At 73.4% G+C, this 54,007-nt stretch carries 60 protein-coding genes (1 of these 60 running past the window's edge); 26 read left to right on the top strand and 34 right to left on the bottom strand.

Annotation, left to right across the window (positions count from 1 at the left end; all coding sequences use genetic code 11):
- The 7 genes from MPTA5024_RS20130 to MPTA5024_RS20160 form a co-directional block, all read left to right on the top strand.
- Positions 1–884, top strand: an 884-nt coding sequence (locus MPTA5024_RS20130; RefSeq protein ID WP_198167243.1) for a carbohydrate ABC transporter permease, incomplete at its 5' end; no start/stop codon positions are given.
- Complete coding sequence (locus tag MPTA5024_RS20135; RefSeq protein WP_036325702.1) at positions 877–1,665, top strand: carbohydrate ABC transporter permease; 789 nt, start codon at positions 877–879, stop codon at positions 1,663–1,665. The genes MPTA5024_RS20130 and MPTA5024_RS20135, both read left to right, overlap by 8 nt.
- A gap of 43 nt (positions 1,666–1,708) precedes the next feature.
- Positions 1,709–2,965, top strand: coding sequence for an ABC transporter substrate-binding protein (locus MPTA5024_RS20140; RefSeq protein WP_036325704.1), 1,257 nt, complete (start codon positions 1,709–1,711; stop codon positions 2,963–2,965).
- A gap of 112 nt (positions 2,966–3,077) precedes the next feature.
- Positions 3,078–4,184, top strand: a complete 1,107-nt coding sequence (locus tag MPTA5024_RS20145; RefSeq protein WP_232326579.1) for a glycoside hydrolase family 15 protein — start codon at positions 3,078–3,080, stop codon at positions 4,182–4,184.
- A complete protein-coding gene (locus MPTA5024_RS20150) occupies positions 4,181–6,379 on the top strand; it encodes a glycoside hydrolase family 31 protein (RefSeq protein ID WP_036325707.1) in 2,199 nt (732 codons plus the stop codon). The genes MPTA5024_RS20145 and MPTA5024_RS20150 overlap by 4 nt, the downstream gene beginning before the upstream one ends.
- 35 nt (positions 6,380–6,414) lie before the next feature.
- Positions 6,415–8,715 carry a carbamoyltransferase HypF gene (gene hypF, locus MPTA5024_RS20155; protein ID WP_036325709.1) on the top strand — a complete coding sequence of 767 codons (2,301 nt, stop codon included), beginning with the start codon at positions 6,415–6,417 and terminating at the stop codon, positions 8,713–8,715.
- A gap of 11 nt (positions 8,716–8,726) precedes the next feature.
- Positions 8,727–9,422 (top strand): class I SAM-dependent methyltransferase, encoded by a 696-nt coding sequence (locus MPTA5024_RS20160; protein ID WP_198167245.1) that lies wholly within the window; start codon positions 8,727–8,729, stop codon positions 9,420–9,422.
- On the opposite strand, the gene MPTA5024_RS20165 is transcribed toward MPTA5024_RS20160, so the two are convergent.
- Genes MPTA5024_RS20165 through MPTA5024_RS41085 form a run of 4 tightly spaced genes read right to left on the bottom strand, consistent with a single transcriptional unit; the run spans position 9,419 to position 12,901 of the window.
- Positions 9,419–10,633 (bottom strand): ABC transporter permease, encoded by a 1,215-nt coding sequence (locus tag MPTA5024_RS20165; RefSeq protein ID WP_036325711.1) that lies wholly within the window; start codon positions 10,631–10,633, stop codon positions 9,419–9,421. The genes MPTA5024_RS20160 and MPTA5024_RS20165 overlap by 4 nt on opposite strands.
- Positions 10,630–11,316, bottom strand: a complete 687-nt coding sequence (locus tag MPTA5024_RS20170; protein ID WP_036325714.1) for an ABC transporter ATP-binding protein — start codon at positions 11,314–11,316, stop codon at positions 10,630–10,632. The genes MPTA5024_RS20165 and MPTA5024_RS20170 overlap by 4 nt, the downstream gene beginning before the upstream one ends.
- Positions 11,313–12,368, bottom strand: coding sequence for a peptidoglycan-binding protein (locus MPTA5024_RS20175; protein WP_051458382.1), 1,056 nt, complete (start codon positions 12,366–12,368; stop codon positions 11,313–11,315). Before MPTA5024_RS20175 ends, MPTA5024_RS20170 begins: the two co-directional genes overlap by 4 nt.
- Positions 12,365–12,901: a hypothetical protein gene (locus MPTA5024_RS41085; RefSeq protein ID WP_157099572.1), complete on the bottom strand. Its 537-nt coding sequence runs from the start codon at positions 12,899–12,901 to the stop codon at positions 12,365–12,367. The genes MPTA5024_RS20175 and MPTA5024_RS41085 overlap by 4 nt, the downstream gene beginning before the upstream one ends.
- 110 nt (positions 12,902–13,011) lie before the next feature.
- On the opposite strand from MPTA5024_RS41085, the gene MPTA5024_RS20185 reads away from it, so the two are divergent.
- Together MPTA5024_RS20185 and MPTA5024_RS20190 are read left to right on the top strand one after the other, a co-directional pair.
- A complete protein-coding gene (locus MPTA5024_RS20185) occupies positions 13,012–14,340 on the top strand; it encodes a sensor histidine kinase (protein WP_051458383.1) in 1,329 nt (442 codons plus the stop codon).
- Positions 14,337–14,987 carry a response regulator gene (locus MPTA5024_RS20190; RefSeq protein WP_036325719.1) on the top strand — a complete coding sequence of 217 codons (651 nt, stop codon included), beginning with the start codon at positions 14,337–14,339 and terminating at the stop codon, positions 14,985–14,987. The genes MPTA5024_RS20185 and MPTA5024_RS20190 overlap by 4 nt, the downstream gene beginning before the upstream one ends.
- 25 nt (positions 14,988–15,012) lie before the next feature.
- On the opposite strand, the gene MPTA5024_RS20195 is transcribed toward MPTA5024_RS20190, so the two are convergent.
- From MPTA5024_RS20195 to MPTA5024_RS20270, 18 genes are all read right to left on the bottom strand, one after another.
- Positions 15,013–15,432 carry a hypothetical protein gene (locus MPTA5024_RS20195; RefSeq protein ID WP_036325721.1) on the bottom strand — a complete coding sequence of 140 codons (420 nt, stop codon included), beginning with the start codon at positions 15,430–15,432 and terminating at the stop codon, positions 15,013–15,015.
- Positions 15,433–15,466: 34 nt separating this feature from the next.
- On the bottom strand, positions 15,467–16,612 hold the full coding sequence (gene hypE / locus MPTA5024_RS20200; protein ID WP_269750607.1) for a hydrogenase expression/formation protein HypE: 1,146 nt from the start codon (positions 16,610–16,612) through the stop codon (positions 15,467–15,469).
- Positions 16,609–17,733, bottom strand: a complete 1,125-nt coding sequence (gene hypD / locus MPTA5024_RS20205) for a hydrogenase formation protein HypD (protein WP_036325723.1) — start codon at positions 17,731–17,733, stop codon at positions 16,609–16,611. The genes hypE and hypD overlap by 4 nt, the downstream gene beginning before the upstream one ends.
- Positions 17,734–17,738: 5 nt before the next feature.
- Complete coding sequence (locus MPTA5024_RS20210) at positions 17,739–18,017, bottom strand: HypC/HybG/HupF family hydrogenase formation chaperone (RefSeq protein ID WP_036325725.1); 279 nt, start codon at positions 18,015–18,017, stop codon at positions 17,739–17,741.
- Positions 17,965–18,366 (bottom strand): hydrogenase maturation nickel metallochaperone HypA, encoded by a 402-nt coding sequence (locus MPTA5024_RS20215; RefSeq protein ID WP_232326547.1) that lies wholly within the window; start codon positions 18,364–18,366, stop codon positions 17,965–17,967. The genes MPTA5024_RS20210 and MPTA5024_RS20215 overlap by 53 nt, the downstream gene beginning before the upstream one ends.
- The gene (locus MPTA5024_RS41090; RefSeq protein WP_157099573.1) at positions 18,363–18,533 is read right to left on the bottom strand and encodes a DUF6893 family small protein; all 171 of its coding nucleotides are present in this window, start codon (positions 18,531–18,533) and stop codon (positions 18,363–18,365) included. Before MPTA5024_RS41090 ends, MPTA5024_RS20215 begins: the two co-directional genes overlap by 4 nt.
- Positions 18,527–19,042: a hydrogenase maturation protease gene (locus MPTA5024_RS20220; protein ID WP_036325727.1), complete on the bottom strand. Its 516-nt coding sequence runs from the start codon at positions 19,040–19,042 to the stop codon at positions 18,527–18,529. Before MPTA5024_RS20220 ends, MPTA5024_RS41090 begins: the two co-directional genes overlap by 7 nt.
- Positions 19,039–20,379: a hypothetical protein gene (locus tag MPTA5024_RS20225; protein WP_036325730.1), complete on the bottom strand. Its 1,341-nt coding sequence runs from the start codon at positions 20,377–20,379 to the stop codon at positions 19,039–19,041. Before MPTA5024_RS20225 ends, MPTA5024_RS20220 begins: the two co-directional genes overlap by 4 nt.
- Positions 20,376–21,011 carry a DUF6084 family protein gene (locus tag MPTA5024_RS20230; protein ID WP_036325732.1) on the bottom strand — a complete coding sequence of 212 codons (636 nt, stop codon included), beginning with the start codon at positions 21,009–21,011 and terminating at the stop codon, positions 20,376–20,378. Before MPTA5024_RS20230 ends, MPTA5024_RS20225 begins: the two co-directional genes overlap by 4 nt.
- Positions 21,001–21,654, bottom strand: a complete 654-nt coding sequence (locus tag MPTA5024_RS20235) for a DUF5947 family protein (RefSeq protein WP_036325735.1) — start codon at positions 21,652–21,654, stop codon at positions 21,001–21,003. The genes MPTA5024_RS20230 and MPTA5024_RS20235 overlap by 11 nt, the downstream gene beginning before the upstream one ends.
- Positions 21,651–22,220, bottom strand: coding sequence for a NifU family protein (locus MPTA5024_RS20240; protein WP_036325738.1), 570 nt, complete (start codon positions 22,218–22,220; stop codon positions 21,651–21,653). The genes MPTA5024_RS20235 and MPTA5024_RS20240 overlap by 4 nt, the downstream gene beginning before the upstream one ends.
- Before the next feature lie 15 nt (positions 22,221–22,235).
- Positions 22,236–23,009 carry a nickel-dependent hydrogenase large subunit gene (locus tag MPTA5024_RS43655; RefSeq protein WP_232326580.1) on the bottom strand — a complete coding sequence of 258 codons (774 nt, stop codon included), beginning with the start codon at positions 23,007–23,009 and terminating at the stop codon, positions 22,236–22,238.
- A complete protein-coding gene (locus MPTA5024_RS43660; protein WP_232326548.1) occupies positions 22,934–24,049 on the bottom strand; it encodes a nickel-dependent hydrogenase large subunit in 1,116 nt (371 codons plus the stop codon). The genes MPTA5024_RS43655 and MPTA5024_RS43660 overlap by 76 nt, the downstream gene beginning before the upstream one ends.
- Before the next feature lies 1 nt (position 24,050).
- Positions 24,051–25,115: a hydrogenase expression protein HypE gene (locus MPTA5024_RS20250; RefSeq protein WP_036326938.1), complete on the bottom strand. Its 1,065-nt coding sequence runs from the start codon at positions 25,113–25,115 to the stop codon at positions 24,051–24,053.
- A gap of 5 nt (positions 25,116–25,120) precedes the next feature.
- Complete coding sequence (locus MPTA5024_RS20255; protein ID WP_036325740.1) at positions 25,121–25,810, bottom strand: D-sedoheptulose-7-phosphate isomerase; 690 nt, start codon at positions 25,808–25,810, stop codon at positions 25,121–25,123.
- Positions 25,807–26,043 (bottom strand): HypC/HybG/HupF family hydrogenase formation chaperone, encoded by a 237-nt coding sequence (locus MPTA5024_RS20260; RefSeq protein WP_036325742.1) that lies wholly within the window; start codon positions 26,041–26,043, stop codon positions 25,807–25,809. Before MPTA5024_RS20260 ends, MPTA5024_RS20255 begins: the two co-directional genes overlap by 4 nt.
- Positions 26,040–26,654 (bottom strand): D-sedoheptulose-7-phosphate isomerase, encoded by a 615-nt coding sequence (locus tag MPTA5024_RS20265; RefSeq protein WP_036325744.1) that lies wholly within the window; start codon positions 26,652–26,654, stop codon positions 26,040–26,042. Before MPTA5024_RS20265 ends, MPTA5024_RS20260 begins: the two co-directional genes overlap by 4 nt.
- A gap of 210 nt (positions 26,655–26,864) precedes the next feature.
- Positions 26,865–27,137 (bottom strand): GlsB/YeaQ/YmgE family stress response membrane protein, encoded by a 273-nt coding sequence (locus MPTA5024_RS20270; RefSeq protein ID WP_036325746.1) that lies wholly within the window; start codon positions 27,135–27,137, stop codon positions 26,865–26,867.
- Between the two features lie 172 nt (positions 27,138–27,309).
- Here MPTA5024_RS20270 and MPTA5024_RS20275 point away from each other — a divergent pair, with 172 nt between their 5' ends.
- Both MPTA5024_RS20275 and MPTA5024_RS20280 read left to right on the top strand, forming a co-directional pair.
- Complete coding sequence (locus tag MPTA5024_RS20275) at positions 27,310–27,792, top strand: cation:proton antiporter regulatory subunit (protein ID WP_036325749.1); 483 nt, start codon at positions 27,310–27,312, stop codon at positions 27,790–27,792.
- A 6-nt stretch (positions 27,793–27,798) separates the two neighbouring features.
- A complete protein-coding gene (locus MPTA5024_RS20280) occupies positions 27,799–29,067 on the top strand; it encodes a cation:proton antiporter (protein WP_051458384.1) in 1,269 nt (422 codons plus the stop codon).
- A 66-nt stretch (positions 29,068–29,133) separates the two neighbouring features.
- Here MPTA5024_RS20280 and MPTA5024_RS20285 read toward each other — a convergent pair whose 3' ends face one another.
- Positions 29,134–29,880, bottom strand: coding sequence for a TetR/AcrR family transcriptional regulator (locus MPTA5024_RS20285; RefSeq protein WP_198167246.1), 747 nt, complete (start codon positions 29,878–29,880; stop codon positions 29,134–29,136).
- 89 nt (positions 29,881–29,969) lie between these two features.
- Positions 29,970–31,349 (bottom strand): sensor histidine kinase, encoded by a 1,380-nt coding sequence (locus tag MPTA5024_RS20290; RefSeq protein ID WP_036325751.1) that lies wholly within the window; start codon positions 31,347–31,349, stop codon positions 29,970–29,972.
- A gap of 142 nt (positions 31,350–31,491) precedes the next feature.
- Here MPTA5024_RS20290 and MPTA5024_RS20295 point away from each other — a divergent pair, with 142 nt between their 5' ends.
- Entirely contained in the window at positions 31,492–34,341 is a 2,850-nt protein-coding gene (locus MPTA5024_RS20295; RefSeq protein ID WP_269750608.1) for a helix-turn-helix transcriptional regulator, read from the top strand.
- A gap of 142 nt (positions 34,342–34,483) precedes the next feature.
- Here the strand turns inward: MPTA5024_RS20295 and MPTA5024_RS20300 are convergent, their stop codons facing one another.
- Complete coding sequence (locus tag MPTA5024_RS20300; protein WP_036325756.1) at positions 34,484–35,383, bottom strand: hypothetical protein; 900 nt, start codon at positions 35,381–35,383, stop codon at positions 34,484–34,486.
- Positions 35,384–35,716: 333 nt separating this feature from the next.
- Here MPTA5024_RS20300 and MPTA5024_RS20305 point away from each other — a divergent pair, with 333 nt between their 5' ends.
- Complete coding sequence (locus tag MPTA5024_RS20305; RefSeq protein ID WP_084369823.1) at positions 35,717–37,528, top strand: discoidin domain-containing protein; 1,812 nt, start codon at positions 35,717–35,719, stop codon at positions 37,526–37,528.
- A 119-nt stretch (positions 37,529–37,647) separates the two neighbouring features.
- On the opposite strand, the gene MPTA5024_RS20310 is transcribed toward MPTA5024_RS20305, so the two are convergent.
- A complete protein-coding gene (locus MPTA5024_RS20310) occupies positions 37,648–38,841 on the bottom strand; it encodes an FAD-dependent monooxygenase (RefSeq protein WP_036325759.1) in 1,194 nt (397 codons plus the stop codon).
- A gap of 83 nt (positions 38,842–38,924) precedes the next feature.
- On the opposite strand from MPTA5024_RS20310, the gene MPTA5024_RS20315 reads away from it, so the two are divergent.
- Entirely contained in the window at positions 38,925–39,506 is a 582-nt protein-coding gene (locus MPTA5024_RS20315) for a TetR/AcrR family transcriptional regulator (protein ID WP_036325761.1), read from the top strand.
- A 12-nt stretch (positions 39,507–39,518) separates the two neighbouring features.
- Here the strand turns inward: MPTA5024_RS20315 and MPTA5024_RS20320 are convergent, their stop codons facing one another.
- Positions 39,519–40,157: a hypothetical protein gene (locus MPTA5024_RS20320; protein ID WP_036325763.1), complete on the bottom strand. Its 639-nt coding sequence runs from the start codon at positions 40,155–40,157 to the stop codon at positions 39,519–39,521.
- 235 nt (positions 40,158–40,392) lie between these two features.
- On the opposite strand from MPTA5024_RS20320, the gene MPTA5024_RS20325 reads away from it, so the two are divergent.
- Complete coding sequence (locus MPTA5024_RS20325) at positions 40,393–41,550, top strand: sensor histidine kinase (RefSeq protein ID WP_036325766.1); 1,158 nt, start codon at positions 40,393–40,395, stop codon at positions 41,548–41,550.
- Entirely contained in the window at positions 41,547–42,191 is a 645-nt protein-coding gene (locus MPTA5024_RS20330; protein WP_036325768.1) for a response regulator, read from the top strand. The genes MPTA5024_RS20325 and MPTA5024_RS20330 overlap by 4 nt, the downstream gene beginning before the upstream one ends.
- Before the next feature lie 133 nt (positions 42,192–42,324).
- Here the strand turns inward: MPTA5024_RS20330 and MPTA5024_RS20335 are convergent, their stop codons facing one another.
- From MPTA5024_RS20335 to MPTA5024_RS20345, 3 genes are read right to left on the bottom strand one after another with little or no spacing between them, the layout of a single operon-like run.
- Positions 42,325–42,642, bottom strand: a complete 318-nt coding sequence (locus MPTA5024_RS20335; protein ID WP_036325770.1) for a tetratricopeptide repeat protein — start codon at positions 42,640–42,642, stop codon at positions 42,325–42,327.
- Position 42,643: 1 nt separating this feature from the next.
- Positions 42,644–43,633: a pirin family protein gene (locus MPTA5024_RS20340; protein WP_036326946.1), complete on the bottom strand. Its 990-nt coding sequence runs from the start codon at positions 43,631–43,633 to the stop codon at positions 42,644–42,646.
- Positions 43,634–43,688: 55 nt separating this feature from the next.
- Complete coding sequence (locus MPTA5024_RS20345) at positions 43,689–44,279, bottom strand: TetR/AcrR family transcriptional regulator (protein ID WP_036325773.1); 591 nt, start codon at positions 44,277–44,279, stop codon at positions 43,689–43,691.
- 70 nt (positions 44,280–44,349) lie between these two features.
- Between MPTA5024_RS20345 and MPTA5024_RS20350 the strand changes: the two genes are divergently transcribed.
- A complete protein-coding gene (locus tag MPTA5024_RS20350; RefSeq protein WP_036325774.1) occupies positions 44,350–45,504 on the top strand; it encodes a serine hydrolase domain-containing protein in 1,155 nt (384 codons plus the stop codon).
- 28 nt (positions 45,505–45,532) lie between these two features.
- Here MPTA5024_RS20350 and MPTA5024_RS20355 read toward each other — a convergent pair whose 3' ends face one another.
- A complete protein-coding gene (locus tag MPTA5024_RS20355; protein WP_036325775.1) occupies positions 45,533–45,817 on the bottom strand; it encodes a hypothetical protein in 285 nt (94 codons plus the stop codon).
- Between the two features lie 219 nt (positions 45,818–46,036).
- On the opposite strand from MPTA5024_RS20355, the gene MPTA5024_RS20360 reads away from it, so the two are divergent.
- The 7 genes from MPTA5024_RS20360 (at position 46,037) to MPTA5024_RS20390 (ending at position 49,816) form a co-directional block, all read left to right on the top strand.
- Positions 46,037–46,549 carry a fluoride efflux transporter FluC gene (locus MPTA5024_RS20360; protein WP_036325777.1) on the top strand — a complete coding sequence of 171 codons (513 nt, stop codon included), beginning with the start codon at positions 46,037–46,039 and terminating at the stop codon, positions 46,547–46,549.
- Positions 46,549–46,905: a DUF190 domain-containing protein gene (locus tag MPTA5024_RS20365; protein ID WP_198167247.1), complete on the top strand. Its 357-nt coding sequence runs from the start codon at positions 46,549–46,551 to the stop codon at positions 46,903–46,905. The genes MPTA5024_RS20360 and MPTA5024_RS20365 overlap by 1 nt, the downstream gene beginning before the upstream one ends.
- Before the next feature lie 82 nt (positions 46,906–46,987).
- On the top strand, positions 46,988–47,350 hold the full coding sequence (gene crcB / locus MPTA5024_RS20370; protein ID WP_036325780.1) for a fluoride efflux transporter CrcB: 363 nt from the start codon (positions 46,988–46,990) through the stop codon (positions 47,348–47,350).
- A 38-nt stretch (positions 47,351–47,388) separates the two neighbouring features.
- Positions 47,389–47,898, top strand: a complete 510-nt coding sequence (locus tag MPTA5024_RS20375; RefSeq protein ID WP_036325782.1) for a vitamin K epoxide reductase family protein — start codon at positions 47,389–47,391, stop codon at positions 47,896–47,898.
- A gap of 175 nt (positions 47,899–48,073) precedes the next feature.
- Positions 48,074–48,496 (top strand): YjdF family protein, encoded by a 423-nt coding sequence (locus MPTA5024_RS20380; protein WP_198167248.1) that lies wholly within the window; start codon positions 48,074–48,076, stop codon positions 48,494–48,496.
- Between the two features lie 116 nt (positions 48,497–48,612).
- Positions 48,613–49,221, top strand: coding sequence for a sigma factor (locus MPTA5024_RS20385; protein WP_051458387.1), 609 nt, complete (start codon positions 48,613–48,615; stop codon positions 49,219–49,221).
- Between the two features lie 202 nt (positions 49,222–49,423).
- Entirely contained in the window at positions 49,424–49,816 is a 393-nt protein-coding gene (locus MPTA5024_RS20390; protein ID WP_036325785.1) for a PPOX class F420-dependent oxidoreductase, read from the top strand.
- A 50-nt stretch (positions 49,817–49,866) separates the two neighbouring features.
- Here the strand turns inward: MPTA5024_RS20390 and MPTA5024_RS41095 are convergent, their stop codons facing one another.
- Entirely contained in the window at positions 49,867–50,622 is a 756-nt protein-coding gene (locus tag MPTA5024_RS41095; protein WP_051458388.1) for a hypothetical protein, read from the bottom strand.
- 206 nt (positions 50,623–50,828) lie between these two features.
- On the opposite strand from MPTA5024_RS41095, the gene MPTA5024_RS20400 reads away from it, so the two are divergent.
- Together MPTA5024_RS20400 and MPTA5024_RS20405 are read left to right on the top strand one after the other, a co-directional pair.
- A complete protein-coding gene (locus tag MPTA5024_RS20400; RefSeq protein ID WP_036325788.1) occupies positions 50,829–51,251 on the top strand; it encodes a hypothetical protein in 423 nt (140 codons plus the stop codon).
- Positions 51,252–51,291: 40 nt separating this feature from the next.
- Entirely contained in the window at positions 51,292–52,203 is a 912-nt protein-coding gene (locus MPTA5024_RS20405; protein WP_036325791.1) for a LysR family transcriptional regulator, read from the top strand.
- A 40-nt stretch (positions 52,204–52,243) separates the two neighbouring features.
- Here MPTA5024_RS20405 and MPTA5024_RS20410 read toward each other — a convergent pair whose 3' ends face one another.
- Positions 52,244–53,227 carry a serine hydrolase gene (locus tag MPTA5024_RS20410; RefSeq protein WP_232326549.1) on the bottom strand — a complete coding sequence of 328 codons (984 nt, stop codon included), beginning with the start codon at positions 53,225–53,227 and terminating at the stop codon, positions 52,244–52,246.
- A protein-coding gene (locus tag MPTA5024_RS20415; RefSeq protein ID WP_036325795.1) for an N-acyl-D-amino-acid deacylase family protein crosses the window boundary here: on the bottom strand, positions 53,224–54,007 show its 3' end. Its footprint extends 818 nt past the window's final position; 784 of the gene's 1,602 nt are visible here — the last part of the coding sequence; the start codon falls outside the window, past its right edge; it ends in the stop codon at positions 53,224–53,226. The genes MPTA5024_RS20410 and MPTA5024_RS20415 overlap by 4 nt, the downstream gene beginning before the upstream one ends.

The following is a 54,007-nucleotide window of genomic DNA, read 5'->3' on the forward strand; positions in this document are numbered from 1 at the left end:
GTACGGCCGGGGCGCGGCTGCGCAAGGCCGGGACCGTGGTGCTGTTCCTGGCGCCGAGCGCCGTGCCGCTGGTGCTGTTCACGCTGGTCCCGATGGTCGGCTCGCTCTGGGTGAGCCTGCACCAGTGGAACCTGATCGGCGCCATGCGCTGGGTGGGCCTCGGCAACTACGCGGCGCTGCTGCGCGACGGTGACGCCTGGCGGGCGCTCGGCAACACCGTGCTCTACATCGCCGGCTACCTCCCGCTCGTGTACGTGGGCGGGCTCGGCCTCGCGCTCGCGCTGAACCGGGTGACCCGGGGAAGGGACCTGTTCCGCGGCGTCTACTTCCTGCCGGTCGTGACGAGCTGGGTGGTCGTCGCCCTCATCTGGAAATGGCTGCTCAACCCGTCCGAGGGGATCGTCAACAAGATCCTCGCCCTCCTGGGGATCGACGGGCCGGGGTGGTGGACCTCCGACACGTGGGCCCTGCCCTCGGTGATCATCGCGTCGGCCTGGAAGGACCTGGGCTTCGTGATGGTGATCCTGCTCGCCGGGCTGCAGGCCGTGCCGGGGGACGTCCTGGAGGCCGCGCGGGTCGACGGCGCCGGCGCGTGGCGGCGGTTCCGGCACATCGTCCTGCCCCTGCTGTCGCCGTCGACGTTCTTCGTCCTGGTGATCTCGTGCATCAGCGGCTTCCAGGTCTTCGACCAGGTCTACGTGATGACCTCGGGGGGCCCGGCCGCGGCCGCCTCCGAGGTGGCGGTGGAGCGGGTGTACGACCTGACCTTCCGCTACGGCCGGGTCGGCGACGCCTCGGCCCTGTCGTGGGTCCTGTTCCTCGTCATCCTCCTGGTCACGGTGGTCCAGGTGCGGCTTCAGCGCAGGTGGGTCGACTATGGGTAACCGTCTCCTCTATGCCGCCCTGGTCGTCGCCGGGCTGGTCACGCTGGCGCCGTTCGGCTGGACGCTGCTGTCCTCGCTGTCCGACGGGGGCGTGCCCGGGTGGCCGCTCGACCCCTCGCTCGGCGCGTACGGCGACCTGCTGCGGGCGATCCCCTTCTGGCGGGTGCTGCTGAACAGCGTGGTGGTCGCGGCGGTGTCCACCGGCCTGCAGGTCCTCACCAGCTCGATGGCGGCGTACGGCTTCGCCCGGCTCGACTTCCCCCTCAAGGACGCGGTCTTCGTGGTCTACCTGGCCACGCTGATGGTGCCCATGCAGGTGCTGGTCGTGCCGCTGTTCATCGAGATGCGCACGTTCGACCTCGTCGACACCTACGCCGGGCTGCTCGCCCCCACGGTCGCGTCGGCGTTCGGGGTGTTCTTCCTGCGCCAGGCCGTGCGGCAGGTGCCCAGGGAGCTCGACGAGGCCGCGGTCATGGACGGCGCGGGGCACGTCCGGGTGTTCGCCTCGGTGGTGCTGCCGCTCATCCGTCCCGCCCTGGCGACCTTCACGATCTTCGCGTTCATGGCGAGCTGGAACGCCTTCCTCTGGCCGCTGGTCATCCTGCGGTCCCCCGAGTTCATGACGCTCCCACTGGGACTGGCCACCCTGCAGGGCCAGTTCACCACCCGGTGGGACGTGGTCATGGCCGGATCGGTGGTCAGCGTGCTGCCGATCCTCGTGGTGTACGTGCTCGCCCAGCGGCACGTCATCGCCAGCGTCGCGCGAACCGGTCTCAAGTGACCGGCGCGGCGAGTCCCACCCCCCCGTTTCGTCAGGAGGACCCATGTCCCGAGGTCTGAAGGCCCTTTCGGCCTTCGCGCTGGTCGCGGTGCTCGCGGCCGGATGCGCCAAGGGATCGGCCACCCGGGAGTCCGCTCCCGAGGGCACGTCGAACATCAAGTACTTCACCTTCTCCGCGGCGCCCGACCACCTCGCGGACCTCGACAAGATCGTCAAGGCGTTCGAGGCGGCCAACCCGTCCATCACGGTGACCGTGGAGACGGCGCCCTTCACCGACTACTTCACCAAGCTCCAGACCGCGATCGCGGGCCAGACGGCGCCGGACGCGTTCGAGCTGAACTACGAGAACTTCGTGTCGTACGCCGACGCGGGCGCGTTGCGCGATCTCGGCGACCAGGCGGCCGGGGACGACCTGTCCGCCTACGCCCCCCGGTCCCTGCAGACGTTCGGGCGGAACGGCAAGCAGTACGCACTGCCCGAGTCGTACTCGGCCGTCCTGCTCTTCTACAACAAGGACCTGTTCGACAAGGCCAAGCTCGCCTACCCGACGGCCGACTGGACGTGGGACGACGAGCTGGCCGCGGCCAGGAAGCTGACCGGCGGGGAGGTCTACGGCGACTTCCAGCCCGTGCAGTTCTTCGAGTTCTACAAGGCGCTCGCGCAGGCCGGCGGCTCGTTCTTCGGCCCGGACGGCAAGCAGGCGGCGTTCAACGGCCCGCAGGGCGTGGCGGCGGCCGAGTTCCTGCTGGCCAAGCCCGGCAAGGTCATGCCGACCGTGGCCCAGATCGGCGGCACGCCCGACTACGACACGAACCTGTTCAAGAAGGGCAGGCTCGCCATGTGGCACAACGGGGTCTGGCAGTTCGCCGGCCTCAAGGACGTGCCCTTCGGCTGGGACGTGGTGGTGGAGCCGGCCTCGACCAAGGCCAGCGCGGTCTTCCAGAACGCGGTCGCCGTCTCCGCGACGACGAAGAACGCCGCCGCCGCGTACAAGTGGCTGCGCTTCTTGACCTCCTCAGACGTGGCCGCCACCACGCGGGTCGCCTCGTCCTGGGAGCTGCCGCCGCTCGCCGACGCGAAGGCCTACGCCGGGTACTTCGAGCAGACCCCGCCGGCCAACCGCAAGGCGGTCCTGGACGCCGTCGCCTCGGCCACGGCCGAGCCCGTCATCGCGCGCCAGCAGGAGTTGCAGGACATCGTCACCAAGGCGCTGGAGCAGGCCGCCGCCGGCAAGGCGCCGGTCCAGAAGGCGCTCGACGACGCGGCCGCGAAGGTGAACGAGCTGACCAAGTCCGGGTGACCGGGCCGCCCGGAACGCCACGACCGCCGCGTGCGTGACCGGGGCCCGCGACCTGCATTCGCGGGCCCCGGCCACCACCCGTTTCGTCAGGAGACCTGACCCCTTGAGTGTAGTGATCGATTCCTCCCGGATGCGCGATCTGGCGGCCCGTGCCGTGGAACTGATCGCCCGCCACCAGCATCCGTCCGGGGCCTACCCGGCCGCCCCGTCGTACCCGGTGTACCGGTACTCGTGGTTCCGGGACGGCGCGTTCATCGCGGAGGGCGCGTCGCGGGGCGGCGACCCCGGCGGCGCCGGCCGCTTCCACGACTGGTGTGCCGGGGTCCTGCTCGCCCGCGCCGACCGCGTCTCCGCCCTCGTCTCCCGCCCCCGTACGGCTCCCGCCCCGCGCCACGACGAGTTCCTGCCCACCCGGTACACGCTGGACGGCCGCGAGGACCACACCGACGGCTGGTGGAACTTCCAGCTCGACGGCTACGGCACCTGGCTGTGGGCGCTGTCGGAGCACGTGAGGCGGCACGGCGCCGACCCCTCCCGGTACGCCGAGGCTGTCGCCCTCGTCGTCCGCTATCTCGCCAGATTTCATGACACGCCGTGCTACGACTGGTGGGAGGAGCACCCCGACCAGGTCCACGTGGCGACGCTCGGCGCGATCTTCGGCGGCCTCGGCGGCGCGCTCTCCCTGGGCGTGCTGACCCCGGAGGACGAGGAGACGGCCCTGGCCGCCCGGCGGTCCGTCCGGGCGCTCGTCGACGCCCGGGGCCGGCTTCCCGGCGGCTCGCTGGCCAAGTGGCTCGGCTCAGGCAGCGTGGACGGCTCGCTCCTCGCGTGCCTGGTGCCGTTCGGGCTCGACGAGCCGGGGAGCGCGGCGGGACTGGCCACGGTGGCGGCCGTGGAGCGGGACCTGGTCCGCGGCCAGGGCGTCCACCGCTACCGGGAGGACACCTTCTACGGCGGGGGCCGCTGGCCGGTGCTGGCGGCGCTCCTGGGCTGGGTCCACGCGAGGACCGGCCGGCAGGCTGACGCCCTGGCCCAGCTCGCCTGGATCGCCTCGACCGCCGACGCCGCCGGCGAGCTGCCTGAGCAGGTCGGCGACCCCCTGCTGCGGCCCGACCGCCGGGACGAGTGGGTGCGCCGCTGGGGAGAGGTGGCCCGGCCGCTGCTCTGGTCGCACGGCATGTTCCTCATCCTCGCCGACGAGCTGGGGGTGGCCCGGTGATCCGGCACCGCCCGTACGGCTCGGGGCACGCGTACGCCACGACGAACGACCAGCGGGTGCCGGTGCTGCCCCTCGCCGGCGCGCCGGTCGAGCTGCGGGTGCGCGCCTCGGAGCGGGTGAGCGGGGTCGTGGCCGAGTGGGACGACGGGACGGACGTCGTCGTGCTCCCGCTCACGCCCTGGGACCCGGCCTCCGAGCCGGATCCGCCGTCCACCGGGGACGGCCACCTGGCCGCGGCGCAGGAGCGCGCCCTCGGCGGCGGGCCGTCCTGGCGGACGACGACGCCGCCCCTCGCGGCGGGCCGCCGTCACCGCTACCGGTTCCGCATGACCGGGGGCCCGGAGCGGGTCACGCGGTGGTTCGAGGTGTGCGCCGGGCAGTGGCGGCCGGACGGCGGCCGGCTCGAGGTCGACGGGCGGGACCTCGTCGTGCCGGGCTCGGTGGAGTGGCTGGTCTCCCCGGACGGCGTCCACCGGGTCCGTTTCGCGCTGCCGCTCGCGCCCGGCGAGCACGTCGTCGGGTTCGGCGAGCGGTTCGACCGGGTTGACCAGCGCGGTCACGCCCTCGACGCCGTGGTCTTCGAGCAGTACAAGGACCAGGGCGCCACCGGCAGGACGTACCTGCCCATGCCGTTCGCCACGGTCGTGGGCGGCGACGGCTGGGGGTTCCACGTCCGAACGAGCCGGCGGACCTGGTTCGACGTGGGGGCGACCACCCCCGACCGGCTCGTGGTGGAGGCCGAGACCGGCCCGGAGGGGCGGATCGAGCTGGCCGTGTACGACGGCGCACCCGCGAAGGTGCTCGACGCGTTCCTCGGCGAGGCGGGCCGTCCGGAGGAGCTGCCCGCGTGGGTGTTCCGCCTCTGGGCGAGCGGCAACGAGTGGAACACGCAGGAGCGGGTCCTCGCCGAGATGGACCGCCACCGCGACGAGGACGTGCCCGTCGGCGTCGTGGTGATCGAGGCGTGGAGCGACGAGTCGACCTTCGTCGCGTTCCGGGACGCGCGCTACGAGGTCCACGAGGACGGGTCGCCGCACCGGCTCGCCGACTTCGCCTTCCCGCCCGAAGGCGCCTGGCCCGACCCGAAGGGCATGGTGGACGACCTGCACGCGCGGGGCGTCAGGGTGCTGCTGTGGCAGATCCCGCTGCAGAGGACGCGCCCCCACCCGCGGGGCCAGGCGCGGGCCGACGCCCGGGTCATGGTCGAGAAGGGGTACGGGGTGAAAGAGGCGGACGGCCGGCCGTACAGGAACCGCGGGTGGTGGTTCCCGCTCGCGCTCCTGCCGGACTTCACCGACCCCGAGGCCCGGGAGTGGTGGCTGGCCAAGCGCCGCTACCTCGTCGACGAGGTCGGGATCGACGGCTTCAAGACCGACGGCGGCGAGCACGCCTGGGGGAGCGACCTGCGCCACGCCGACGGCACCCGGGGCGACGAGGGGAACAACCTCGTCCCGGTCCGGTACGCCGCGGCCTTCGGCGACCTGCTGCGGGCGTGCGGCAGATCGCCGGTGACGTTCTCCCGGGCCGGGTTCACCGGCTCGCAGGCCCACGGCTGCTTCTGGGCGGGCGACGAGAACTCGACGTGGGAGGCGTTCCGCCACTCCGTCACCGCCGGCATCACGGCGTCGGCCTGCGGCGTCCTCTACTGGGGCTGGGACCTGGCCGGGTTCTCCGGCGACGTCCCGGGGGCCGAGCTCTACCTGCGGGCGGCGGCCATGGCCTGCTTCGCGCCGATCATGCAGTACCACTCGGAGTTCAACCACCACCGCCGGCCGTCGCGCGACCGCACGCCCTGGAACATCGCCGCCAGGACCGGCGACGAGCGGGTGCTGCCCGTGTTCCGTTCCCTGGCCCACCTGCGGGAACGGCTCGTGCCCTACCTGGCGGAGCAGGCGCGCGACGGCCTCCCGCTGATGCGCGGGCTCTTCTTCGCCTGGCCGGACGACCCCCGGATCTGGGACCGGCCCCGCCAGTACCTCCTGGGCGACGCGCTGCTCGTCCACCCGGTCACCGAGCCGGGGGCGCGGACCTGGGAGACGTACCTGCCGGCCGGCGGCTGGGTGGACGTGTGGTCGGGGGCGCGGCACGAGGGCGGCGGGGCGGTGTCCCGGGACGTGCCCGTCGACGTGATCCCGGTCTACTGCCGCGAGGACCGCTGGCCCTCCCTGCGGGAGGTGTTCCACCCGGGGTCGTAGGCCGCCCGCCCGCGGCCGAGAGCGAGAATGGGCAAGTGAGCAGCCGTGTCCGCGCCGCGATCCGGGTGGAGGGCATCGTGCAGGGGGTCGGGTTCCGGCCCTACGTGTACGGCCTGGCCACCGGTCTCGGGCTGGACGGGCTGGTCGGCAACGACGAGCGCGGCGTGTTCATCGAGGTCGAGGGCGGACCGGGGCCGGTCGGGGAGTTCCTGGCCGCGCTCCGGGACCGCCCGCCGCCGCTCGCGGTGATCGAGCACATCAGCGCGGGCACGCTCCCGGCCACGGGCGAGACCGGGTTCGTCATCGCGCGCAGCGCCACCGGCGGCGACCGCCGGGCGCTCGTCCCGCCCGACGTCGCCACCTGCGACGACTGCCTGCGCGAGATGGACGACCCGGCCGACCGGCGGTACCGGTACGCCTTCACCAACTGCACCAACTGCGGCCCCCGGTTCACGATCGTCCGGGACGTGCCGTACGACCGGCCGAACACCACCATGGCGGGCTTCGCCATGTGCGCGGACTGCGCCCGGGAGTACCACGACCCGGCCGACCGGCGCTTCCACGCCCAGCCCGTGTGCTGCCCGGCCTGCGGCCCGCGGCTGCGGCTGGTGGACGGCGATGGGCGTGAGGCGCCGGGGGACCCCGTCGCCCTGGCCGCCGAGCGGCTCCTCGACGGGCAGGTGCTCGCGGTCAAGGGCCTCGGCGGCTACCACCTCGCCGCCGTGGCGGGCTGCGAGCAGGCGGTGGCGGCCCTGCGATCGCGCAAGCACCGGGAGGACAAGCCGTTCGCCGTGATGGCGGCCGACCTCGCCCAGGCGGGCCGCCTCTGCGAGGTCGGGGAGGCCGCCGCGGAGCTGCTGACGGGCCGCGAGCGGCCCATCGTGCTGCTCGTGCGGCGCACGGACGCCGAGGTGGCGCCCTCGGCCGCCCCGGGGAACCGCCGGCTCGGCGTGATGCTGCCGTACACGCCGTTGCACCACCTGCTGCTCCGGGCGCTCGGCCGTCCGGTCGTCCTGACCAGCGGGAACGTCTCCGACGAGCCGATCGCCTACCGCGACGACGAGGCGGCCGGGCGATTGGGCGGCATCGCCGACGCCTTCCTCACCCACGATCGTCCGATCCACACGCGCACCGACGACTCGGTGATCCGCCTGTTCCGGGGCCGGGCGGTGCCCGTACGGCGGTCCCGGGGGTACGTGCCACACCCGCTGCCGCTCGCCTGGGAGTGCCCCCGGCCGGTGCTCGCCTGCGGCGCGGAGCTGAAGAACACGTTCTGCCTGGCGAAGGGGTCGCACGCGTTCGTCTCCCACCACATCGGCGACCTGGAGAACTACGAGACCTCGCGGTCGTTCACCGAGGGCGTGGAGCACTTCGCCCGGCTGTTCGACGTGGTCCCCGAGGTGGTGGCGCACGACCTGCACCCGGAGTACCTGTCCACCAAGTACGCCCTGGACCGCGTGGACGCCGACCTCGTGGGCGTCCAGCACCATCACGCGCACGTGGCGTCCTGCCTGGCCGACAACGGCGTGGCCGGACCGGTGATCGGCGTGGCCTTCGACGGGCTCGGCTACGGGACCGACGGCACACTGTGGGGCGGCGAGTTCCTCGTGGCCGGACTGGCCGGGTTCGAGCGGGCCGGCCATCTCGCGACGGTCCCGATGCCGGGAGGCGCCGCGGCCATCAGGGAGCCGTGGCGGATGGCCGCCGCGTACCTCGACCTCGCGTTCGAGGGCGACGTCCCCGCGAGCCTCGGCGTCGTCCGGCGCAACGCCGCCCGGTGGGACGCCGTGGTGGCGCTCGCGCGCAGGGGCGTCAACGCACCCCGGACGTCGAGCGCGGGCCGCCTGTTCGACGCCGTCGCCGCGATCCTGGGGGTGCGCGACGCGATCACATACGAGGGCCAGGCCGCGGTCGAGCTCGAACAACGGGCCGATCCCGCCGAACGCGGCACCTACCCCTGCCCCGTCACTTCGGAAGCTCCGTCCGGGCCGCCGTTCGCCGTGCCGGGGACGGCGCTGGTGCGGGCCGTCGTCGACGACCTGTGTGCGGGAGCGGACCCCTCCGTCGTCGCCGCCCGCTTCCACAACGCGGTCGCCGGGCTCGTCGCCGACGGCTGCGACCGCGTCCGCGCGGCCACCGGCCTGTCCGCGGTCGCCCTGTCGGGGGGCGTCTTCCAGAACCTGCTGCTGCTGGAGCGCGCCGCCGGCCTGCTGGAGCGGCGGGGCTTCCACGTGCTCCTGCACCACCGCGTCCCGCCGAACGACGGCGGCGTCAGCCTCGGCCAGGCCGCCGTCGCCGCCGCCCTCGACCGGGAGCGCCGCTGGGGATGCGCTTAGAGTGCCATCCCGTGAACAGGGACACGGCACTTGAACGGGTGCATTCCACTGCAGGGTACGGCGAAGCAGCAGAGACCTTGGCCGAGCAGTACGAGAGCGTGACGTTCGCGGAGGTACACCGTGAGGTGCTGCATCTGTTCCCCGCGCAGCCGAGCCGGGTGCTGGACATCGGAGCGGGCAGTGGCCGCGACGCGGCGGCCCTGGCCGCCCAGGGCCATGTGGTCGTCGCCGCCGAGCCCACCGCCGAACTTCGCGCGCTGGGTGAGCGGCTCCATGCCGACCAGGACGTGGAGTGGGTCGACGATGCGCTGCCGGACCTGGCGGGGCTGCGCGAGAAGGGGCGTCGCTTCGACCTCATCCTGTTGACCGCGGTCTGGATGCACCTGGACGAGCAGCAGCGGTCGGCGGCGATGTCCAGCCTGGTCGACCTGCTCCACACGGGCGGGCGAGTGATCCTCTCCCTTCGTCACGGTCCTGTCCCGATCGGACGCCGCATGTTTCCCGTCTCCGCCGAAGAGACGATCGACCTGGCTCGCACGCACGGCCTGGACGTGATCCACCTCGCCAAACGCGTCGATCCGCACGGGCGCCAGGACGTCTCGTGGACCTACCTGGCGCTGCAGGAGGCCGCTCCATCCGAAACCGCCAGCCCAAGCCGTTCCCGGCACTCCACGCATCCCGGTGAACCTTTCCGCTCACAGCACTAGATCGCGCGCAGGGCGTCCGTGGGAGGCAGCCCGGCCGCGCGGACGGCCGGGTAGAGGCCGGCCAGCGCCCCGACGGCCAGGGCGGCGCCCAATCCCAGCGCCGCGGCTCCGGACGGGACGACGGCCGGCCAGCCCCGCTGGAGCGCGGTCAGGTACGTGATGAGCGCTCCCAGTGCCGTACCGGTCAGCCCTCCGAGCGTCGCCAGGACGAGCGACTCGACGAGGAACTGCCCGGCGATGTGCGGGCGGGTGGCGCCCAGAGCGCGGCGCAGGCCGATCTCGGCGCGGCGTTCCAGGACCGAGATGACCATCACGTTGGCGATGCCGACGCCGCCGACGAACAGGGCGACGGCGCCGAGGCCGAGGAACAGGGAGGTACCCGAGTCGGCGACGAGCAGCCGCGAGGTCAGCGTGTCGGAGGGACGGCTGACCTGCACGGCGGGCGGCTCGGCCGGGTTGACGGCGCGGGCGAGCAGGTCCACGGTCTGCGCGACGCGCGCCGTGTCGGCCCGGACGTACAGGCGGGTGGGGTGGCCGTCGTAGCCGAAGACGTCGCGGGCGGCGGGCAGGCCGATCAGCGCGGCCCGGTCGAGCTCCGGGGCCAGCTCGAAAGGGGCGAGGATGCCCGCGACCACGAACCAGTGGCCGCCGACCCGTACGCGGATGCCCGGGCCCGGCCGGACGACCCCGAGCTGGACGGCGGCCTGGTGGCCGAGGACGGCGACCGGGTAGCGGGCGGTGGCGGCGCTGAGGAAGACGCCCGCGGCCAGGTGACCGTCGAGGGTGGTGAGCAGGTCCTCGTCGGTGGCGCGGACGTCCAGCCCGCCGGTCTGCGTGTGCGGGATCCTGTCGGACCGGTAGACGTGAACCTGCGCGAGCACGGCCGTGACGGCGACGCGCTCGACCCCGTCGGTGCGTGCGACGCCGAGGCCGGCGGTGGCCGGCAGCGGGACCTCGTCGCCCATGCTCTGCCCGGCGGTCACGGTGAGCAGGTTCGTGCCCAGCCGGTCGATGCGGGTCAGCAGTTCGGACTGGCTCGAGCGGGTGATGCCGAGCACGGCGACGATGGCGGCGATGCCGATGGCGATCCCCAGTGTGGACAGGGCGGTGCGCACGCGGCGGCCGCGCAGGCCCACGGTCGCCAGCGGGAGCAGGTCGGCGGGTCGCAGCCGGGAGCCGGGGCCGCTCCGGGCGTCGGGCGGGGCGCTCACAGGGCGACCGCCGAGCTGACGCGGCCGTCGCGGATCTCGACCTGGCGTCCGCAGGCGGCCGCGACGGCGAGGTCGTGGGTGATGACGAGCATGGTCACCCCGTCGGTGTTGAGGTCGGTGAGCAGCCGGAGGATCTGCCCGCCGGTGACGGTGTCGAGGTTGCCGGTGGGTTCGTCGGCGAGCACCAGAGCGGGACGTCCGACGAGGGCGCGGGCGATGGCGACGCGCTGCTGCTCGCCGCCCGACAGCGTCCGCGCCGGTTGGTGGGCGCGGTGGGCCAGCCCGACGCGTTCCAGGGCGGTCAGGGCGGCCGCGCGGCGCCGGCGCCGCGGCAGGCCGCGGTAGAGCAGGCCGGTCGCCACGTTCTCGGTGGCGGTGAGGTGGTCGAGGAGGTGGAAGCGCTGGAAGACCACGCCCAGCAGGTGCGCCCGCAGGCCCGAGAGGCGGCGGTCGCCGGAGCTCTCGATGGCGTGCCCCGCCAGGTGGATCGTGCCGCTCGTGGGCCGGTCCAGCCCCGCGGCGAGGTTGAGCAGCGTGGTCTTGCCCGACCCGGACGGACCGACGACCGCGACCATCTCCCCCGCGCGCACGCTCAGATCGACCTCGCGCAGCGACGTGACGGGCGGGGTGCCGGGATAGGTCTTCGACACCGCGTGGAAGGACAGCACGACGTCGTCGCTCATGACGCGGGCACCTCCACCTGCGCGCCGTCGGGCATGTCGCCGGTGATCTCGACCGTGCCGCCCTCCTCGTCGAACAGTCCGGGCTCGACGGGCATAAGCCGGCGGGAGCCGGGCGCGGTGAGCGCGACCTGGTAGCCGCCGCCGGGGCGGGGCAGCAGCGCGGTGACCGGGACGGTGAGCACGTTCTTGTGCCGGGCGGTGACGACGGAGACCTGGACGGGGGCGAGGTCCAGGCCGGCGACGGCGCGGCCCGGCCGGGTGAGCGTGATCGTGACGGGAACGGTCGCCAGGCCGGAGTCCTGGGCGGTGGCGACCCTGCCCACCGTGCGGACGCGGCCGCGCAGCGTGGTCTCGCCGTCCGGGAGGGTGACCCGGACCTGGTCGCCGTGGTGCAGCTGGCCCAGCCGGTCGGTGGTCAGCGGCACCTGCACGACCCGGGTGGCCGAGTTGGCGGTGAGCATGCGCGTGCCCGGCCCGGCCGGCGTGCCCGCCTCGGCCGCGACCGTGCGGATCCGGACGCGGCCGGGCAGGAAGACCACGCTTCCGAGGTCCAGCCGGCCCGTCTGGGGCCGGCCCAGCTTGCGCTGCCAGCGCCGTACGGCGGCGGCGGTGGCCCCGGAGAAGTGGTCGTCCACAGTGACGGCGTGGCCGGGGTCCATGCCGAGGGCCACGAGATTGGCCTCCAGCCGGCGGACGTCGCGCCCGTCGCTCATTCCCCAGAAGAAGGCGCGGTGGGCCGGCACGGATCCGTACAGCAGGGTGGCGGGGGCGCCGTCGACGGCGAACAGCCGGGCGCCGCGCCCCAGGACGGCGCCCGGCCGGGGCACGGCGGTGACGATCCCGGGGGCCAGCTCGCCGACCACGGAGTAGGTGCGGTCGAAGCCGAGCACGCCGGGAAGCTGGATCGTGGAGACGACGTCGGCGCGGCGTACGGGGGCCGAGGCCACGGCGACCTGCGGCGTGGGGGCCGGCTGCGGGGAGGCCGCGCATCCGGCGGCCAGCAGCGCGACGAGCGCCGCGCCCGTGATGGGGGTTGTCTTCGTGATCTTCATGAGAACGGGAACTCCACGGCGTACTCGGTGCAGGCGTCGAAGGCGGCTCTCATGGCCGGGCCCTTGACCTGTGGCTGCAGGGGCGTCCCCCTGACCGGGAACGTGCCGTTCGAGCTGGGGTCGGGAAAGTCCGGCAGGCCGTGCTTGCGCACGCAGTCGGCGAACTTCCGTCCTCTGTCCATCTCCGCGGCGGTGGGCGGCTTGGGCCGCTGGTGCTGGTCGGGTATCTGCCGGTAGATGGTCTCGCATTCAGGGATGTTCCGGACGGCTTTCATCTCCTCCAGCTGAGGCTGGCCGCCCTGAGCCGGAACCTCGAACCTGATCCGTCCCCCGGCCAGCGTGGGGTCGGGGATCCGGTGCCCGTGGGCGCGGGCGCACGCGACGAACCGCAGGGCGATCTGCATGGCGTCGGCCGACGGGGTGGCGCCCGGCGAGGCGGCGGCGGCGGTGGTCGCCGCGGGCGGCGACGAGGAGCAGGCGGCGAGCGCGAGGGCCATGGCGGCCAGGGCGGCACCGGTTCTTGTCAGTGGCATGCCATGAGGCTGGCCCCGAAGAGCCGTCCCGCGCGTCCGGCGGCCGACGGAGGTCGTCGTCTGTCTCACGACAGATGCCGGGCTTATCGTCCGGTCCCTACCCTGATGGCGTGATCGCCATCCGACGGCTGTTGTTCGACGGCGGCGTGGTCGCCGTCGTGGTCGCGGCGGGCCTCCTGATGGGCGCCGACGCGCTGCTCAACGTGCCGCAGCCGTTGCAGCGGCTCCCGAAGGCGGTCGATCCGCAGTGGATGTCGATCCTGAAGCAGTTCAGGTCGGAGGAGAACTGGCGGCACCAGGTTCTGTGGTGGTGGCTGGCGCTGCCGCCCACGGCCGCGGCCGTTTTCGCCCGGCGCCGGCACCCGATGACGGCCTTCGCGCTGGCGGTGCTGGGATCGGTCGCGCACGTGCTGAGCCCGGCGCTGCCGCACCTGCCCGTCGACCTGGTGGCCGCGCTCACCCTGTACGGCGTGGCGGCCAGGACGGCCGATCGGCGCGCGTCGCTGGCGGTGCTGTCCGCCGCCCAGGCCGGCGTCTACGGCCTCGCCCTGACCGCCATGAGCAGCCTGATCGGGGACAGGTTCGGCAAGTACACCCTCGTGGAGCCTCCGGGGCCTTTCCCGTTTCTGCAGCAGGACGACGTGCTGCTGACGGCCGCCTCCCAGGCGCTGGTGCCCGCACTGCTGCTGGCCGTCGCCTGGATGGCGGGCGACCGCGCCCGCACCCACCAGGCCCACCTGGCGACCCTCCGCGAGCGTGCGGCCGATCTGGCGCGGGAGCAGGAGCAGCGGACCGCCCTCGCGGTGGCCGCCGAGCGCGGCCGCATCGCCAGGGAGCTGCACGACGTCGTCGCGCACGGCCTGTCCGTGATGGTGGTTCAGGCCCAGGGCGGCCGTGCCGCGCTGGACCGCCACCCCGAACGAACCGGGACGGCCCTGGACAGCGTCATCACCACCGGCAGGGCGTCCCTGGCCGAGATGCGCCGTCTGCTCAGCCTCGTCCGGCAGGACCTCGGCGCCGACGATCCTGCCCGCGCTCCACAGCCCGGCCTGGCCGCGCTCCCGGAGCTTGTCGACCGGGTCAGGGCGGGCGGCACCCCGGTGGCCTTCACCGTGGTGGGGGAGCCGCTCACGTTGCCGGCGGCGGTGGAGCTGTCGGCGTACCGGATCGTCCAGGAGGCGCTGACCAACAGCATCAAGCACGCGGGTCCTGGCAGCCGGTGCGCGGTCGACCTCGAGTTCTCCTGCGGCGAGCTGCGCATCCGCGTCCGGGACAGCGGCGGCCCCGGCCTCGACGGCACGGCGCCGCCGGCCGCGCCGGGGAACGGGCTGCGCGGGATCGCCGAACGGGTGGCGGCGCTCGGCGGGACCCTGCACGCCGGGCCGTCCGGCGGCGGCTTCGAGGTCAGGACCACGCTTCCCGTGGAGGCCCTGGCGTGATCCGCGTCGTCGTCGCCGACGACCAGGCCCTGGTCCGCACCGGCTTCCGGATGATCCTCGACGAGACCGGGGACATCGAGGTCGTCGGGGAGGCCGGCGACGGCCTGGACGCCCTGGCGGTCGTCGCCCGCACCGCCCCCGACGTGGTCCTGATGGACGTCCGGATGCCCGGCATAGACGGGATTGAGGCGACCCGCCGCCTGCGGGCCGCCGCCGGCTCCGGCCGGCCGCCGCACGTGATCATCCTGACGACGTTCGACCTCGACGAGTACGTCTACGCCGGGCTGCGCGCGGGCGCGGCGGGCTTCCTGCTGAAGGACACGCTCGCCGCGGACCTCGTCGGCGCGATCCGCGCCGTCGCGAACGGGCAGAACGTCGCCGCGCCCACCGTCACCCGCCGCCTGATCAGGCACTTCGTGGACGGCTCGCCCACGGTCAGGAACGAGGCCGCCGCGGCGGCGCTGACCGCGCGGGAGCGGGACGTGCTGCTGCTCGTCGCGCAGGGCATGTCGAACCTGGAGATCGCCCACCGCCTCGTCGTCACCGAGGGGACGGTGAAGACCCACGTGAGCCGGCTCCTGGCCAAGCTCGGCCTGCGCGACCGGATCCACGCGGTCATCTACGCCCACCAGAACGGCCTCGTCTGACCGCCGGGGCGTGGCCGCGAGGGCGTCAGCCGGCCTGGTCGCCGGAGGGCAGGGTGGGGCTCTCCTCGTCCACGGGACCGGAGGGTTCGACGCCGGTGGAGTCCTCCATGGTGGATCCGCCGTACGGCCGCCCGGACTCGCCCTTCACGCCGGCGGGCTCCCGCCCCGGCTCCCGCTCCGTGGCCGCGATCTCCTCGGCGCTCCTGCCGGGGCTCGTGCCCACCCCCAGCGGCGACCGCGCGGAGGTGTCGGTGGAGGGGACGCCGGTCTCCTCCTCCCGGGACGGCGCCCGTCCCGGGCCGGGATCCCCGGCGGCCTCCGGCGAGAACGCCCTGTCGCCCGCCCGGCGGGCCTCCTCGCTGCCCTTCTCGACGTCCGGGGAGAACCCGTGCTCGTCCTCCCCCTCGAAACGGCCGGGCCGGTCCGGCTCGCGGGACTCGTTCATGGTCCGACCTCCTTTCCGCGTCGGCCGACGCGGGTCAGCAGATGCGCGGCAGCGGGTCGCCGACCAGCACGTCGACGATCCGGGTGCCGCCGAAGGCGGTCCGCAGCAGCACGAGCCCGGGAGGGTCGTCCTTCACGTGCCCTATGACCGCGGCGCCCTCTCCCAGGGGATGCGCCCGCAGGGCGGCGAGGGCCGCCGCGGCCGTGGATCCGTCCACGACCGTGACCATCCGGCCCTCGCAGGCGACGTACAGCGGGTCGATGCCGAGCAGCTCGCACGCCCCCCGTACGGCGGGCCGCACGGGCACGGCGTCCTCGTCGACGACGACCGCGACGCCGGAGGCGCGGGCGATCTCGTTCAGGATCGTGGCCACCCCGCCGCGGGTGGCGTCCCGCATGCAGCGCACCCCGGTGGAGGACGCGTCGAGCAGCGCCGCGGTCAGGCCGTTCAGCGGCGCCGTGTCGGACGTCAGGTCGGCCTCGATGTCCAGCTCCCCGCGGGCCAGCATGATCGTCACGCCGTGCTCGCCGATCGGGCCCGACACCACGACCGCGTCGCCGGGCCGGGCGCGGGCCACGCCCAGGTCCGCCGGCCGGTCGAGCAGGCCGACGCCGGCGGTGTTCACGTAGCAGCCGTCGGCCTTGCCGCGCTGCACCACCTTGGTGTCCCCGGTGACCACGCTGACCCCGGCCGTGGCGGCCGCCCTGGCCATGGACGCGGTGATGCGCCGCAGGTCCTCGACGGGGAACCCCTCCTCCAGCACGAACCCGGCCGACAGGTAGAGCGGCCGCGCCCCGCAGACCGCCAGGTCGTTCACGGTGCCGTTGACCGCGAGGTCCCCGATGTCGCCGCCCGGGAAGAACAGCGGGGAGACCACGTACGAGTCGGTGGTGAAGGCGAGCCGCGAGGAGCCGACGCCGAAGACGGCGCCGTCCTCCAGCGGCTCGAGCAGCGGGTTGCGGAACGCCTCCAGGAACACCGCCTCGACCAGCGTCTGGGTGGCCTTGCCGCCCGAGCCGTGGGCCATGGTGATGTGCTCCTCCTTCACCCTGGCCTTCCGCCGGCGGGCTCGGTCGATGCGTTCCAGCACCTGCTCCTCGCGGCTCGCGGCCGCGTTCTCCGCGGCGTGCTCGCGCACGGCGGCCTCGGCCCAGCCCGCGGTCCTCTCGATCTCGGTCACCGCGTCGCCTCCCTCACCCGCTCCCGGGAGAAGCGGCCGAAGTTGTAGTAGGCGGCGCAGGCGCCCTCGGAGGAGACCATGCACGTGCCGATCGGCGTCTCCGGCGTGCAGGCCGTGCCGAACACCTTGCACTCCCACGGCTTGAGCACGCCCTTGAGGACCTCGCCGCACTGGCAGGCCTTCGGGTCGGCCACCCGGCCGCCGGGGATCTGGAAGATCCGCTCGGCGTCGTGGGCCGCGTACCTGTCCCGCACCCGCAGCGCCGAGTGGGAGATGAAGCCGAGGCCGCGCCACTCGAAGTACGGCCGCAGCTCCATGACCTCCGAGATCGCCCGCAGGGCCCGGACGTTGCCCTGCCACGGCACGACCCGGGAGTACTGGTTCTCCACCTCCGACCGGCCCTCGGCGAGCTGGAGCAGCAGCATGTAGATCGACTGGAGGATGTCCAGCGGCTCGAAGCCGGCCACCACGAGCGGCTTGCCGTAGTCGCGGGCGATGAACTCGTACGGCCGGCAGCCGATGATCGTGGACACGTGCCCCGGGCCGACGAACCCGTCGAGCCGCAGGTCGGGCGAGTCGAGGATGGCCTTGATCGCCGGAATGATCGTCACGTGGTTGCAGAAGACCGAGAAGTTGCCGATCCCCTCGGCCGCCGCGCGCAGCACCGTCATCGCGGTGGAGGGCGCGGTGGTCTCGAAGCCGATGGCCATGAAGACCACCTGCCGGTCCGGGTTCTGCCGGGCCACCTTGAGCGCGTCGAGCGGGGAGTAGACCATGCGGATCTCGGCGCCCCTGGCCTTGGAGTCGAAGAACGACCCGCGCCCGCCCGGCACCCGCATCATGTCCCCGAACGACGTCATCAGGACGCCGGGCTGCTCGGCGATGTGGATGGCGTCGTCGACCCGGCCCATCGGGATCACGCAGACCGGGCAGCCGGGGCCGTGGACCAGCGTGATCGTCTCCGGCAGGTAGTCCTCCAGCCCGTGCTTGTAGATGGTGTGGGTGTGGCCGCCGCACACCTCCATGAACTTGTACTCGCGGCCCGGCTCGCACAGGCTCGCGATCCTGGCGGACAGCGCGCGCGCCTTGTCGGCGTCGCGGTACTCGTCGACGAATCGCATCAGGATCAGCTCCTGTCGATGGACGAGTCGCGCAGCGCGGCGAGCTCGTCGTCGTAGGCCTGGCCGATGCCCTCCAGGAAGTCGAGCGCCGCCTTCGCCTCGTCCTCGTCGATCTTGGACAGCGCGAAGCCGACGTGGATCAGGATCCAGTCGCCCGGCCGCAGCGTCTCGCCGTCGAGCAGGCCCACGTTGACGGCCCGCCGCACCCCGCTCACGTCCACCTTCGCGAGGTCAGTGTGGCCCGGCAGGATCTCCACGATCTCCCCGGGGATGCCCAGGCACATGTGTCTCCTCCGCAGTCTGGATGTACTCGAGGACGAGGCGGTCCCCGCCCTCGGCGTCGACGTCCACGCCGCCGCACGCGGGGCAGACCGCGAGCGCGTCGTCGGACTCGGTGGTGAGCCCGCACTCCCGGCAGTTCAGCCGTACGGGCTCGATGACCAGGTCGAGCGTCGCGCCCTCGGCCACGGTTCCCTCCGTGACCAGGGCGAACGCGTGGTCCATGGCGGGCGGGGCGATGCGCAGCAGGGCTCCTGCCCGCAGGCGGGCCCGCCGTACGGGCCGGCCGTGCGCGCGGCGCTCGACCGCGTCGAGGACCGCCTCCGCGATCCCGAACTCGTGCACGTCGCTCACCCCGCCTCTCCGGCCCGTACGGCCCGCCTCCGGGCCCGCGGACGCGCCGGCGACGCGGTCAGCAGCATCCGGCGGATCCGCACGTACCGCTTGATGTCGGGGAGCGACTGCACCAGCAGCGCGACCGCGCCGGCCAGGAGCAGCAGGATGATCAGGCGTCTCACCATCGTCCCTCCTCCTCGCGGCGGGCCGGGACGGGGCGCGGCGCGGCCGGCTCCCCCGTCTCCTCCGCGATCACGTCGAGGACCAGGTCGGCCGCCCGGGCGACGGCGCGGGCGACCGCGGGGCTCAGATCCATGCCGGGGGAGGTGTCGGCCGGCTCGCAGCCCACCATCAGCACGCGGCCGGTGAACGACCGGGTCAGCGCGAGGGCCAGCGTGAGCACGGCCTGGGGGGTCATGTCGTGCGCGTCGACGAACGCCGGGGCCAGCTCGGCGGGCGACGGCTCCAGCACGTACAGCGTGCCGGGGGCCTTGCCGCGGGGCACGGTGTCCACGATGATCACGAGGTCGTAGCCCGCGGTCAGCTCGTAGGCGAGGTGGACGCCGCGGATGCCGTAGTCGCCGACCTCGACGCCCTTCGGCAGCCGCGCCCCGGACAGCCGCCGGGCCACCTCGACGCCGAACCCGTCGTCGCCGAGGAAGACGTTGCCGACCCCCGCCACCAGGATCCTCATGGCCGGCTCCCCTCGTCGATCGGCTCCACCTCGTCGGGCGCGAAGTAGAGGAACCGGCCCTGCGCCCGCTGCAGGTCGGCCCCCTCGTCGTCCTCCAGCGTGACCGCGAGGTGCCGCACGCCGTCCACGTCGAGGAACACCCCCTCGACCAGCGCCGTACGGCCGGCGAGGAACATGTCGTGGGCGTCGGCCCTGCGGTGGCCGGGGTGGAGCCGCACCCGGCTGCCCCGGGCCACCTTGCGCCCGGCCACGAGCACGCTGTCGGTGTCCGGCGACACGGTGCCGTCGGCGCCCGGGTCCCACCAGGGGACGGACGGGGGCCCGACGTCGCCGAGGCCGCGGATCGCCCCGTGGAGGCGTTCGAGGACCTCGGGCGGCAGCTCTGCGGCCCGGTCGAGGATCTCGGCGGCCCGGGGGTCGGTGGCCCGCGCTTCGCGCGCCTCCTCCTCGGTCAGCGTGAGCGCCCGCAGCGTGAGCAGTTCGTCGATCTCGGTCGCGTCGAACAGGTCGCCCGGGCTCTCCGGCGCGATCGAGGGGTAGTCGTACAGGATGATCGGCGAGGATAGGACGGCGTCGCGGCGCCCGGGCTCGCCGACCAGCACCGGCCAGGTGTGCTCGTTGCGGCACAGCCGGGCGGCCGCCGCGGCCCACTCGGGCGGGTCGAGCAGCGAGACGAAGGCGGCATGGGTCACCGCGAGCAGCAGGTGGGCGGCGACCAGCGAGCGGCGCAGGGCGTGCTCGCGGGGGGCACCCGGCCGGTCCCAGGACGAGGTGTTGCCCACCGCCACCCGCAGCCGGACCAGCCCGTACGGCCCGGGCAGTCGCTCGGCCCCGATCCGCACCACGGCGTCGATCGGTTCGTGGACGCTGACGACGCGGCCGACGCGCGCGCCGTCCCCGTCGACGATGGGTTCGTACGTCCGGTCGCCGGCCACGTGGACCTCCACGGTCTGCCCGGCCTCGTCCAGCTCCGACAGGCGGGGGGCGAACCGGATCTCCCGCTCGGTCGTCTGGTCGTACGTCAGGTAGGTCCGGCCGCCGGCCTCCAGCCGGGGGACCGGCCGGTGGCCCCGGCTCCCGGCCCGCTCGACCCTGCGGCACGTCACGTGCAGGAACCGCAGGCGCACGTCGAGCGCGGCGTCGCCGGGCGCCTCCAGGAGGCACTCGGTGAGGGTCGCCGACGGCTCGCCGGTGGAGGAGTACGCGGGGGGCACCAGCACGCCGAACTGCCAGCGCACGCGGTTCTTCGCGGCCGACGCCCGGTAGGGGTAGAGCAGGTAGCCCTCGTACAGCACGGCGTCGGCGACGCGGCGGGCCGCCTCCAGGGCCGCGGTCATCCCCTCGCCTCCTTCAGCAGCAGGCCGAGGGCCTCGTCGTAGGTCGCGAGGGCCCGCTCCGACTTGAAGAGGCGCAGCTCGCGCAGGGTGTCGCGGCGCAGCCGCAGCCAGCCCGAGCCGGGGAAGCACCGGTCCATCATCTCGCGCCACACCGCGACCGGCAGGCGGTGGCGCGTCTCGCAGTCCCACGGCACGGGACGGACGGTGAGGCCGTCGCCCGCGCGGGCGAAGACGCTGCCGCTGAACAGCAGGATCATTGGGATCTCGCCATCCTCCAGCGAGGCGAAGTAGGCCCCGGCGGCCACCTCCAGGTCGTAGCCGCAGGGCACCGGGAGGTCGAACTCGGTGCTTCCCGTGAAGCCGGGCACCGTCGCCGGCACCATGGCGAACTGGATGGGCCGCAGCGTGTCGCCCCACCGGGACGGCTCGCCGAACAGGTCCGCCAGCAGGGCCGCCTCCTGCGGGCCGTACCGGCGGCGGTGCGGCTCGATCCGGATCTGGCAGCGCAGCGCGATCGCGTGGACGCCCTCGGGCGCGGGGTCGGCGATCCGCAGCCGGAACACCAAGGTGGGGCCGGCGGCGTAGGGGTCGGCCCAGGCGCCCAGGCAGTCGAAGCGCGGCTCATCGTCCATCGCGGCTCCCCTCGGAGGTCGCCACCGGGGACCGGCGGCGCAGGTCCGCGAAGAAGCCGTCGATCGCGTCCCAGGCCTCGCGGCCGCCGTCGAAGCCCTTCCACAGCGAGCGCACGAGGCCCACGAGCCGGTAGCAGTCGTCGATCGGCACGAGGTGGCAGGCGAAGCCGTCCGGGCCGCGGTCCACGAGCAGCGCCTCGACGTCGGGCTCGGCCTCCGCGAACGCGGGGTTGGCCGCCAGCACCCGCTCCCAGGTCTCCAGCGGCAGCAGCGACTCGGTGGCGCCCGCGGGACTGGGGTAGAACGCCACGGTCCGGCCGAGCAGGGAGTTGCGGAAGAAGAACGCGGTCCGCACAGGGATCTGCAACTCCTCCCAGTCGGCCGCCGAGATCCGGAACGACGGGTCGTACAGGCGGCGCTCCGGCACGGCGCGGTACCGTCCGCCGGCCGCGCCGCACTGGGTGAACAGCAGGCGGCAGGCGCGGCAGACGCACATCAGCGATCGCGTCTCCATGTTCACCAGGTGGCCGTGGACGTCCGTGATCGGCTCGGCGCACATCTCGCACCGCTCCGGCGCGGCGTCCGGCGCCGGCCCCGGAGCGGCCTCGGCCGGGACGACGAAGCGGCGCAGCCCGGCGGTCACGGGACGGCCTCCGGAACCGGGCACGGACCCGGCGGGCGCGGCCCGATCTGCAGGAGCGGTCCGGCGGGTCCCGCGGGCTCCGCCACGCCGTCCACCTCGACCCGGACGACCTCGGGGGCGGCCTCCCGGACGGCCCGTTCGACGGCCTGGGTGACCGTGACCCGCGACGACGGGCAGCCGTTGCAGGTGCCGGCGAGGCGCAGCCGCACCACCCCGTCGGGGCCGACGCCGAGCAGGTCCACCCCGCCCTCGTGGAGGCCGAGGTAGGGCCGCACCTCGTCGAGGGCCGCCCGCACCCGCTCGGCGGTGGTCAGGGGGTGCAGGTCGTGGAGCACCAGCAGGCCGGAGACGAGGCCGTCGGCGGTGAGCCCGCGCAGCACGTCGGCCGCGCCCGCCTCGGTCACGATCTCGACCACGCGCTCCAGACCGGCGCCGTACAGGCCGACGAGCACCCGGACCAGCTCCTCCGCCTTCGCGCGGGCGACCGGGTCCGCCAGGCCGCCCAGCTCCGCGACGAGCCTTTCGACCTGCTCGCCGGCCTCCCGGACGTCGCGCGTTCCCCGCATCGGCCGCGTCCCCCCTCAGCCCCCGGTCCCGCCGAAGGCGTGCGGGCTGTGCACGACGCGCAGCTCGCGGCCCGGGCCGAGGTACATGTGCACGCCGCACGGCAGACACGGGTCGAAGCTGCGCACCGTGCGCATGATGTCGATCCCCTTGAACGACTCCGGCGGGTTCTCCTCGAAGATCGGGGTGTTCTGCACCGCGTCCTCGTACGGCCCCGGCGTGCCGTGGACGTCGCGCACGCTCGCGTTCCAGGGCGTCGGCGGGTACGGGTGGTAGTTGGCGATCTTCCCGTTCCTGATCACCATGTGGTGGGACAGCACGCCGCGGACGGCTTCGGTGAAGCCGCAGCCGATCGCCTCGTCGGGCACGGTGAACGGCGACCAGGTCCGCGTGTGCCCCTGGCGCACCTCGGCCAGCGCCTGCTCCGCGAAGTGCAGCGCGCAGGCCGCCGCGTACGCCTGGAAGTAGGTCCTGGCCCGGTTGCGCTCGATCGCGTTGGACAGCGGCTCCCCGTTCCATTCCGGGATGCGCCACTCGAAGGTCTTCTCGGCCCTGGTGGCCGTCCTCGGCAGGTTGATCTCCACGCTGTCTCCGGTGGCGCGGACGTACCCGATGTCGACGAGGCCGTTGAGCGCGGTGGACCACAGGCGGGCGAGCGGGCCGCCGCCGGTGTCGAGCGCGAGCAGGTGCTCGCCGTCGTACCAGCGGGGCGACATCACCCAGCTGTACTTGTCCGTGAAGTCGCGCTTCTGCGGCCGCGGGATCGTGTGCTGGTTCCAGGGGTGCCGGATGTCGACCGGTTGCCGAGCGGGTCCTCGGTGACGAACGGCTCCCGGTCGGCCCAGTCCTCGTAGTAGGAGCTGCCGAGCAGGATGCGGATGCCGAGGTTGATGTCCACCAGGTCGTTCGTGAGCAGCTTGCCGTCCACGATCACGCCCGGCGTGACGAACATCCGCCGTCCCCAGTCGCTCATGTTCCGGTACGTGAAGTCGCAGTGCTCCGGGTCGTTCAGGCTGCCCCAGCAGCCGAGCAGGACCCTGCGGCGGCCCACCTGCTCGTAGCCGGGCAGCGCCTCGTAGAAGAAGTCGAACAGGTCGTCGTGCATCGGGACGACCCGCTTCATGAACTCCACGTACCGCATGAGCCGGACCAGGTAGTCCGTGAACAGCTGGACGGTGGCCACCGTGCCCACCCCGCCCGGGTAGAGCGTGGAGGGGTGCACGTGCCGGCCCTCCATCAGGCAGAACATCTCGCGCGTGGTCCGGCTCATCGCGAGGGCCTCGCGGTAGAACTCGCCCTCCAGCGGGTTGAGCGAGCGCATGATGTCGGCGATCGTCCGGTAGCCGTGGTCGCCGGCGTGCGGCGCCTCGGTGCGCTCGGCGAGCGCGAGCACGCCGGGGTTGGTCTCCCTGACCATCTTCTCGCAGTAGTCGACCCCGACCAGGTTCTCCTGGAAGATGTTGTGGTCGAACATGTACTCGGCGGCCTCGCCGAGGTTGATGATCCACTCGCCGATGTGCGGGGGGCGCACCCCGTAGGCCATGTTCTGCGCGTAGACCGAGCACGTGGCGTGGTTGTCGCCGCAGATCCCGCAGATCCGGCTGGTGATGAAGTGGGCGTCGCGCGGGTCCTTGCCCTTCATGAAGATGCTGTAGCCCCGGAACACCGACGAGGTGCTGTAGCACTCCGCGACCTCCCGGTTGGCGAAGTCGACCTTCGCGTAGATGCCCAGGCTGCCGACGATCCGCGTGATCGGGTCCCAGGCCATCTCGACGAGTTCGCGGTCCTGCTCCTGCGGGAACGTCCGATCCCTCTCGCGTTGCAGCGTCATCTCAGCTCCAGGGCGCCTTGTAACCGGTGAGCAGCTCGCGGCCCCTTCTGCGCCACTTGGGCTCCTTGTCCACCGTCTTGAACGTGAAGGTGCGCAGGGCGCGCACGATCGAGCCGTACGCCTCGCTGGCGGTCGCCGAGACCCGGGCGCCGGGCGGCTCGTCCATGAACGGCATGAACTTGTCCGGGAAGCCCGGCATCGTGCAGGCGATGCAGATGCCGCCCACATTGGGGCAGCCGCCGACGCCGTTGATCCAGCCCCGCTTGGGCACGTTGCACTTCACCACCGGACCCCAGCAGCCGATCTTCACCAGGCACTTCGGCGAGCCGTACTCGGTGGCGAACTGCCCCTGCTCGTAGTAGCCGGCCCGGTCGCACCCCTCGTGGACGGTCATGCCGAACAGCCACGTGGGCCGCAGCGCGTCGTCCAGGGGGATCATCGGGGCCTGCCCCGCGAGCTGGTACAGCAGGTAGAGGATGGTCTCCGACAGGTTGTCGGGGTGGATCGGGCAGCCGGGGACGTTGACGATCGGCAGCCCCGCCTTCGATCGCCAGTCCCAGCCCAGGTAGTCGGCCACGCCCATGGCCCCCGTGGGGTTGCCGGCCATCGCGTGGATCCCGCCGTACGTCGCGCAGGTGCCGGCCGCGAGGATCGCGGTCGCCTTGGGGGCGAGCCGGTCCAGCCACTCGCTCGTGGTCATCGGCTGGCCGGTGTCGGGGTTGTTGCCGAACCCGCACCAGTAGCCCTCGCGCTTGATCGACTCGTTGGGGATCGATCCCTCGATGACCAGGACGAACGGGTCCAGCTCGCCGCGGTCGGCCTTGTGGTACCACTCGATGAACGTGTCGGCGCCCTGCATCGGCCCGCACTCGAAGTCGATCAGCGGCCAGTGCACCGCGACCTTCGGCAGGCCGGGCAGCGCCCCGAGCACGATCTCCTCGATGCTCGGCTGGGTCGCGGCCGTGAGGGCGACCGAGTCGCCGTCGCAGCTCAGCCCCGCGTTGATCCACAGGATGTGGACGGGCGACTCCTGCGTCTCGTCCCGCGTTTCCACCGGCGCGGTCATGCCGCTCACCATCCCCGTGACGTTCCTGCGTAGGTGCTGCCCGCCAGCGCGTCCTGGGTCAGCTCCCACAGCGCGTGGTAGACGGTGGTCTGGGCCTCCTGGATGCGGTGCACGGAGGTCGACGGGACGACGAACAGGTGGTCGATCGTGCCGAGCTCGGCCATCTGGCCGCCGTCGTACCCGGCCAGCCCGACCGTGACCATGCCGCGCCGGTCGGCCTCCCGGAAGGCCGCGATGAGGTTGCGCGAGTTGCCGCTGGTGGACAGCCCGAACGCGATGTCGCCCGGCCGTCCCGAGGCCGCGATCTGCCGGGCGAACACCACCTCGAACCCGATGTCGTTGGCCAGGGCCGTCACCACCGCCACGTCGGCCGTCAGGGCGAACGCCGGCAGCGGCCGGGCCCCGGCGCCCGGGTGGAGGAACAGCGCGGCCACGTCCTGCGCGTCGGTGGAGCTGCCCCCGTTCCCGAAGGCGAACAGCCGCGCCCCCCGCGAGAACGCCCCCGCCATGGCCCAGGCGCACGCGGCCAGCCGGTCGCCGTCCCGTTCGAGGACCGCCCGGCGCAGGGCCACGATCTCGTTGGCCTTCTCGACCGTCGACGCGCGGACCGACGCCAGAACCGCCTCCAGGTCCGTGGCGCCGGAGTAGAGGAAGGGGTAGAGCGATTCCATCGAGTCGCCGGGCCGCTCGCTCATGGCTCCTCCTCGCGGCAGGCGTCGGTGATCACGGCGATCGCCTCCTTGGCGTGGACGAGCAGCACGTCCCCGAGCCGGGCCTCCACGAGGGCGACGCTGACCTCCTCCTCGCCGCCGCCTCCGTCGACCATGGCGAGGCCGTCGCCGAGCAGCCGGACGACCCGCACCCGGACCGCCTCGTCCGAACAGGTCACGCACACCTCGTCGTGACAGGGCGACTCGGGGGCGTTCACGCGACCACCCGGGGGTCGAGCACCCCCGGCTGCTCGAAGAACACGTGCACCAGCTCCCAGAGGATGTGGTAGGTCGTGACGTGGACCTCCTTGATCACCCGAGGGTCGCCGGACCGGACGACCAGGGCGTGGTCCACCGAGGGGCTGCGCGCGATCGTCCCGCCGTCCCCGCCGGTCAGCGCCAGCGTGAGCAGGCCCATCGCCTTCGCGGTCTCCAGGGCGCGCAGCACGTTGCGGCACTCCCCGTGCGGGCTGACGCCGAGCGCCATGTCCTGCGGCACGGCGAGGTGCCTGATCTGGTGGGCGAAGACCTCGTCGAAGCCGCTCTCGGCGGCGACGCCGGTGATCGTGGCCACGTCGCCCGTGAGCGAGAACGAGGGCAGGGCCCGCTTGCCCACGATGACGGGGTGGACGAACTCGACCGCGATGTGCTGGGCGTCGGTCGCCGCCTCCCCGTCGCCGAAGACGATGAGACGGCCGCCGTCGTGGAACCGGGTAGCCATCGCGTGACAGGCCCGCGCGACCGCCTCCGCGTCCCGCGCCAGGCCGCAGGCGGGCCGGGCGCGGCGGGCGAACACCTCGCCGACCGTGGCGAGCGCCGACTGGTCCATCGCGGACCACTTCCCCCGGCTCGTGTGCCCCGCGTTCCCCGGAGCGGAGCAACCCCCGATCCGACCGTACGCTTCCACCGACCCGCCGAAATCAACAAATGTCGGTGTTTACGTAAATATCGACTGAGGTGGGATGGCGACATGACGCGGCCCCGGTCCGGAGGCGTCCGGACCGGGGCCGCGATCGTCCGTCAGGGGACGGCGTGCGGGTTAGCCCACGCTTCGCCTGCCGTACAGGCCGGCCGCGAGGATCACGCCGACGGCGGCGAGGACGACCTGGATGATCAGTTCGATCCAGTCGATCCCGCGGGTCTCGGCCACGCCGAGCGCGCCGGCGATCGCCGTGCCGATGAGGGCCGCGATGATGCCGATCACGATGGTCAGCCAGATCGGGATCGCCTGGCGGCCCGGTACGACCAGACGGCCGAGCGCGCCGATGATGAGCCCGATGATGATGGCGGAGATGATGCCGGAGACGGCCATGCTTCACGCTCCTCTTTGTCGGCTGCCAGCCTTCTGCCCGGCAGATCGGGGACGACACCTAACGAAGCGGTCTCGGACCGCTGTGAGCCGCCGGGCGGGAACCCTCCCGCCCCTTCGATCGTTCCCAGAATTCACGTCTTTTTCCCCAAATTGGTACGAATCGGGAGGTGCCGTGGAGGTCGAGCGCACGGCGTTGCCGGGGATCGGGCTGCAGCATGTGCTGACCACGGAGCGCCGGCGGCAGGTGGGGGTGATCTCCCACCACACGGGACGGCGGGACCTCGTCGTGTACGACAAGGAGGACCCCGACACCTGCGTGGTGACGGTGGCGCTCACCGCCGAGGAGGCCAACGCGCTCGCGGAACTCCTGGGCACCGGGCGGGTCGTCGAACGCCTGGCCGAGCTGCAACGGCAGGTGGAGGGCCTGGTCACCGAGCAGATACCGATAGCGCCGGGATCGCCGTACGCGGGCCGGACGCTGGGGGACGCGCGCGTGCGCACCCGCAGCGGCGCCTCGATCGTCGCGGTCGTCCGCGACGGGCAGGTCGTCGCCAGTCCGCGCCCGGACTTCCGCTTCGAGGCGGGGGACGTGGTGGTCGTCGTGGGCACCGCCGAGGGCACCGCGGCGGTCGCCGACATCCTCTCCAGCGGGTGATCGCGGATGCACGCAGCCGTCCAGCTCATCGAGCTGGGAGCGATCATCCTTGCGCTGGGCCTGCTCGGCGCGGCCGCTGTCCGCTTCTCCGTCTCCGCGATCCCGCTCTACCTCCTGGCCGGCCTGGCGTTCGGGGCCGGCGGCATCCTTCCGCTCACCACCAGCGAGGAGTTCGTCTCCGTCGGCGCCGAGGTGGGCGTCATCCTGCTGCTGTTCACGCTCGGGCTGGAGTACACGGCCGACGAGCTCGTGGGCACGTTACGCACCTCGGCGCCGATCGGCCTGCTCGACCTCGTCCTGAACGCGGCCCCCGGCGTGGTCGCGGCCCTGCTGCTCGGGTGGGGACCGGTCGGCGCCGTCGCCCTCGGCGGCATCACCTACGTCACCTCCTCCGGGATCACCGCCAAGGTCGTCGGCGACCTCGGCTGGCTGGGCAACCGCGAGACGCCGGCCGTGCTCTCGGTGCTGGTCTTCGAGGACCTCGCGATGGCGGCCTACCTGCCGATCCTCACGACGCTGCTCGCCGGGGCCGGGCTGGTGGCCGGGGCGACCAGCCTCGCGGTGGCGGCGGCCACGATCACCGTCATCCTGCTCGTCGCCCTGCGGCACGGGCGGCTGGTGGAGCGGTTCGTGGCGAGCCCCAGCGACGAGGTCCTGCTGCTGAAGGTGCTGGGCCTGACCATGCTGGTGGCGGGCGTCGCCCAGCAGCTCCAGGTGTCGGCGGCCGTGGGGGCGTTCCTCGTCGGCATCGCGCTGTCCGGGCCGATGGCGCACAGCGCCCGGCAGGTGCTCAGCCCCCTGCGGGACCTGTTCGCCGCCGTGTTCTTCGTGTTCTTCGGCCTGCAGACCGATCCCGGGCAGCTGCCGCCGGTGCTGCCGATCGCCGCCCTGCTCGCCCTCCTCGGCGTGGCGACGAAGTTCGGGACCGGCTGGCTGACCGCCCGGCGCGCCGGGGTCGCGCTGAGCGGCCGCCTCCGGGCCGGGGCCGCGCTGATCCCGCGCGGCGAGTTCAACATCGTCATCGCCGGCCTCGCGGTCGGCGGCGGCGCCAACCCCCGTCTCGGCCCGCTGGCCGCCGCCTACGTGCTCATCCTCGCCGTGGCCGGCCCGCTGCTGGCCCGCGTCGCCGAGCCGGTAGCCCGCACCCTCCGCCGTCGTGCGAAGGCCCCCCGGCCGCACCCCGCGGGGTCGCGGCCGCCGCGCGACGAGACCCGTCCCGTCCCCGAACGCCTGGACGACCTGGACGAGCGCGAAAGGGCCGACGAACTGCCCTGACCGCCCGCCCGGCCCGCGCGTTCCGGCCGCCGCGCAGGCTGGGTGGCGGGCCGGGGCCGTGCGGCTTCAGGCCGGCAGGCCCATGGAGTCGGCGAGGGACTCCGTCTCCACGGCGAGCAGCGTGGCCGGGTCGTGGCCCATGCCCTCGAACCGGCCCTGCACCTCCAGGACGACCGCGCCGTGCAGGCGGCTCCAGGCGATCACGGTCCCCGCGAGCGCCGCGGCGGGGTCGGCCGCGTCCGGGGCGTGGGCCCGCACCCAGCCGGCCACGCCGGCGTCCCGCTCGATCCACCGGGCGAGCTGGGCGCGCATCTCCTCGGCCGCCGGCCAGATCCGGCCGTGGGCCAGCACGCCGAGGAACGGGCCGAGCACCGCGCGGGCCCGCGCGACCGTCTCCTCCGGCGGCCGGTGGGCGGGGGAGGGCGCGTCCGCCAGCAGCCGGTAGAGGTGGGGCGACCCGACCGCCCACCGCCGGTACGCGCCGGCCAGCGCGTGCAGCCGCTCCCGTGGGGACAGGCCGGCCGTGCCGGCGCAGGCGGCCCGCATCGCCGCCGCCGCACCGTCGTACGCGTCCATGACCAGCTCGGTCAGCAGGTCGTCACGGCCGCGGAAGTACTTGTAGAGGGCCGGCCCGGTCAGGCCCAGCCTCCTGGCGACGGCGTTCAGGCTCAGGGCCGCCGCCCCGCCCGCGCCCACCTGCTCCAGAGCCGCCTCCTTGATCTCGGCGCGTACCCGGCTGCGGTACCGCTCGCGCGACGTCCCCTTGCCGCCGGACATGCCGGGGGCCTCCTCGCTGCTCGTGACCACGACCACAGCTTCGGTTGTAACCTCTCACCGCGGTAAGGTCACGATTCCCGATCACCGGGGAGCCTTTTCGTACGCGCCGAATCAGGCGCGACGGGCTACCGGGACAGCGGAAGGCGGACGACGAAGCACGCGCCCCGGTCGCTGTCCCGGATGGTGAGCGTGCCCCCGTGGCTCCGGGCGATCTCCCGGGCGATGGGCAGGCCGAGGCCGAGACCTCCGGCGTCCCTGCTCCGGGCGCTGTCCAGCCGGGTGAACCGCCGGAACACCGCTTCGCGCTGGTCTGGCGCGATCCCGCCGCCGTCGTCGAGGACCTCCAGCTCCGCCATCCCCCCGCCGGAGCGCGGGTCGGGGGGGTAGCCGTCGTCCACCCGTCGCACCGTGATCGTGACCGTGGAGAGGGCGTGCCGCTGGGCGTTCCGGACGAGGTTGCCGACCAACTGGCGCAACCGGGACGGGTCGCCCGCGACCTCAAGACCCGGTGTCAGGTTCCGGACGACCGTCAGATGAGACGGCGTGCCCTCCAGCTCCGCGGCCACCAGGACGGACAGGTCCACCGGACGCCGCTCGCAGGGCACGCCGGAGTCCAGCCGGGTGAGGGTCAGCAGGTCGCACGCGATCGACTGGAGGCGCTCCACGCTCGGGAGCACGTCCTTGCACAGCGTGGACGTGTCGACCTCCCCCGGCGCCAGGAGGGCGTCCTCCAGTTGCGCGCGGATGGCGGTGATCGGGGTGCGCAGCTCGTGCGAGGCGTCGGCGCAGAACCGTCGCTGCTGCCCCAGCGCGTCCTCCAGCCGGTCGAGCGTCTGGTTGACACTGCGGGCCAGCCGGTAGATCTCGTCTTCGGGGGCGGGGATCGGGACCCGGCGGCCCAGGTCGGTGCTCTGGATGTCGTCGAGCTGGGCCCGGATGGCGTCCACGGGCCGGAGCGAGCGGGCCACGACGCGCCGCGTCCCGTAGACCACCATGATCGAGAAGACGGCCGTGCCGGCGACCAGGAGGGCCGTCACGCCGGGGGAGACGTAGAACGGGAGGGTGGGAACGGCGCTGTAGACGGTCCAGTCGCCGTTGCGGTACACCCGCTGGGCGACGACGATGTGGCACCGGTCCGACGTGAACACGGAGTGGCAGACGATCTCACTGCTCACCCGGCTCGGGCCCCTCGGCGTGAAATGCGCCATGAGCGGCTTGTTCTGGAGATCCCTGCTCGCCGCGACGACCCGTCCCCGGGGATCGACCACCTGGACGGGACGGACCAGGTTTCGCGGGATGGGCGGAAGTGGGTTGACGACCTGTCCGCGGTCGACGTAGTAGGCGGTCAGGTCTCCCACGGCCGTCGCCTCCTTCGTGAGGTCGCAGGCGGTCGCCCTGCCGATGACGATCAACAGGACCATGAAGAACGCGGCGCAGAGAGCGCCGACCGCCGTGCCGACGAACAGCGCCAGCCGGCCTCTGATAGAGCGATTCTCTAGTCTCACCGTGTACCCCCGTTCGCACGGTGTCCTGAGGGACCAGAACAAGCCTGACCCGACGCCGGGTGACGCGGTATCGCACATCTACGCGATTAGCTAGGCGGGGGTGCGGTTGCGGGGCCCGGAACGACTGATGTCTCATGGACCTATGGGGGGCGTCCGGCAGGCCCCGGCAACCGTAGGCGAGTCCGGTTCCTTGCGGTCATCCTGGCCGGGTTGGCGCGGCCGTACGCGGGAGTGGGACGTGGTCCTCGGCATGCTTGGGGCGGCCCAGGCCGGCCGGGGCGGGGTCCTGTTGATCGAGGGCCGGCCGGGCACCGGGAAGAGCCGCCTGCTCGACGAGGCGGCCGCCTCCGCGGAGAGGTCGGGGCTGTGGGTCGCCAGGGGAGTCGCCGACGAGCTGACCCAGTTGATCCCGCTGGCCCCGCTGATGGCGGCGCTGGGAGCGCCCGCCCGCTCCTCCCCCGTGGGCGAGAGCGGGCCGGGCCCGGGCGATCAGCGGCTGCTGCTGGTGGACTACCTGCAGGAACCGCTGGAACGGCGGGTGGCCCAGGGGCCGGTGCTCCTCATGGTGGACGACGTGCACTGGGCCGACCCGATGACCCTGCTGGCCCTGAGGTCGATGACAAGGGACCTCGCCACCTACCCGCTCGTCTGGATGCTGAGCCGTACGAGCGGCGGCGGGGCCGGTCGCCGCATCGAGCGGCTGTTCGACCTGCTCGAACGCGACGGCGCGAACCGGATCACGCTGCGGGCGCTGGACGAGGCGGCGGTGGCGGACGTCGCCACCGACGTGCTCGGGGCGGTGCCCGAGCCGGACGTCCTGGCCCTGACCCACCTGGCGGACGGCAATCCCTTCCTGCTCGTCGACCTCCTGGAGAAGCTCAAGGCCGAGGGCGTGGTCCAGGTCGCCGGCGGACACGCCCGGATGGTGTCCGCGCGGCTGCCCCGGGTGCACGAGGTCACCCGTGAACGCCTGGAGGAGCTGTCGAACCGGACCCGGCACCTGCTTCAGGTCGCCGCGATCCTGGGCCGGTCGTTCTCGGTGCAGGATCTGGCCGAGATGCTCGGCGAGTCGAGCTCCGGTCTGCTGCCGATGCTGGAGGAGGCGCTGTCGGCCGGCGTGGTCGAGCCCTCGGGCGACGAACTGGCCTTCCGGCACGATGTGCTGTGGCAGACGGTGCTCGCGGCCCTGCCCACAGCCGTGCGGCGGGCTCTGCATCACGACGCGGGACAGATGCTGCTCAAACGGGGCGGGTCCGCCGTTCCCGCCGCCACCCATCTGATCCACGGCGCCACCCGGGGGGACGGGCCCGCACTGATGGCGCTGGACCGGGCGGCCCGGGAGGTGCTGTACACCTCCCCCCAGACGGCCGCCGACCTCGCCTTGCGGGCGCTCGACCTGAGCGACTGCGACGGCCCGGACTGGTGCGCCCGCGCCGCGACGGCCGTCGACGCCCTGACCGCCATCGGCCGGCTCACCGAGGCGGCCGATCTCGCCCGCGACGCCCTCACCAGGGCGGCGCCCGAGCAGGCTGCACGCCTGCGACGCGCGCTGGCCTACAACCTGCTGCTGAGCGGCCACCCCGCGGAGGCGGTGACCGAGTCCGAACGCCTGCTCGAACAGGAGGATCTCGCCGACGAGCTCCGCGGGTGCGCGGAGTGGGGGCTGTTCTGGGGCCTCATCTCCCTGGGTGACCTGAGGAAGGGGCGTGTCCTGGCGGAGGCCGTCCTCCACGAAGTGGTGCGGCACACCGACGCCGCCGTCGTCGGGGCGCTCCTGCTCCTCGCCCGGTGCGCCATCGCCGACGGGCGGATCGCCGACTCGTTCGCGCACCTGTACGAGGCCATCCGGATCGCGGACACCGGGACCGTCCAGCCCATCCAGCGCCCGTACGCGCGCCTGCTGATGAGCCTCCACTTCCGCGCCCTGCGCCACTACGATGCGGCGGACATCGCCGCCCAGGCCGCCGAGGAGGACATCAGGGCCCTCGGGCTGACCGTGTTCGCCGCACAGCCCGCCCTGTTCCGCGCCTGTCTGAAACTGGCCACCGGGCGGCTCGACGACGCCGCCACCGAGGCCCACGCCGCACTGATGATCGCCGACGAGGTGGGCGCCCACGGGTTCGTCCGCGTCGCGCTGTCCATGCTCGCCCTCATCGCCGTGCGCCGCGGCGACATCGACGCCGCGCTCCGGCACATCGAGCAGTATCCGCCCACGCCCCCCGCCCCTGGGATGCTCTACGGATCGGGGCTCGAACAATGGGTGACGGCCGCGGTGGCCGAGGCCCAGGGCGACGCCGGACGGGCCATGGAGATCCTCCAGCCCCTCTACGCCGACCCGGCCGAGCGACGCTGCGCGATCCTCGTGGGGCCCCTGTCGACCGCCTGGATGACCCGCCTGGCGCTGGCCACGGCCAACCGCCCGTACGCGCAGGCCATCCTCAAGAGCGCCGAACACCTGGCCAGGAGGAATCCGGACGCCCCCATCTTCGCGGCTGCCGCGGCCCACGCCCGCGGGCTCCTCCACCGGGACGCCGACGCCCTCGCCTTCGCCGCCGACAATCATCCCCAGCCGTGGGAGCGGGCCTCGGGAGCGGAGGATCTCGGGGTCCTGCTGGCCGCCTCGCCCGAGGCCTCCGCTCGCGAACGGGCCGTCGAGAGCCTCGACCGGGCGCTCGACGGCTACCAGGGCATCGGCGCCCACCGGGACGCGGCACGGGTGCGGGCGAGACTGCGGGAGCTGGGCGTACGGCGCCGCCACTGGGCGGGCTCGACGCGGCCCGCCTTCGGCTGGGAAAGCCTGACCGACACCGAGCGCACGGTGGCCATGCTGATCGCCAGGGGCATGACCAACCGCCAGGCCGCCGCGCGGATGTTCCTGTCCCACCACACGGTCTCCACCCACCTGCGCCGGATCTTCGGCAAGCTCCAGATCGCGTCCCGCGTCGAGCTCGCCCGCATCGTCACCGAGCAGTACGCCATTCCCGACGGCTGAGAGCGGCGACGGATCACGAGGGCCGCCGGACGCTCTTGCGACGGTGCCCGGGGGCCAGGGCGCAGATCGAACGGCTGCGCCCCGGTCCGGCGGGATGACGCCGGGCGGGCGGCGAGCAGGTCCGCCGCCCGCCGCGGGTCTGTCAGTCGCCGAGGTTGATGTAGTCGGGGATGTCCGGGATCGGGCTGATGAGGTCCTTCAGCTGGGCCACCTGGTCGGCGGGGGGAGGCGTGACGCGCACCTTCCCGCCCCAGTGCGTCAGCCGGGTGGAGCTCCGGAGCACGAGCTCGTCGCCGGTGCCCTTGACCGCGTTCTTCTCGGTCCCGAGCGACGCCCTGATCGCGGTGGACACGTGGCGCACCAAACCGTCGGAGCCGATCCAGACCCGCCAGTACAGCGGGCTCCTGCGCTCCTCGGCGCTCATCGTCGCCAGGAGCCTCCTGGTCTGCGGCGTGTCGCCGTAGTAGGCGGTGTAGTACCCGCCCAGGCTGATGGTGCCGCGGTAGGCGGTCGTCCTGACGCCGTCCTCGGTCCCGCCGTCGCCCTTGGCGGACGTCGTCGCGAGCAGCGCCTTCAGCAGGCCGGGATGGAACACGTCGACGAGCTGGAAGCCGGCGGACAGGGAGGCCGCCGGGTCGCCCCCGGTGAGCGCCAGCCAGGTCTTGCCCGGCGGCAGGAGGTCGCCGAAGATGCCGCCCTGCTGGTAGCTCGTGCTCTTGACCGTGATCGTGCGGGTCGGCCCGTCGATGGCCTGCAGGACGTCGTCGTCCCCGAACAGCCCGCCCCAGTCCATCGTCGAGGTCGTGTCGGTGGCCGCGATCCCCGAGGTGCCGAACTGGACGTCGCCCTCGTCGTGATACTTCACGGCGATCCCCTGGCGGCTGCCGATCGTCCCCGAGGTGGCGATGTGCACCCCGCGGCCGGCCACGAACTGCTTGCGGATGACCGGTTTCGCGGCCTGGGCGTGCGCCGGCGCCGTCAGCGCGGGCATGGCGAGGGCGGCCGCCGCCGCGCAGACCAGGGCGGCGATTGTTCGCCTCATGGGCGTTCCTCCCGTGTGGTGCCGCGTCCGTTTGCGGCGACCTACGGAATCCTCCCGTTCCATGATCACGCAGGAGTCACGAAACCCGGCGGAAGCCGTGCAGATCCCGGCGGGGAACACGCCTGTGGGGTGTCCGGCTCGCGAGGAACATCTGGTCTGTGACCGGAACGTTTCCCACTCTTCATCTTGACGATTCCGCACAGGTGGGTAAGAGTGCTGGCCGAGAGAGCGCTCTCTTGCGTGTTGCCGATCCGCCGGCACCCGTCCGGGACCCGTGTCAGGGGACCCGGCGTGGCTGTCGCACGGGTCCATCCCCCCACGTCAGGAGCCGTGATGCCCCCGATCTCCCCGCCAACCCTCCGGGCGGGCCGCCGCCGGAGATCCGGCGCCGCGCTCGCCGCGCTGGCCGCCGTCGTCGCCATCGTGCTGGGTGCCTACACCGCCGTCGTCACGCCCGCCCAGGCGGCGAGCACCCTGCTCTCGCAGGGCCGGCCGGCCACCGCGTCGTCGGCCGAGAACGCCGGTACCCCGGCGTCGGCCGCCGTGGACGGCGACGCCGCGACCCGCTGGTCCAGCGCGTTCAGCGACCCGCAGTGGCTGCAGGTCGACCTCGGCGCCAGTGCGAGCATCACCCAGGTCACGCTGACCTGGGAGGCCGCCTACGCCAAGGCGTTCCAGATCCAGACGTCCGGCGACGGCTCGTCGTGGACGACCGTCTACTCGACCACCACCGGCGCGGGCGGCACGCAGACGCTCAACGTGACGGGCACCGGCCGGTACGTCCGCATGTACGGCACGGCCCGCGCCACCGCGTACGGCTACTCCCTGTACGAGTTCCAGGTGTACGGGACGATCGGCGGGGGCGGCGGCTGCAGCACGGCCGACGCCGCGCAGGGCCGTCCGGCCACCGCGTCGTCGGCCGAGAACGCCGGTACCCCGGCGTCGGCCGCCGTGGACGGCGACACCGGGACCCGCTGGTCCAGCGCGTTCAGCGACCCGCAGTGGCTGCAGGTCGACCTCGGCGGCAGCACCACGATCTGCCAGGTCGTGCTCACCTGGGAGGCCGCCTACGCCAAGGCGTTCCAGATTCAGACGTCCGGCGACGGCTCGTCGTGGACGACCGTCTACTCCACGACGACGGGCACGGGCGGCACGCAGACGCTCAACGTGACGGGCACCGGCCGGTACGTCCGCATGTACGGCACGGCCCGCGCCACCGCGTACGGCTACTCCCTGTGGGAGTTCGTCGTCCACACGACGGGTGGGACGACCACCCCGACGCCGACCCCCACCCCCACGCCGAGCCCGACCGGCTCCAACCCGCCGGACGCGTTCTGGGGCGACACCGGCAGCATCCCGGCCGCCAGGAACGTCCTCACGGTCAAGATCCTGAACCGGACCAACGGCAAGTACCCCGACAGCCAGGTCTACTGGAGCTTCAACGGCCAGGTGCACTCCATCGCGGAGCAGCCGTACCTGGACATGCCGGCCAACTCCGCCGGGCGGATGTACTTCTACCTGGGCTCGCCTAACAGCCAGTACTACGACTTCATCGAGTTCACCGTCGGGCCGACCGTGTTCAACGGCAACACCACGCGCGTCGACGCGTTCGGCCTCAAGCTGGCCATGCGGCTGCACGCCAAGGACGGGTACGACGTGCAGGTGGGCGAGGACTACGCCACCTTCCAGGAGGACCGCGCGGCGACGTTCCAGCGGTTCGCCGACGAGGTGCCGGCCGAGTTCAAGCCGCTGGCCCAGGTCCAGGCGCCGTACCGGATCCCGGCGCCCGGCAGCTACAGCGGCTTCCGGGCCGGCGGGGCCAACGCGAACTACTTCACCGGCTACGCCACCGCCAACGGCATCTCGGCGGCGACGTCCGACATCTTCGGCTGCGCCGGGTCGCTCGCCAACGACCCGGGGCACTGCGCCGCGCTGAACCGGCACGTCGCGCATCTGCCGCAGTCGCAGTGGTCGACGCCGAGCCTGTACTACCAGGCCGCCCCGGCCAACTACTACGCCAAGTTCTGGCACGACCACGCGATCAACCACCTGGCGTACGGCTTCCCGTACGACGACTACGCGGGCCAGTCGTCCTTCATCTCGCACGGCAACCCGCAGTGGCTGCTGGTCGCCGTCGGCTGGTGATCCCCGCCTGACCACCTGACCGCACGCCCCACGACGGCCCCGCGTCCTCTCCCCGCAAGGGGACGCGGGGCCGTCCCGTGCCGCTGATCGGGGACGCGTCCGGCGGGCCGCGGCGCGCGTCAGTAGTCCTTGAGCGTGATGGCGGAGGCGGCCCTGCGGATGGGCTCGGTGACCCGCTTGATCATGCTGTTCCGGCCCGGCAGGTGCGGCATCAGCCGCAGCATGAGCATCTGGAACCTGATCCGGCCCGGCGACGTCAGCACCATTCCCTTGAGATTGGCCTCGGCGAGCTTCTGGTTCTCCTCGGCGAAGTGGCGCATGTCGCGCTCGTACGCGGCGAACGCGGCCCGATGATCCCCGCGCGCGGCGGCGAGGGAGCCGGCCAGGACGTACGCGCCGACGAGGGCCAGGCTGGTGCCCTGGCCGGAGGCGGGCGAGGGGCCGTGGGCGGCGTCGCCGAGGAGGACGACCCGCCCGGACGACCAGTGGTCCATCCGCACCTGGCTGATGGAGTCGAGGTAGAAGTCAGGGGCGTCCTCCATCGCCTCCAGGAGCCGCGGCACCTCCCAGCCCTGGCCGGCGAAGGCCTCGGCCAGCAGCTTCTTCTGCCCCGCCACGTCGCGCCGGTCGTACGCCAGGGGAGGCGAGGAGAACAGGAACAGCGCCTTGGCGTCGGCGGCGCCGCGCGTGCTGTACATCCCGGCGCTCCGGCCGGGGGCCGGGTGCATCATCTCGGTGCGGTCGAGGCCCAGGTGGTTGGGCACCGTGAAGATCGAGATGTAGTGGCCGAGGTCGTGGACGAACCGGGACTCCTCGCCGAAGGCCAGCTCGCGGACGACGGAGTGCAGCCCGTCGGCGCCCACCACGAGGTCGAACGTCCGGGTCGGGGCCGTCTCGAAGGTGACGCGGACGCCCTCGGGCGTCTCCTCCATCCCGGTGATGGAGTCGCCGAACAGGTGCTCCACGTCGTCCCGGGTCGCCTCGTGCAGGATGCGGGCCAGGTCGCCGCGCATGATCTCGACGTCGTCGCCCTCGCGGCCGCCGAACAGGTCGGCGCTCATGGTCGCCCGCTCCCTGCCGCGGGCGTCGACGAACCGCGCGATCCGCATGTCGGTGCCGTGCCGGCGCACCTCGTCGGACAGTCCCATGCGGTCGACGACCTCAAGGGCCGCGCCACGGATGTCGATCTTGTAGCCGCCGTCCCTGAGGGAGGGCGCGCGCTCCACCACGGTCGGGGTGAACCCGTGCCTGCGCAGCCAGAAGGCCAGTGCGGACCCGGCGACGCCTCCGCCGGAGATCAGGATGTTCGTCATGGCCCTGACTGTACAAACGTCTCATTCATCTGTCTAGCACAATTGTCCAAGACATCTGTACGAGGATGGGCTAGGCTCTGGGCATGGGAAATCGGGAAGACCTGCTCGCCGGGGCCAAGCGGTGCCTGATGGAGAAGGGGTACTCGGGCACCACTGCCCGCGACATCGCCGCGGCGTCGGGAACCAGCCTCGCCTCGATCGGCTACCACTTCAGGTCGACGAAGGCCCTCCTCGACGCCGCCCTGATCGAGGCGATGGAGGAGTGGGGGAAGGAGCTCGAGAGCACCCTGGCCGCCGAGGCCCCGCCGGACGCCACCCCCACGCAGCGGTTCGAGGCCACCTGGGCGCGGATCATCGAGTCGTACGGCAGGCTCCGGCCCCTGTGGGCCATCCAGTTCGAGCTCGTCGCGCAGATGGACCGCATGCCCGAGCTGCGGGAGGCGTTCGCGGGCGCCAACCGGCAGGCCCGGCTGGGGCTGGCGGCGCTCTTCGAGGGCCTCGACCCGGCGGACGACGAGAAGAAGGCCATGGCCGTCGGCGCGTTCTACCAGGCGCTGCTCGCCGGGCTGGCGACCCAGTGGCTCGTCGACCCGGACAGCGCCCCCTCCGCCCACGACCTCGTGGAGGCGCTGCGCGCGATCCGGGCGGGACGGCCGGAGGGCTGACCGGGGGACCCGTCACACGAGCACGGGTTCCGCGTCGGCCGGGGCGGGCCGCAGGAAGCGAACACCCACCATGCCGAGGGCCGAAGTGAGCAGGACGCCGCCCAGCCCCTCGGTGACCGGAAGGAAGAACGAGACCAGCGTCGCCAGGATCAGTGCCGGGACGGCCCAGTGGACCGTACGGGACCGCAGCAGCGCGGCCGGCAGCAGGACGAACCCGAGCATGCCGGCCAGCACCATGATCTGGACGACGGCGAAGGCCGGCTCGGCGGCCACGCCGTTCGCCGCCGTCACGTCCTGATCGGTCACGCCGCCCGCCGCGAGCGCGGCGAGGGCCGGGCCGCTCGCGGCGTCGCCGAGGTTGCCCAGGATGTTGAGCCCGAGCAGGCCGAGGCCGAGGTGCCCGAGCACGGCGCCCCGGCCGGGGAACAGCCGGGGCAGTCCGGCGAGCCCAGGCAGCATGACGACGGAGGCGACCAGTTGCAGCAGGACGGCCAGGCGGAACCGGCCGGGGTCGGCGGCGACCTCGGCGAGCAGGGCGCGGGCGTCTCCGCCCGGCGTCTTCAGGGCCATCGCCGCGGCCATCGCGGCGGGCCCGGCGATCAGGCAGGCCCCGGCGAAGCGGCGGCGGAGATCTGCGGCGGATGCGGACATGTGAGCCTCCTCGGTCGGTGAGGCCGCCACCGTAGGCGCGCCCCTCGCCTGGGCGCGTCCTGCCGTGCGACGATTCCGGCGACCGCGATCGTCCGGCCGTACGACGACTCGGACGGCTGTGCGCGTCCGGCTGTGGGACGAGCACGGCGGCCGCGCGCATCGGGCGCCTGGAGGACGCTGCCGTCGTCCGCGCGGGCGATCCGGCCCGCCGGGGTCCGGGGTTATCGTGAGCGCCATGCGCTGGCTCCCGCCCCGGCCCCCGTGGACCGACGTCGCGGTCGCCGCGCTGCTCGGGGTCACGGCCGTGCTGGAGGCGACGACCGGCGACATCCCCCTGACCGCCGTCGAGATGCTCGCGGCGGCCGCCACCGTCGTCCCCGTCGCCTGGCGGCGGGTCTGGCCGCTCGGCGTGGTCGCGGCCGACCTCGTGGCCGTGGCCGCCTTCTCGCCCGTGGCGCACAACTTCGAGAGCGGGTACGCGTTCTTCGCCATGATCGTGGTCAGCTACTCCGTCGCGGCCAACGCCAAGCTGCGGGACGCCGTCCTCGGCGCGGCCATGGTGGCCGCGTTCGTGCTGGTCGGCTTCGCGATCGACCCCGGCCGCGGCGGCGCGGGCGACTACCTGTTCACCGGCGTGCTGTTCGGCGGCGCCTGGACGCTGGGGTACCTCATCCGCAGGCGCGGCCTGGAGGCGCGCGTCCTCAAGGACAAGGCGGCCGAGCTCGAACGCCGCCGGGCCGAGGACGCGCAGCGGGCCGTGCTGGCCGAGCGAACCAGGATCGCCCGCGAGCTCCACGACGTGGTCGCCCACAGCCTCAGCGTCATGGTCGTCCAGACCGGCGTCGTACGGCGGCGCCTGCGCCACGACCGCCCGGACGACAGCGAACTGCTCGACGAGGTCGAGCAGACGGGCCGGGGCGCCATCGGCGAGCTGCGGCGGCTGCTGGGGATCCTCCGCGCCGACGACGAGGAGCTCTCGCTCGCCCCGCAGCCCGGCCTCGACCGGCTGCCGTCCCTGCTCGACCAGATGCGCGAGACAGGGCTGGCGGTCGTGATGACGGTGGAGGGGGAGCCGTCCGCGCTGCCGCCGGGCGTCGACCTGGCCGCCTACCGGATTGTGCAGGAGGCGCTCACCAACACGCTCCGGCACGCGGGGCGGGGCGCGCGCGCCGAGATCGCGCTGCGGTGGACCGGCGAGGCCGTCGAGCTGGAGGTCCGCGACGACGGTCCGGCCTCGGGAGTCGGCGGGAACGGCGCCACCCCGGGCACCGGTCACGGGCTGATCGGCATGCGCGAGCGGGCGGCGCTGTATGACGGGACGCTGGAGGCCGGGCCGTACCGGCGCGGCTTCCGGGTGCGCGCGGCGCTCCCGTTCGGCGGAGGCGGGCGATGAGCATTCGTGTGGTGGTGGCCGACGACCAGGCGATGGTGCGGCGCGGCTTCCGGCTGATGCTGGACGACGAGCCCGACATCGAGGTGGTCGCCGAGGCCGGCGACGGCGAGCAGGCCGTGCGGGCGATCCGTTCGCTCGCCCCGGACGTCGCGCTCATGGACATCCGCATGCCGGGGGTCAACGGCCTGGAGGCGACCCGCCGCCTCGCCGGGGTGGCCACCCGGATCATCGTGCTGACCACGTTCGACCTCGACGAGTACGTCTACGAGGCGCTGCGGGCGGGCGCCGCCGGTTTCCTGACCAAGGAGGCGCCGGCCGAGCGGCTGATCGAGGCGGTCCGGGTCGTGGCGGCGGGGGACGGAATCCTGACGCCGGGGGTGACGCGGCGGGTCATCGAGGCGTTCGCCGCGGCCCCCCTGCCGCGCCGCTCGCCCGCCCTCGACGTCCTCACGGCCCGCGAGATCGAGGTGCTGAGGCTGATGGCCCGGGGCCTGTCGAACCCGGAGATCGCGGCCGAGCTGTTCATCTCCGACACCACGGCCAAGACCCACGTCAGCCGCATCCTCACCAAGCTCGGCCTGCGCGACCGCATCCAGGCGGTGATCTTCGCCTACGAGTCCGGCCTCGTCGTTCCCGGCTGAACGGGCCGCGGGCCGTCCTCGTGCGCCTTTTCCAGGCGCCGTCCCCGGGTTCGCCGCCGGCGCCCCCGGCGCGCTCCGCCCACACACAAAGGGGCCGGCGACGCGTGGTCGCCGGCCCTTCGGTGGTGGACGGTCAGGCCGCCCCGGTCATGGCCGCGTGCAGCCGCAGGTAGCGGGCGGCCTCCTCGGGCCTGTTCCGCCGCTCCAGCGTCCGGCCGAGCAGCAGGCAGGCGTAGTCCTCGGCCGGATGCCGCTCCAGGATCAGGCGGAGCTCGGACTCGGCCCGGCCGAGCTGGGCCGAGTGGTAGTAGGCGCGTGCCAGCAGCAGCCGGGCCGCCAGGTCGTCCGGGGCCTCGGCCACCACGTCCGCCAGGATGCGCGCGGCGCCGATGTAGTCCTTCAGCTCGAAGAACAGCCGGCCCCGCTCGTACTCCTCGGCAAGCCTGTCCATCTCACTCCTTTCCGGGCACGGGCCCGTCCGCGTGCGGAACCCGCTCGGCGGGGATGACGCCGAGGCGGCCCGCCTGGTAGTCCTCCATCGCCTGGATGATCTCGGCGCGCGTGTTCATCACGAACGGGCCGTAGTGGACGACCGGCTCGCGGATCGGCCGCCCGCCGAGCAGCAGCACCTCCAGGTTGGGCTCCGCCAGGGGCTGGGCGGTGTCCGCCGCGAGCGTCAGCGACCCGCCGGGGCCGAACACGGCCAGCTGCCCCTTGCGGACCGGCCGGCGCTCGGCGCCCACGGACCCCTGGCCCGCGAGCACATAGGCGAGGGCGTTGAAGTCGGGGTTCCAGGGCAGGTCGAGCCGGGCGCCGGGGGCGACGGTGGCGTGGACCATCGTTATCGGGGTGAACGTCACGCCGGGGCCGGCGTGGCCGTCCAGCTCGCCGGCGATCACGCGCAGCAGCGCGCCGCCGTCGGCCGAGGTGAGCAGCGCCGACTCGCCCCCGCGGATGTCCTGGTAACGGGGCAGGTGGAACTTGTGCGCACGCGGCAGGTTGACCCACAGCTGGATGCCGTGGAACAGGCCTCCCGAGACGACCAGGTGCTCCGGCGGCTTCTCGATGTGCAGCAGGCCCGAGCCGGCGGTCATCCACTGCGTGTCGCCGTCGGTGATCGTGCCGCCGCCTCCGTTGGAGTCCTGATGCTCGAAGATCCCGTCGATGATGTAGGTGACGGTCTCGAAGCCACGGTGCGGGTGCCACGGCGTGCCCTTGGGCTCGCCCGGGGCGTACTCGACCTCGCCCATCTGGTCCATGTGGATGAACGGGTCGAGCGCGGACTGGGGGACCCCGGCGAACGCGCGCCGGACGGGGAAGCCCTCGCCCTCGAAGCCGCTGGGCGCGGTCGTCACCGACCGCACGGGGCGCGGTCCGGCGACGGCCGGATCCGGTACGGCGACGCGCGGAAGCGTCAGTGTGTCGGCGGTGACGGCGGGCATGGCCACCCCTTCTGGTTGAAACTTCAAGTACGTGCGGTAGAACCCATCATGGCCCTCAGGCATTCCCCGCGCGAACCGAGGCGGTGGACCAGTTCTCCAGCAGGAAGTGGAGCGCCGCGACCCCCCGCTCCCACGACTCCCGGATTTCCCGGGTGTGGGTGAAGACGCCGTTGGTCTCCAGCGTCACGTAGCCGTGGAAGGAGCTGCGCAGCAGCCGTCCCGCGTCGGTCAGGTCCGGCTCCTCCAGCCGGTACGCCCGCAGCATCGCGTGGGTGAGCTCGACGTGGCGGGCGAAGGCCGGGGAGGCGGCCACCACGGCCGGGTCGTGCCGGACCTGCGTCGCCGCGTAGCGGCCGGGATGGGCCAGCGCGTAGTCCCGGTACGCGTTCGCGAACGCGGCCAGCGCGTCCACCCCCGACCGGCCGGCGACCGCGGCGGCGATGCGGTCGGCCATCTCGCCCGCGGCCAGCAGGGCGACCCGTTCCCGCAGGTCCTTCAGGTTCTTGACGTGCGAGTACAGGCTCGGCTCCTTGACTCCGAAGCTGCGCGCCAGCGCCGCCACCGTCACGTTCTCGAACCCGACCGCGTCCGCCAGCTCCGCGGCGGCCTCCGTCACGCGTTCGGTCGTCAGGCCCGCACGAGCCATCCGCCGCCTCCTCTTCCTAAGACCAATAAGTAGTTGCCTAATATCAATAGGCAAAGTAGCGTTCCCCGCCATGAAAGCACTCGACAACGGATGGGCCGACGAGGGGTTCGGCCGAGTGGCCGACGTCTTCCGCCGCGACTTCGAGGAGTACGGCGAGTTGGGCGCGGCCGTGGCCGTGTTCGCCGCCGGGCGGCCGGTGGTGGACCTGTGGGGCGGGGTCGCCGACGCGCGCGACGGCCGGCCGTGGTCCGCGGAGACCGTCGTGCCGATCTTCTCCTGCGCCAAGGGCGTCGTGAGCGTCTGCGCCCACCTCCTCGCCCAGCAGGGACGTCTGGACCTCGACGCCCCGGTGAGCCGGTACTGGCCCGAGTTCGCACGGGCCGGGAAGGAGGCGATCACGTCGCGCATGGTCCTCGGGCACCGCGCCGGGCTCCCCGTCCTCGAACGCACGCCCGGCTTCGAGGAGATCGTCGCGTGGACGCCGGTGGTCCGGGCGATCGAGGAGCAGGAGCCGTTGTGGGAGCCGGGCACCGCCCACGAGTACCACGGCCACGTCTTCGGCTTCCTCATCGGCGAGGTGATCCGGCGGATCACCGGCCTCACCCCGGGCGCGTACTTCCGCAAGGCGGTCGCGGACGACCTCGGGCTGCGGACCTGGATCGGCCTGCCCGAGGACGAGCTCGGCCACCTGGCCCGCCTGTCGGAGGCCGAGGGCCGGCCCCCGATGCCCGGCCCCGATTCGCTGCCCGTGCGCATCGTGACCATGAACGGCGTGCTCGTCTTCCCCGGCCTCGACGAGCCGCACGGCTGGAACGACTCGGCGATGCTCACCGCGGAGTTCCCCGGCGCCGGCGCCGTCTCGTCGGCGAGCGGCCTCGCCGCGCTCTACGCCGCGGCCGCCACCGGAATCGACGGCGCGCCGCCGCTGCTCGGCCGGGCCACGCTGGACGACGCCCTGCGCGAGCAGTCGTCCGGGCCCTCGTGGTCGGGGTTCCCGGACCTGGGGGCCCGGTGGGGGACCGGCTTCCTGCTCGACTCGCCGGGCTTCCGCCCCATGCTCGGCCCGCGCAGCTTCGGCAACGACGGCGCGGGCGGTCAGTTCGCCTTCGGCGACGACGAGTACGGCGTGGGCTTCGCCTACGTGAGCAACCGCATGGTCGGCCACGGCGACGGCCGCGCCACCCGGCTCGCCGCCGCCGTACGGGAGTGCCTGCGCCCGGCGTGACGGCCCAGGTGCACGCTCCGGCGCGGGGTCAGGAGGACGGCCGGTGCCAGACGGGGAATTCCGGGGGCTTGGGGTCGGTCCCGGCCTCCAGGACCCGCTTGGCCCGTTCGATGCAGTCCGGGCAGACCGGCAGCTTCACCGATCGCGCCAGCGCCTCGGGGGTGGGTTCGCGCCGGGATCCCAGCGGGCTCATGCCGGGCGGGAGGTTCGTCTCCGGGTCGACCAGGAACATCGTGACCGTGTCCGGGTCGAAGCGGAATCTGCGCTTGCAGCCGTAGCAGCGGCCGATCGCGGTGATGTTCTCGTCCGTCATGGGCCCTTCCTCCTCACCGGCACCGTACCTCCCGATGCCGTGGGACGGCGGCCCCCGAGGAAGGGAGGGGTCGCCCGGCGGCCCGTATAGTGGTGGCACGCCCCGGCCCGTCCGGGGTGGCGGCGGTGGGGCCCGCCGTTCCCAAGGGGGAGAACCGCGACGCCGCGTCGCCGACGGTCCCTACCGCATGCGATGCGTTCATGCCGGTAGGAGGATCGAGTGCAGGAGCCGGTCACGCCAGTCGACCCCGATGTCGACCTCCATGTCCCGGCCGATCGCGCCGAGGTGCGGCCCAGCCCGCTGCCGGTTCTGGCCGCCGTCTCCGCGGGTGGCGTGCTCGGGGCTCTCGCCCGCTACGGGATCTCCACCGCCCTGCCGCATCCGCCCGGCGGGTTCCCCTGGTCGACGTTCCTGGTCAACGTGTCCGGGTGCCTCCTGATCGGCGTGCTGATGGTGCTGATCGGCGAGGTGTGGAGCGGGCGCCGGCTGCTGCGGCCGTTCCTGGGCGTGGGGGTGCTCGGCGGCTACACCACCTTCTCGACGTACGTCGTCGACATCCACCAGGCCCTGGCGGCGGGCGCGGCGGTGACGGCGCTCGCATACCTCGTGGCGACGCTCACCGCGGCCCTCACGGCGGTGTGGGCCGGCTCCGCCGTCACGTCGTTCGCCGTCCGCGCCGGTCGGGCCCGCGCGGAGAGCCGCCGGGAGAGTCACTCGGAGAGGAGGCCGTGATGAGGCTGACGGGCCCCGCCGTACGGCTGACCGTCTTCATCGGGGAGACCGACCGGTGGCGTCACCGGCCGCTGTACCACGAGATCGTGGCGCGCGCCCACGCGGCCGGGCTGGCCGGCGCGTCCGTGCTGCGCGGCATCGAGGGGTACGGCGCGTCGAGCCGCGTCCACACCGACCGCATCCTGTCGCTGTCGGACGACCTGCCGGTGGCGGTCGTCATCGTCGACGCGGAGGACCGGATCAGGGCGTTCCTCCCGCAGCTCGACGAGCTGATCACCGAGGGTCTGGTCGTGCTGGACCCGGTCGAGGTGATCCGCTACGCCGGGCGGCCCGCGTCCGCGGGCGGTGCCGGATGACGGTGCGCGGAGACACTCGCGGCCGTCGCCGCGGCGGGCGGGCAACGGCGACGTCACCGGCGGCGTTCTGTGAGAGGCGCGGATGACGGTCCTGCTCGTCGTGCTGGGGGCCGCGATCGGCGCGCCCCTGCGCTACCTCACCGACCGGTTCGTCCAGGCGCGCCACGACTCGGTGTTCCCGTGGGGGACCCTCGCGGTCAACGTCACGGGGTCGCTGGTGCTCGGCCTGCTCGCCGGGCTGCCCGCCGGCCCCGCGGTCGCCGCGTTCGCGGGGACGGGGTTCTGCGGGGCGCTGACCACCTACTCCACCTTCAGCTACGAGACCCTGCGCCTGGTCCAGGACGGCGCCCGCTTCTACGCGCTCGCCAACGTCGTGGCCGGTCTGGTCGCCGGTCTGGGCGCCGCCTTCGTCGGCCTGATGATCGCGCAGGCGCTCACCGCCTGATCCGGTTGCGCCGGGCCCTGAGGGGTAGGCGAGGCGTCATGTCGGATGGTCCCAGTTCGTTCCGCAGCAGGGTGCCCATCGCCGTCCTGGCCCTGTTCGGGTGCGCGGTCTCGACCTACCTGGCGCTGTTCCAGTACGGCGTGCTGTCGTCGGTGTGGGATCCGTTCTTCGGGGACGGCTCCCGGGCGGTGCTGACGTCGGCCGTGTCCCGCATGCTCCCGGTGTCCGACGCGGCGCTGGGCGCGGGCGCCTACCTCGTCGAGGCGGTCCTGGAGCTGTCCGGCGGCAGCCGGAGGTGGCACGACCGTCCGTGGCTCGTGCTGCTCGTCGGGCTGACGGCGGCCGCGTTCGCGGTCACCGGCGTCGGCCTGGTGATCACGCAGCCCGTCCTCACCGGCACGTTCTGCACGCTCTGCATCACCTCCGCCGTGATCTCCTGGGTCGTCGCGCTGCTGGTCTCCCGGGAGGTGCGGGCGGCCCTGGGCCGGGTCAGGGAGCTGAGGAGGAACGGGCTGCCGCTCTCGGCGTCCCTCGCCGGACGGGCCTGACGCGACCCCGCCAGGTAGGCTGTACCCGCACACGAAATCGCGGCCCGGTCGGTAGCCCGGGCGCCCGCCGGCCGACCGGCCGGCGGTTCCGTATCCGCCCTCTCCAGGGATGTCCGGTGTGCCGGGAAGCGGCGTCGACACGTCGCCGGTCGGCATACCTGTGGGAGGGCACACCGTGATTTCGCTGTCCGTGTACTTCGAGGACCCCTTCTGGGTCGGCGTCCTGGAGATCTCCGAGGACGGTCTCCTCCGCGCGACGCGCTTCGTCCTGGGCTCCGAGCCCACCGACGCCGAGCTGCACGCGTTCCTGATGCGGCACGGCGTCGTCCTGCTGGAGCGCGCCGAGGCCGCCCCGCCCGTCGCCGTGGACGCCACCCGTACGGCCCGGGTCAACCCCAAGCGGGCCGCCAAGCTCGCGGCCCGCGCCGCGGCCTCCATCTCCCGCCCGCGGACCGCCTCACAGGAGGCGATGCGCCTGGAGACGGAGGCGCGCAAGCAGGAGGCCGCGACCGGGCGCAAGGAGCGCGAACAGGCCGCGGCCGAGCACCGCCGCGAGGTCGCCAGGCGCAAGCGCATCGCCCGCCGCCGCGACCGCTGACGCTCCTCTCCCCCGACCTTCCGACGCGTCGAGAAAGACCCGGGGGTCATGCAACCCGGCCGCCGTCCCGCGCATCAGAGGGGGGACGGCAGGCACGTCGGAAGGGGGCAGACCACATGGCGGCCGATCCCGTGCGCGACGCCGAGTTCACCGAGTACGTGACGGCGAGGGCCCTGTGGCTGCGCAAGGTCGCCTACCTGCTGTGCGGGGACTGGCACGGCGCCGACGACCTGGTGCAGGCGGCGGTGACGAAGCTGTACGCGAACTGGCACCGCGCGGGCCGGGCTCGCAACGTCGACGGCTACGCCCGCACGACGCTGGTCAACACCTTCCTCGCCGAGCGGCGGTCGCCGTGGGCGCGGCAGGTCGTCCTGTGGGGCGCGCACGACGGCTCGCCCGTCCCGGAGGAGGATCTCGAAGGGATCCTCGACCTGCGTGCCGCGCTCGCCGCGTTGCCTCCGAGACAGCGGGCGACCGTGGTGCTCCGCTATTTCTGCGCGAACGGCCTCCCCATCACGATCGACGTCAGTCCGCGCAAGACGCTGCCCAGGCCCCGCCAGGCCGAGTGCACGGCCGCCGCCGGCCTCGACGCCTGCGTGAGCGCCGGCGGACGGACGCCCGCCGCCCTCGCGTCCATCGGCGGGCTGCGGGGGATGCTCGACCGGATCACCCTGCTCGGTACGGACGAGCGCGACTGGACGACCGACGTGATCCGCTACCGCTAGCGCGAGGCCTGCGAGAAGTCCGTACGGGGACGGGAGACGGCCGTGCGGCCCGGACGGGCGGGGTGGGCGTTCCGGACGGGCATGAGGCCGCTGAATCGCCGGGGACGCCTGGCATAGGGGCGCGCAGGTGGGGCACGTATCCTGCCGCACGACCATGCCGTGCGGGCGCGTCCGCCGCGCCCCGCCCTGCCGAGAGACCGTCGTGAAACTCACCGAAGAACTGATCGCGCTGCTGCGGCGGCCGAGCACCTGCTATCTCGCGACCACGATGCCCGACGGGTCGCCGCAGCTCACCCAGACGTGGGTGGACACCGACGGCGAGCACATCCTCGTCAACACCGTGCAGACCCACGTGAAGACCCGCAACGTCGACCGGGACCCGCGGGTGGCCCTCGCCGTCTCCGATCCCGGCCAGCCGTCGCGGTACGTCCAGGTACGCGGCCGGGTGGTCAAGGTCACGACCGACGGCGCGGCCGACCACATCGAGGCCCTGGCGCAGAAGTACCTGGGCGGGCCGTACCCCTGGTTCGGCGGACGCGACCAGGTGCGCGTGATCTTCGTGATCGAGCCCGAGAGGATCGTCAGCCCGCGCTGAGGCCGCCGGCGCCGCTCACGGGACGGTGAGCGGCGCGGCGGAGTCACGTCCTACAGGCCGAGCCTCCTCACGGCCGTCCGCCAGTCCTTCGCGATCGCCTTCTGCGCGGCCGAGAGCCGTACGTCTCCGGCGCAGACGGCCCTGGTGAGCCGGCGCTCCACGGCGTCCTTGTCGAGTGCCGTGCGACCGCCGGCCTTGTAGAGGGGCTCGGGCCACAGATTCTTGACGCTCTTCGGCGCCCCGCCCAGGGACAGCGGGATGAGGGCGTCCTCCTGGTAGTGGGACGGCCGGGTGTCCTTGTGGCCGTACTGGGCGATCTGCTTGACCCGCAGCGCGTTCGTGTAGCTCGTGGGCGCCTGGATCTTCCTGACCCAGCCGGCCCTGCAGACGGTGGTGGCGATCGTGGCCTGGGTGACGGCGGGGTTGCGGGCGCCGGGCTGGCACTTCGGGTCGGGCAGCGGCAGGTAGGCGCGGGAGCAGGCGGGCTTCACGGGTTTCGCGGTTGGGCTCGGCGTGGGGGTCGGCGTGGGGGTCGGCGCCGGGCCCGACGTCGAGGCGGGCTTCCACCGCCAGTACGAGCCGTCCTGGACGCACCTGTAGGTGTCGCCGTCCTCCGAGTAGCCGTACTTGCCGTGCGCCGCGGCCGGGCAGAACGCGCCGGGCGTGACGCACTCCCAGTGGTCGCCGACCTGCCGGTAGCAGCTCGCCGAGGCGGAGTGGGCGACGGCGCCGGCCTGGGCCGCGAACGGGGCGACGAGCAGCCCGAGGGCGACGATGACGACGGGTAACAGAGAACGGACGCGCACGGCGACTCCTCTGGTGATGTCTGTGAAGAACGGGACGCAGGAGAAGACGGCCGATCCCGCTCCGCGGTTGCCGACGCGATACGGGGATGGTCATTCCTTTTCGGGAATTGCCGGTCTGCGAGGCCCTCGGGAGCATTCGGAGTGCTCCGCGACCGTTCGCGGGTTCGCGGAGGGTAACGCGCACGACATGCCTGCGAGGAGAAACAGTGATCGACATCGACGCGGGGAACCTGGTCGGCCGCTACGTCGCCCTCTGGGGCGAGCCGGACGCCGGGGTACGTCGTACGACCATCGAGGAGTTGTGGGCGGAGGGCGGGGGCCACATCCTCCAGCCACCCCAGGAGATCCGGGAGACGGCCGGCGGCCTGGGCTTCGACCACACCACGCTGGAGGTCCACGGGTACGACGCCATCGAGGCGCGGGTGGCCCACGCCTACCGGACGTTCGTCGCCCCGGGGGAGTACACGTTCCGGTCCGCCGGGGACGTCGTCCGCCTCCGCGAGATGGTGAAGTTCACCTGGGAGATGGTGCCGGTCGGCGGCGGCGACCCGGTGGGCGGCGGGCTGGAGGTCCTCGTGCTCGGCGAGGACGGCCGCATCGTGACCGACTACCAGTTCCCCGGCCCCTGACCTGGGACGCGACGGTCCGGGCGGCGCCGATACTGGGGGAATGCTCAGCAGCCACCGCCTGAAGGTGCTCCAGGAGGTCTTCAGGACCGGGAGCATCGCCGGAGCCGCCCGGACGTTGCGGCTGTCGCCCTCCGCCGTCTCCCACCAGCTCGCCCGGCTGGAGGAGGAGGCAGGGGTGGGCCTGGTGGAGCGGTCCGCCCACAGCCTCCAGCTGACCGCCGCCGGGCGGCGGCTGGCGACCCGGGCACAGGAGGTGCTCGACCTCATCGAGTCGGCGGAGAAGGACCTGTTCGCGCAGGCCAGGGCCGACGCGGGCCAGCTGCGCATCGGGTTCTTCGCCTCGGCCGGGTACCGGCTGCTGCCGCTCGCCCTGTCGTCGTTCACGGCCCGCCACCCCGGCGTCGAGCTCGACCTGGTGCTCGGCCAGCCCCACGAGCTGCTCCCCGACATCGAACGCGGCGCGCTCGACGTGCTGGTCGTCTTCGAGCACGCCCTCGACACCTGGAGGCCGCCGAAGGGCGTGGAGGTGGTCCACCTCTTCGACGAGCCGCACCTGCTGGTCGTGCCGCTCGGCCATCCGGCGGCGCGCCGCCCCCGGGTGCGGCTCGCCGACCTGGCCGACGATCCGTGGATCACCACGTTCGGCACCGAGACGCCGGTGTCGGTGCTGGAACGCGCGAGCGCGCTGGAGGGCTTCACCCCCGCCATCCGCTGCCGCAGCGACCACTACGAGGTCACGCTCGGCCTGGTGCGGGCCGGGCTGGGGGTGGCCCTGGTCCCGAGCCTCGGCGTCCAGGGGGCCACCGGGGTGCAGGTCTGCCACGTGGAGGGGCCGAAGCTCTACCGGCGGGTGGGCGCCGCGACCCGGCCCACCAACCCCAACCCGGCGTTGCGGGCGTTCCTCGACTACCTCCGCGACGCCTCGGCCCGGCTCAGCGTCACCCTGCGCTGATCTCCGGCCGGGGCTGCGCTGCCCCGGCTCGGCCCGGCTGTCACCCTGCGCCGGCCGCCGGCCCTGGCCCCGGCTGCACGAGGGAGCCGATGGCCAGTCCCGCCCGACGTACGGCCTGGACCAGCGCGTGCTCCGACCCGGCCGGGCCGTGCGCGAGGACGGCGTAGCCCGCGCGGCGCGCACCCACGATCACGCCGGCGTCGCCCCGGGTCCCGGTGTCCGTGCCGGTCTTGTTCGCCACCCAGACCCCCGGGTACGGCACCGCCCGCGGCGGGAGCCGGTCCTCCGGGTCGTGGGGGAGCAGGGCGGGGACCAGCCCTCTGTCGGTGTTGTGCGCCATCCACCCGAGCAGGAGCCGGTGCCACGGCTCGCGGCCGTAAGCGAGGGCCGTGGTGAGGGAGGCCAGCTCCCGGGCCGTGCCGGTGGCGAACGCCGGCGGATGGACGGGCAGCCGGGGCTCGCGGATCCGGTCGTGGATCCGCGTCCGGGCCATCCCGAGCCCCCGGGCCGCCGCGTCGACCCGGTCGAGCCCGAGCCGCCGCAGCAGCGCGTTCGTCGCCGTGTTGTCGCTGACCGCGGCCGTGAGCAGGGCGAGGCCGGCGACCGTCCACGTGGCCGCCGACAGCCCGGGCGTCTCCCCGGAGCCGGTCAGCAGGCCGGACCCGCCCGCGCGGTCCTCCTCCAGCAGCGTGACCGGCTCGGCCGGGTCGACCGCGCCCGACGCGATGTCCTGGGCGAGCGCGGCGAGCAGCAGCAGCTTGCCCGTGCTGGCCAGGGGGAGCTCGACGTCCTCGTTGAGGGCGAGCAGGCCGGGAACGCAGACGGCCAGCGTCCCCGCAAACCCCTCGCCGAGGGCGTCCGGCATGTCCGCGAGCCCGGCGGCCCCTGTGCCCGCGAGCCCGGTATCCAACGTGCCCGCGAGCCCGGCCGCGCCGGTCGCGTCCGTCCCGGACGTCGCCTCGCCGGTGGGGCGCGGCCTGTTCGCGAGCCCGGCGTCCGGGCCGGCGGGGGTTTCGCGGCTCACGTGGTGAGGACCTGTCCCGGGCGGGCGCCCGTCTCCTCGCCGTCCCGCACCACGACCGCGCCGGCGACGACCACGGCCTCGATCCCCTCGGGCGGGAGCAGCGGATCGGTGAACGTCGCCCGGTCGGCCACCCGCTCCGCGTCGAACACCACCAGGTCGGCGTGCGCGCCGTCGCGGACCACGCCGCGCCCGGCCAGCCCGAACCGGGCCGCCGCCATGCCGGTCATCTTGTGCACCGCCTCCTCCAGCGTGAGCAGACCCAGCTCGCGCGCGTACCGGCCGAGCACCCGGGGGAACGTCCCGGCCCAGCGCGGATGGGGACGCCCGCCGGGCTTCGGCACGCCGTCCGAGCCGATCATCGCGTACGGCGCGGCCAGCACCCGCCGCACGTCCTCCTCCACCATCGAGTGGCTGATGATCGTCACCTCGCCGCGCTCGGCCACCAGGAGGCCGGCGGCCGTGTCGAGGGGGTCGGCCGAGGCGGCGGCGGCGAGCTCGGCGATCGTCCTGCCCTCGGTCTGCGGATGGCGCGGGGCGCACGCGACCGAGATGCGGTCCCAGCCGCCGTTGCCCACCGTGTTCTCCCAGCCCGGCACGCCCTCGGCGATGGCCCGCCGCATGCGGTCGCGCTGCGCGGGGTCGCCGAGCCGCGCCGCGAGAGCCGCGAGGCCGCCGTCGTTCGCCCAGGGCGGCAGCATGGCGGACAGCGCGGTGCTGGCCGCCGTGTAGGGGTAGACGTCGCAGGTCACGTCCATCCCGGCGGCCCGCAGCGCGGCGATG

It is taken from the genome of Microbispora sp. ATCC PTA-5024, assembly GCF_000511135.2.
In the GTDB taxonomy this organism is placed as follows: Bacteria; Actinomycetota; Actinomycetes; order Streptosporangiales; family Streptosporangiaceae; genus Microbispora; species Microbispora corallina.

Coding starts and splice junctions, on each gene's coding strand:
- MPTA5024_RS20135 (WP_036325702.1), top strand. CDS start 877: ATGGGTAACCGTCTCCTCTATGCCGCCCTGGTCGTCGCCGGGCTGGTC.
- MPTA5024_RS20140 (WP_036325704.1), top strand. CDS start 1,709: ATGTCCCGAGGTCTGAAGGCCCTTTCGGCCTTCGCGCTGGTCGCGGTG.
- MPTA5024_RS20170 (WP_036325714.1), bottom strand. CDS start 11,316: ATGAGCGACGACGTCGTGCTGTCCTTCCACGCGGTGTCGAAGACCTAT.
- MPTA5024_RS20175 (WP_051458382.1), bottom strand. CDS start 12,368: ATGAAGATCACGAAGACAACCCCCATCACGGGCGCGGCGCTCGTCGCG.
- MPTA5024_RS41085 (WP_157099572.1), bottom strand. CDS start 12,901: ATGCCACTGACAAGAACCGGTGCCGCCCTGGCCGCCATGGCCCTCGCG.
- MPTA5024_RS20195 (WP_036325721.1), bottom strand. CDS start 15,432: ATGAACGAGTCCCGCGAGCCGGACCGGCCCGGCCGTTTCGAGGGGGAG.
- hypD (WP_036325723.1), bottom strand. CDS start 17,733: ATGCGATTCGTCGACGAGTACCGCGACGCCGACAAGGCGCGCGCGCTG.
- MPTA5024_RS20210 (WP_036325725.1), bottom strand. CDS start 18,017: ATGTGCCTGGGCATCCCCGGGGAGATCGTGGAGATCCTGCCGGGCCAC.
- MPTA5024_RS41090 (WP_157099573.1), bottom strand. CDS start 18,533: ATGGTGAGACGCCTGATCATCCTGCTGCTCCTGGCCGGCGCGGTCGCG.
- MPTA5024_RS20220 (WP_036325727.1), bottom strand. CDS start 19,042: ATGAGGATCCTGGTGGCGGGGGTCGGCAACGTCTTCCTCGGCGACGAC.
- MPTA5024_RS20225 (WP_036325730.1), bottom strand. CDS start 20,379: ATGACCGCGGCCCTGGAGGCGGCCCGCCGCGTCGCCGACGCCGTGCTG.
- MPTA5024_RS20230 (WP_036325732.1), bottom strand. CDS start 21,011: ATGGACGATGAGCCGCGCTTCGACTGCCTGGGCGCCTGGGCCGACCCC.
- MPTA5024_RS20240 (WP_036325738.1), bottom strand. CDS start 22,220: ATGCGGGGAACGCGCGACGTCCGGGAGGCCGGCGAGCAGGTCGAAAGG.
- MPTA5024_RS43660 (WP_232326548.1), bottom strand. CDS start 24,049: ATGACGCTGCAACGCGAGAGGGATCGGACGTTCCCGCAGGAGCAGGAC.
- MPTA5024_RS20250 (WP_036326938.1), bottom strand. CDS start 25,115: ATGACCGCGCCGGTGGAAACGCGGGACGAGACGCAGGAGTCGCCCGTC.
- MPTA5024_RS20255 (WP_036325740.1), bottom strand. CDS start 25,810: ATGAGCGAGCGGCCCGGCGACTCGATGGAATCGCTCTACCCCTTCCTC.
- MPTA5024_RS20265 (WP_036325744.1), bottom strand. CDS start 26,654: ATGGACCAGTCGGCGCTCGCCACGGTCGGCGAGGTGTTCGCCCGCCGC.
- MPTA5024_RS20270 (WP_036325746.1), bottom strand. CDS start 27,137: ATGGCCGTCTCCGGCATCATCTCCGCCATCATCATCGGGCTCATCATC.
- MPTA5024_RS20280 (WP_051458384.1), top strand. CDS start 27,799: ATGCACGCAGCCGTCCAGCTCATCGAGCTGGGAGCGATCATCCTTGCG.
- MPTA5024_RS20295 (WP_269750608.1), top strand. CDS start 31,492: ATGGGGGGCGTCCGGCAGGCCCCGGCAACCGTAGGCGAGTCCGGTTCC.
- MPTA5024_RS20300 (WP_036325756.1), bottom strand. CDS start 35,383: ATGAGGCGAACAATCGCCGCCCTGGTCTGCGCGGCGGCGGCCGCCCTC.
- MPTA5024_RS20305 (WP_084369823.1), top strand. CDS start 35,717: ATGCCCCCGATCTCCCCGCCAACCCTCCGGGCGGGCCGCCGCCGGAGA.
- MPTA5024_RS20310 (WP_036325759.1), bottom strand. CDS start 38,841: ATGACGAACATCCTGATCTCCGGCGGAGGCGTCGCCGGGTCCGCACTG.
- MPTA5024_RS20315 (WP_036325761.1), top strand. CDS start 38,925: ATGGGAAATCGGGAAGACCTGCTCGCCGGGGCCAAGCGGTGCCTGATG.
- MPTA5024_RS20320 (WP_036325763.1), bottom strand. CDS start 40,157: ATGTCCGCATCCGCCGCAGATCTCCGCCGCCGCTTCGCCGGGGCCTGC.
- MPTA5024_RS20325 (WP_036325766.1), top strand. CDS start 40,393: ATGCGCTGGCTCCCGCCCCGGCCCCCGTGGACCGACGTCGCGGTCGCC.
- MPTA5024_RS20330 (WP_036325768.1), top strand. CDS start 41,547: ATGAGCATTCGTGTGGTGGTGGCCGACGACCAGGCGATGGTGCGGCGC.
- MPTA5024_RS20335 (WP_036325770.1), bottom strand. CDS start 42,642: ATGGACAGGCTTGCCGAGGAGTACGAGCGGGGCCGGCTGTTCTTCGAG.
- MPTA5024_RS20340 (WP_036326946.1), bottom strand. CDS start 43,633: ATGCCCGCCGTCACCGCCGACACACTGACGCTTCCGCGCGTCGCCGTA.
- MPTA5024_RS20345 (WP_036325773.1), bottom strand. CDS start 44,279: ATGGCTCGTGCGGGCCTGACGACCGAACGCGTGACGGAGGCCGCCGCG.
- MPTA5024_RS20350 (WP_036325774.1), top strand. CDS start 44,350: ATGAAAGCACTCGACAACGGATGGGCCGACGAGGGGTTCGGCCGAGTG.
- MPTA5024_RS20355 (WP_036325775.1), bottom strand. CDS start 45,817: ATGACGGACGAGAACATCACCGCGATCGGCCGCTGCTACGGCTGCAAG.
- MPTA5024_RS20365 (WP_198167247.1), top strand. CDS start 46,549: ATGAGGCTGACGGGCCCCGCCGTACGGCTGACCGTCTTCATCGGGGAG.
- crcB (WP_036325780.1), top strand. CDS start 46,988: ATGACGGTCCTGCTCGTCGTGCTGGGGGCCGCGATCGGCGCGCCCCTG.
- MPTA5024_RS20375 (WP_036325782.1), top strand. CDS start 47,389: ATGTCGGATGGTCCCAGTTCGTTCCGCAGCAGGGTGCCCATCGCCGTC.
- MPTA5024_RS20385 (WP_051458387.1), top strand. CDS start 48,613: ATGGCGGCCGATCCCGTGCGCGACGCCGAGTTCACCGAGTACGTGACG.
- MPTA5024_RS20405 (WP_036325791.1), top strand. CDS start 51,292: ATGCTCAGCAGCCACCGCCTGAAGGTGCTCCAGGAGGTCTTCAGGACC.